General features: G+C 70.6%; 50 protein-coding genes (2 of these 50 cut by a window edge). 23 read left to right on the forward strand and 27 right to left on the reverse strand.

Going from position 1 to position 57,671, the window contains the following annotated elements:
* Positions 1-447 carry the end of an AI-2E family transporter gene (locus tag K4B79_RS11765; RefSeq protein WP_232026452.1) on the forward strand. Its footprint begins 945 nt before the window's first position, so the window shows 447 of its 1,392 coding nt (coding positions 946-1,392); its start codon lies beyond the left edge, outside the window; the stop codon is at positions 445-447.
* A gap of 133 nt (positions 448-580) precedes the next feature.
* Positions 581-967 (forward strand): roadblock/LC7 domain-containing protein, encoded by a 387-nt coding sequence (locus tag K4B79_RS11770; protein ID WP_232026453.1) that lies wholly within the window; start codon positions 581-583, stop codon positions 965-967.
* Between the two features lie 82 nt (positions 968-1,049).
* Here the strand turns inward: K4B79_RS11770 and K4B79_RS11775 are convergent, their stop codons facing one another.
* From K4B79_RS11775 to K4B79_RS11795, 5 genes are all read right to left on the reverse strand, one after another.
* Positions 1,050-3,401 (reverse strand): ABC transporter permease, encoded by a 2,352-nt coding sequence (locus K4B79_RS11775; protein WP_232026454.1) that lies wholly within the window; start codon positions 3,399-3,401, stop codon positions 1,050-1,052.
* Positions 3,398-4,087 carry an ABC transporter ATP-binding protein gene (locus K4B79_RS11780; RefSeq protein ID WP_232026455.1) on the reverse strand — a complete coding sequence of 230 codons (690 nt, stop codon included), beginning with the start codon at positions 4,085-4,087 and terminating at the stop codon, positions 3,398-3,400. Before K4B79_RS11780 ends, K4B79_RS11775 begins: the two co-directional genes overlap by 4 nt.
* The gene (locus K4B79_RS11785) at positions 4,084-4,608 is read right to left on the reverse strand and encodes a PadR family transcriptional regulator (protein ID WP_232026456.1); all 525 of its coding nucleotides are present in this window, start codon (positions 4,606-4,608) and stop codon (positions 4,084-4,086) included. Before K4B79_RS11785 ends, K4B79_RS11780 begins: the two co-directional genes overlap by 4 nt.
* Before the next feature lie 147 nt (positions 4,609-4,755).
* Positions 4,756-5,010: a hypothetical protein gene (locus tag K4B79_RS11790; RefSeq protein WP_232026457.1), complete on the reverse strand. Its 255-nt coding sequence runs from the start codon at positions 5,008-5,010 to the stop codon at positions 4,756-4,758.
* Positions 5,007-5,957: an SPFH domain-containing protein gene (locus K4B79_RS11795; protein WP_232026458.1), complete on the reverse strand. Its 951-nt coding sequence runs from the start codon at positions 5,955-5,957 to the stop codon at positions 5,007-5,009. The genes K4B79_RS11790 and K4B79_RS11795 overlap by 4 nt, the downstream gene beginning before the upstream one ends.
* 226 nt (positions 5,958-6,183) lie before the next feature.
* Here K4B79_RS11795 and K4B79_RS11800 point away from each other — a divergent pair, with 226 nt between their 5' ends.
* Positions 6,184-8,532, forward strand: a complete 2,349-nt coding sequence (locus K4B79_RS11800) for a transglycosylase domain-containing protein (protein ID WP_232026459.1) — start codon at positions 6,184-6,186, stop codon at positions 8,530-8,532.
* A 97-nt stretch (positions 8,533-8,629) separates the two neighbouring features.
* Here the strand turns inward: K4B79_RS11800 and K4B79_RS11805 are convergent, their stop codons facing one another.
* Positions 8,630-9,046 carry a hypothetical protein gene (locus tag K4B79_RS11805; protein WP_232026460.1) on the reverse strand — a complete coding sequence of 139 codons (417 nt, stop codon included), beginning with the start codon at positions 9,044-9,046 and terminating at the stop codon, positions 8,630-8,632.
* Positions 9,047-9,706: 660 nt separating this feature from the next.
* On the opposite strand from K4B79_RS11805, the gene K4B79_RS11810 reads away from it, so the two are divergent.
* Positions 9,707-10,831, forward strand: coding sequence for a hypothetical protein (locus tag K4B79_RS11810; RefSeq protein ID WP_232026461.1), 1,125 nt, complete (start codon positions 9,707-9,709; stop codon positions 10,829-10,831).
* Here the strand turns inward: K4B79_RS11810 and K4B79_RS11815 are convergent.
* From K4B79_RS11815 to K4B79_RS11835, 5 genes are all read right to left on the reverse strand, one after another.
* The gene (locus K4B79_RS11815) at positions 10,828-11,397 is read right to left on the reverse strand and encodes a DUF6461 domain-containing protein (protein WP_232026462.1); all 570 of its coding nucleotides are present in this window, start codon (positions 11,395-11,397) and stop codon (positions 10,828-10,830) included. The genes K4B79_RS11810 and K4B79_RS11815 overlap by 4 nt on opposite strands.
* A gap of 53 nt (positions 11,398-11,450) precedes the next feature.
* The gene (locus K4B79_RS11820) at positions 11,451-13,574 is read right to left on the reverse strand and encodes a SpoIIE family protein phosphatase (protein ID WP_232026463.1); all 2,124 of its coding nucleotides are present in this window, start codon (positions 13,572-13,574) and stop codon (positions 11,451-11,453) included.
* Between the two features lie 325 nt (positions 13,575-13,899).
* Complete coding sequence (gene fomD / locus K4B79_RS11825; protein ID WP_232026464.1) at positions 13,900-14,595, reverse strand: cytidylyl-2-hydroxypropylphosphonate hydrolase; 696 nt, start codon at positions 14,593-14,595, stop codon at positions 13,900-13,902.
* Between the two features lie 83 nt (positions 14,596-14,678).
* Entirely contained in the window at positions 14,679-16,064 is a 1,386-nt protein-coding gene (locus tag K4B79_RS11830) for a class II fumarate hydratase (RefSeq protein WP_232026465.1), read from the reverse strand.
* Positions 16,065-16,614: 550 nt separating this feature from the next.
* Positions 16,615-18,282, reverse strand: coding sequence for a fumarate hydratase (locus tag K4B79_RS11835; RefSeq protein ID WP_232026466.1), 1,668 nt, complete (start codon positions 18,280-18,282; stop codon positions 16,615-16,617).
* Positions 18,283-18,472: 190 nt separating this feature from the next.
* On the opposite strand from K4B79_RS11835, the gene K4B79_RS11840 reads away from it, so the two are divergent.
* Together K4B79_RS11840 and K4B79_RS11845 are read left to right on the forward strand one after the other, a co-directional pair.
* Positions 18,473-19,156 (forward strand): DUF1707 SHOCT-like domain-containing protein, encoded by a 684-nt coding sequence (locus tag K4B79_RS11840; protein WP_232026467.1) that lies wholly within the window; start codon positions 18,473-18,475, stop codon positions 19,154-19,156.
* Positions 19,157-19,330: 174 nt separating this feature from the next.
* Entirely contained in the window at positions 19,331-19,705 is a 375-nt protein-coding gene (locus K4B79_RS11845; protein WP_232026468.1) for a WhiB family transcriptional regulator, read from the forward strand.
* A gap of 88 nt (positions 19,706-19,793) precedes the next feature.
* Here the strand turns inward: K4B79_RS11845 and glpX are convergent, their stop codons facing one another.
* Positions 19,794-20,828, reverse strand: a complete 1,035-nt coding sequence (gene glpX, locus K4B79_RS11850) for a class II fructose-bisphosphatase (RefSeq protein ID WP_232026469.1) — start codon at positions 20,826-20,828, stop codon at positions 19,794-19,796.
* A 126-nt stretch (positions 20,829-20,954) separates the two neighbouring features.
* Between glpX and K4B79_RS11855 the strand changes: the two genes are divergently transcribed.
* Complete coding sequence (locus K4B79_RS11855; protein ID WP_232026470.1) at positions 20,955-21,476, forward strand: DUF4245 domain-containing protein; 522 nt, start codon at positions 20,955-20,957, stop codon at positions 21,474-21,476.
* Positions 21,477-21,570: 94 nt separating this feature from the next.
* On the opposite strand, the gene K4B79_RS11860 is transcribed toward K4B79_RS11855, so the two are convergent.
* The 4 genes from K4B79_RS11860 to K4B79_RS11875 all read right to left on the reverse strand — a co-directional run bounded on the left by K4B79_RS11860 (position 21,571) and on the right by K4B79_RS11875 (position 25,264).
* A complete protein-coding gene (locus K4B79_RS11860; RefSeq protein ID WP_232026471.1) occupies positions 21,571-22,161 on the reverse strand; it encodes a malonic semialdehyde reductase in 591 nt (196 codons plus the stop codon).
* 141 nt (positions 22,162-22,302) lie between these two features.
* Positions 22,303-22,575, reverse strand: a complete 273-nt coding sequence (locus K4B79_RS11865; RefSeq protein ID WP_232026472.1) for an exodeoxyribonuclease VII small subunit — start codon at positions 22,573-22,575, stop codon at positions 22,303-22,305.
* Positions 22,576-22,635: 60 nt separating this feature from the next.
* Complete coding sequence (xseA, locus tag K4B79_RS11870; protein WP_232026473.1) at positions 22,636-23,844, reverse strand: exodeoxyribonuclease VII large subunit; 1,209 nt, start codon at positions 23,842-23,844, stop codon at positions 22,636-22,638.
* A gap of 49 nt (positions 23,845-23,893) precedes the next feature.
* Positions 23,894-25,264, reverse strand: coding sequence for an APC family permease (locus K4B79_RS11875; protein ID WP_232026474.1), 1,371 nt, complete (start codon positions 25,262-25,264; stop codon positions 23,894-23,896).
* A gap of 117 nt (positions 25,265-25,381) precedes the next feature.
* Here K4B79_RS11875 and K4B79_RS11880 point away from each other — a divergent pair, with 117 nt between their 5' ends.
* Complete coding sequence (locus K4B79_RS11880; protein ID WP_232026475.1) at positions 25,382-26,392, forward strand: 4-hydroxy-3-methylbut-2-enyl diphosphate reductase; 1,011 nt, start codon at positions 25,382-25,384, stop codon at positions 26,390-26,392.
* A gap of 62 nt (positions 26,393-26,454) precedes the next feature.
* Positions 26,455-27,201, forward strand: a complete 747-nt coding sequence (ppgK, locus tag K4B79_RS11885) for a polyphosphate--glucose phosphotransferase (protein WP_232026476.1) — start codon at positions 26,455-26,457, stop codon at positions 27,199-27,201.
* Positions 27,202-27,225: 24 nt separating this feature from the next.
* On the opposite strand, the gene K4B79_RS11890 is transcribed toward ppgK, so the two are convergent.
* Positions 27,226-27,837: a DUF6542 domain-containing protein gene (locus tag K4B79_RS11890; RefSeq protein ID WP_232026477.1), complete on the reverse strand. Its 612-nt coding sequence runs from the start codon at positions 27,835-27,837 to the stop codon at positions 27,226-27,228.
* 200 nt (positions 27,838-28,037) lie between these two features.
* Here K4B79_RS11890 and ychF point away from each other — a divergent pair, with 200 nt between their 5' ends.
* The 4 genes from ychF to K4B79_RS11910 all read left to right on the forward strand — a co-directional run bounded on the left by ychF (position 28,038) and on the right by K4B79_RS11910 (position 32,678).
* Positions 28,038-29,126, forward strand: a complete 1,089-nt coding sequence (gene ychF, locus K4B79_RS11895) for a redox-regulated ATPase YchF (protein ID WP_232026478.1) — start codon at positions 28,038-28,040, stop codon at positions 29,124-29,126.
* Between the two features lie 326 nt (positions 29,127-29,452).
* The gene (locus tag K4B79_RS11900; RefSeq protein ID WP_093721254.1) at positions 29,453-29,737 is read left to right on the forward strand and encodes a hypothetical protein; all 285 of its coding nucleotides are present in this window, start codon (positions 29,453-29,455) and stop codon (positions 29,735-29,737) included.
* Positions 29,719-30,132 (forward strand): DNA-binding protein, encoded by a 414-nt coding sequence (locus tag K4B79_RS11905; protein ID WP_232026479.1) that lies wholly within the window; start codon positions 29,719-29,721, stop codon positions 30,130-30,132. The genes K4B79_RS11900 and K4B79_RS11905 overlap by 19 nt, the downstream gene beginning before the upstream one ends.
* A gap of 575 nt (positions 30,133-30,707) precedes the next feature.
* A complete protein-coding gene (locus tag K4B79_RS11910) occupies positions 30,708-32,678 on the forward strand; it encodes a potassium transporter Kup (protein WP_232026480.1) in 1,971 nt (656 codons plus the stop codon).
* 130 nt (positions 32,679-32,808) lie between these two features.
* Here K4B79_RS11910 and K4B79_RS11915 read toward each other — a convergent pair whose 3' ends face one another.
* Positions 32,809-33,069 (reverse strand): three-helix bundle dimerization domain-containing protein, encoded by a 261-nt coding sequence (locus tag K4B79_RS11915; RefSeq protein WP_232026481.1) that lies wholly within the window; start codon positions 33,067-33,069, stop codon positions 32,809-32,811.
* A gap of 612 nt (positions 33,070-33,681) precedes the next feature.
* On the opposite strand from K4B79_RS11915, the gene K4B79_RS11920 reads away from it, so the two are divergent.
* Complete coding sequence (locus K4B79_RS11920; protein ID WP_232026482.1) at positions 33,682-34,191, forward strand: DUF5994 family protein; 510 nt, start codon at positions 33,682-33,684, stop codon at positions 34,189-34,191.
* A gap of 38 nt (positions 34,192-34,229) precedes the next feature.
* Here K4B79_RS11920 and K4B79_RS11925 read toward each other — a convergent pair whose 3' ends face one another.
* From K4B79_RS11925 to kdpB (K4B79_RS11950), 7 genes are all read right to left on the reverse strand, one after another.
* Positions 34,230-34,748 (reverse strand): hypothetical protein, encoded by a 519-nt coding sequence (locus K4B79_RS11925; RefSeq protein ID WP_232026483.1) that lies wholly within the window; start codon positions 34,746-34,748, stop codon positions 34,230-34,232.
* A 105-nt stretch (positions 34,749-34,853) separates the two neighbouring features.
* Positions 34,854-36,806: an APC family permease gene (locus K4B79_RS11930; protein WP_232026484.1), complete on the reverse strand. Its 1,953-nt coding sequence runs from the start codon at positions 36,804-36,806 to the stop codon at positions 34,854-34,856.
* Positions 36,807-37,021: 215 nt separating this feature from the next.
* Positions 37,022-38,362, reverse strand: a complete 1,341-nt coding sequence (locus tag K4B79_RS11935) for an aminotransferase class I/II-fold pyridoxal phosphate-dependent enzyme (RefSeq protein ID WP_232026485.1) — start codon at positions 38,360-38,362, stop codon at positions 37,022-37,024.
* Positions 38,363-38,566: 204 nt separating this feature from the next.
* Complete coding sequence (locus K4B79_RS11940; RefSeq protein ID WP_232026486.1) at positions 38,567-39,109, reverse strand: DUF1707 SHOCT-like domain-containing protein; 543 nt, start codon at positions 39,107-39,109, stop codon at positions 38,567-38,569.
* Positions 39,110-39,220: 111 nt separating this feature from the next.
* Positions 39,221-39,298, reverse strand: coding sequence for a 50S ribosomal protein bL37 (locus K4B79_RS48595; protein ID WP_370863322.1), 78 nt, complete (start codon positions 39,296-39,298; stop codon positions 39,221-39,223).
* 31 nt (positions 39,299-39,329) lie between these two features.
* Entirely contained in the window at positions 39,330-40,139 is an 810-nt protein-coding gene (locus K4B79_RS11945; RefSeq protein ID WP_232026487.1) for an SDR family NAD(P)-dependent oxidoreductase, read from the reverse strand.
* Between the two features lie 350 nt (positions 40,140-40,489).
* A complete protein-coding gene (gene kdpB / locus K4B79_RS11950; RefSeq protein ID WP_232026488.1) occupies positions 40,490-42,643 on the reverse strand; it encodes a potassium-transporting ATPase subunit KdpB in 2,154 nt (717 codons plus the stop codon).
* Between the two features lie 467 nt (positions 42,644-43,110).
* Between kdpB (K4B79_RS11950) and K4B79_RS11955 the strand changes: the two genes are divergently transcribed.
* Entirely contained in the window at positions 43,111-44,670 is a 1,560-nt protein-coding gene (locus tag K4B79_RS11955; RefSeq protein ID WP_232026489.1) for a hypothetical protein, read from the forward strand.
* Here the strand turns inward: K4B79_RS11955 and K4B79_RS11960 are convergent.
* The gene (locus K4B79_RS11960; RefSeq protein ID WP_232026490.1) at positions 44,667-46,244 is read right to left on the reverse strand and encodes a Na+/H+ antiporter; all 1,578 of its coding nucleotides are present in this window, start codon (positions 46,242-46,244) and stop codon (positions 44,667-44,669) included. The genes K4B79_RS11955 and K4B79_RS11960 overlap by 4 nt on opposite strands.
* Positions 46,245-46,481: 237 nt before the next feature.
* On the opposite strand from K4B79_RS11960, the gene K4B79_RS11965 reads away from it, so the two are divergent.
* A complete protein-coding gene (locus K4B79_RS11965) occupies positions 46,482-48,977 on the forward strand; it encodes an ATP-binding protein (RefSeq protein ID WP_232026491.1) in 2,496 nt (831 codons plus the stop codon).
* Between the two features lie 343 nt (positions 48,978-49,320).
* Here the strand turns inward: K4B79_RS11965 and K4B79_RS11970 are convergent, their stop codons facing one another.
* Positions 49,321-49,866, reverse strand: a complete 546-nt coding sequence (locus K4B79_RS11970; protein WP_232026492.1) for a hypothetical protein — start codon at positions 49,864-49,866, stop codon at positions 49,321-49,323.
* Positions 49,867-50,138: 272 nt separating this feature from the next.
* Between K4B79_RS11970 and K4B79_RS11975 the strand changes: the two genes are divergently transcribed.
* The 7 genes from K4B79_RS11975 to K4B79_RS12005 all read left to right on the forward strand — a co-directional run.
* Positions 50,139-51,980 (forward strand): APC family permease, encoded by a 1,842-nt coding sequence (locus K4B79_RS11975; RefSeq protein WP_232026493.1) that lies wholly within the window; start codon positions 50,139-50,141, stop codon positions 51,978-51,980.
* Between the two features lie 259 nt (positions 51,981-52,239).
* Positions 52,240-52,329: a K(+)-transporting ATPase subunit F gene (kdpF, locus tag K4B79_RS11980; protein ID WP_016434100.1), complete on the forward strand. Its 90-nt coding sequence runs from the start codon at positions 52,240-52,242 to the stop codon at positions 52,327-52,329.
* A 7-nt stretch (positions 52,330-52,336) separates the two neighbouring features.
* Entirely contained in the window at positions 52,337-54,001 is a 1,665-nt protein-coding gene (kdpA, locus tag K4B79_RS11985; RefSeq protein WP_232026494.1) for a potassium-transporting ATPase subunit KdpA, read from the forward strand.
* 29 nt (positions 54,002-54,030) lie between these two features.
* Entirely contained in the window at positions 54,031-56,130 is a 2,100-nt protein-coding gene (gene kdpB, locus K4B79_RS11990; protein ID WP_374208467.1) for a potassium-transporting ATPase subunit KdpB, read from the forward strand.
* A gap of 5 nt (positions 56,131-56,135) precedes the next feature.
* Positions 56,136-56,804 carry a potassium-transporting ATPase subunit C gene (locus tag K4B79_RS11995; protein ID WP_232026496.1) on the forward strand — a complete coding sequence of 223 codons (669 nt, stop codon included), beginning with the start codon at positions 56,136-56,138 and terminating at the stop codon, positions 56,802-56,804.
* A gap of 93 nt (positions 56,805-56,897) precedes the next feature.
* Positions 56,898-57,581, forward strand: a complete 684-nt coding sequence (locus tag K4B79_RS12000; RefSeq protein WP_232026497.1) for a response regulator — start codon at positions 56,898-56,900, stop codon at positions 57,579-57,581.
* A 1-nt stretch (position 57,582) separates the two neighbouring features.
* Positions 57,583-57,671, forward strand: partial view of a sensor histidine kinase gene (locus tag K4B79_RS12005; protein WP_232026498.1) — the start only. 2,455 nt of this gene lie beyond the right edge of the window; the window shows 89 of its 2,544 coding nt (coding positions 1-89); the start codon lies at positions 57,583-57,585; its stop codon lies off the right edge, out of view.

A 57,671-nucleotide genomic window follows, 5' to 3' on the forward strand; every position in this document is an offset into this window, starting at 1 on the left:
TCCTTCATCCCGCTGGTCGGCGCCGTGGCCTCGGGCGCGCTGGCCGTCGTGGTGGCCCTGGTGACACAGGGCGTCTTCACCGCCGTCATGACGCTGGCCGTGGTGCTGGCCGTCCAGCAGATCGAGGGCCACATCCTCCAGCCGTTCATCCTGGGCCGCGCGGTCCGCGTCCACCCGCTGGCCGTGGTGCTCTCCGTCGCGGCGGGCGGCATGGTGGCGGGCATCGGCGGCGCGGTCGTCGCGGTGCCGCTGGTGGCGGTGACCAACACGGTCGTGGGCTATCTGCGCGCCTACTCCCGCGAACAGCAGGCACTCCAGAACGCCGCCCACGCGCCGGCCCGTTCGGCGGAGGGATCCGGGGACACCGTCACCGCCAACGGCAACGGCACCGGCACCGGGAACACGGAGAGCCCCTCCACGAAGGGTGAGCCGGGTTCGTTCACATGAGCGCCGAACAAAGGCGGTTGAACGGCCCGAAGGGTCAACTTCCGCCAGTCGGCGACAGCTCGGAACACCGGGCCCGGAATATGCCCCCGGACTGATACACATGTCCCCCGAGCGCCTCAGGGGAGTTGAGCACATGGATCGCCAAGCCCTGGCACTGGAAATGCGTGACCTGCGGGAACGGGTCACCGGAGTCACCGACACCGCCGTGGCCGCCGTCGACGGACTGCTCATCGCCGCCGACACCGCCGAATCGATCGACCCCGAGGGCCTCGCCGCCCTCGCGGCGGCCGGTCTCGGGCTCGCGCGCCGGACCGCCCACGCCGCCGGCCGCGGCGGCCTGTGCCGGACGGTCACCTACGGCAGCCACGGCTGCGCCGCGGTCTACGCCGTCGGCGACACCGCGCTGATGGTCGTCCTCGGCGACGAGGGCATGGACGTCGACGCCCTGCACCGGGCGAGCCGGCCGACCCTGCGCCGGATCGACTCCATCCTCACCGAGGAAGCACCGGAAGGAGTCTGAGGAGCCGTCAGGAGCCCGAAGGCGCCCGAAGAAGGCGGAGTGAGTGGGGCCCCTCTCCCCCCGGGGAGGGGCCCCGGCCGCGCTACTCCGTGCGCAGCCCGTCCGGTCGCATCAGCCGCAGCAGGGGCGGCAGGCTGAGCAGCGTCACCGCGAGGACGACCGCCGCGCCGACGCCGGTCATGGACAGCACGCTCGGCCAGTCCACCCGCACGCTCGTGCTCGTCATCCGCAGCAGGACCGTGCCCAGCGTCAGCCCTACCACCACCGAGAGCAGCAGGCCCAGCGCGATCGGGATCGCCGTCTGCCACAGCACCGACAGGCTCAGCGTGCGCCGCCGGGTGCCGAAGGCGACCAGCGCCGACAACAGCTTCTTGCGCTCGCGCAGTTGCTCCAGCTGCGACACCAGCAGGCTCGCCCCGATCAGCGCCAGCACGCAGGTGGCGCCCACGAACAGGCCGGTGCGGATGGCGGCGAACCGGTCCGACTCCTTGACCGACTGCCAGACCATGGGAATGGACAGTGGGTCGATCTCCGCCGCCGTGTTGCGCACCAGGTCGCGCACGTCGGGCACGGAATCGTCGAGGTTCAGATAGAGCTCGCCGCGCAGCGCCCGCGCGTCGGCGGCCGGCAGTGCCCCCGGCGTGATCATGAAGCCACCGCGCACCCAGCCGGTCGGGCCCGTGCGGGGCTTCCCCTGCTTCAGGCCCGACGGCACCACCCAGGGGGCTTCCGCGCTCCCCTCGCAGCCGTCGGCGCACCCCGGGTCGAGATACAGCGTGCGGCCCGGCTTGGCGAGCTTCGGCGTGGCGTCGTCGGCGGCGTCGAACTCACCGCCGCGCACGGCGAACACGTCGCCGTCACGGCAGGAGGGCAGGGTCGCCAGCTTGCGCAGCGACGCGCAGTCCGCGACGGCCACCTCCGTGGTGTTGAGCGCGTCCTTGCGGCGGTCCCCGAGGTAGCCCTCCGAGTAGGCGTAGACCTGCCGTACGCCCTCGGTGCTCCGGAGCTTGCCGGCCGCCCGGTCGAGCGGCGTCCTGTTGGTCACGGACACCTGCATCTGCGCCAGACGGGTGTCGTAGCCGGTTTCCTCGGCGTAGTCGCCGTCCACCCCGGCGAACAGCATCTGGAGGGCGATCGCGCCGGCCACCGCGACCGCGATGCCGTTGACCATGCGGGCCGCCGTGCCGCTGCTCAACTGGAGCCGGCGAACGGCCAGTTGCCAGGCCACGCCGCCCCCGCCGAGCCGGCCGACGACCGACTCGACGATCCACGGCAGCAGCGCGGTCACACCGACGAGCAGCAGGATGACACCGCCGACGACCAGATACTGGTTGAAGTCGCCGCTGCCGCGGCCCTGGCCGATCATCGGGGCGAGCATCCCGAGCCCGGCCAGCGGCAGCAGCAGCCGCCACCACAGCCGGCGCCGGGCGGGCTTCGCCGTACGCACCACGCCGAGCGGTTCGATGACGACCCCGCGCAGCGCGAACAGCGTGACCAGGACGGCCGCCGTCGGTACGGCGAGGGAGACCAACAGGGCCAGCGCGGGGGAGGGGTTGAGATAGCTCGGGAAGACGCTGATGTCGTACACCTCGACCGAGCCCGCCAGTTCGCGGCCGAGCAGGAAGAAGACCGTGCCGAAGACGAGTCCGAGCACCGAGCCCGCGAGGGCCTCGCCGGCCGCGATCCGCCGGGTGGAGCGGCTGTCCGCGCCGACCAGCCGGAGCGCCGCGAGCCGCCGGTCGCGCCGCTCGCCACCGAACCGCACGGCCGCGGCGATGAACACGGCGACCGGCATCAGCAGCACCACGAAGACGACCAGGATCAGCAGGAGCAGCACCGGGTCGGTGTTCTCCTCGCTCGTGATCGGCTCCCCGTACCGGTCGATGCGGTCGACACGGCCGGTGTTGATCCCCCGGTCCGCCAGCCCCTCGGCGCCCCGGTAGAAGGCGAGTTCGGCGGAACCGATCAGCCCGCTCTCGCCGATCGTGCCGACGATCCGGTCCTTCAGGCGCTCCCGCAGCAGCTTCCCGCCGTCCGACGCCAGGAGCTCCTTCAGCGCGGGGGAGACCATCATCTCGCCCGGCGCCGGGAACCTCGTCAGGCCGGGCGCCAGCGGTGCCCGCGGGCCCTCGGGCTCCAGCTCCCGTCCCCGTACCTCCTTGTCACGGAAGGTGGTGCCGGCGTCGGCGATCAGCAGGGTGTCGTCCGCCTTCGGGATGACCTTGCCGCCGCTGTAGGTGAAGTCCCGGCGCGCCGCCTCCCGGTCGTCCCGGACCGACAGCGCGTTCGGCAGGGCGGTCGTCAGCAGCAGCAACGCCACCCCGAGCCCGACCCCGACCGCCGTCAGCAGCGCCCGGACCCACCCCTCGCGCCCTCCGGCGAACGCGAACCTGATCCCCATGGCAAGGTCCCTGGACCAGTGCCTCACGTTCATACGACGCGCTCCATGTCCCGTGACCTGCCGTCCCGGACGACGATCTCGCGGTCCGAGTAGGCGGCCACCCGTGCCTCGTGCGTGACCAGCACGACGGCGGCGTTGGTGGACCGGGCGGCGTCGGTGAGCAGGTTCATCACGCGCTCGCCGTTGAGGGAGTCGAGCGCGCCGGTCGGCTCGTCGGCGAACAGCACGCGCGGGTCGGTGACCAGCGCCCGGGCGACGGCGACCCGCTGCCCCTGGCCGCCGGAGACCTCACCGGGCCGCTTCTTCCTCAGGTCGTCTACTTCCAGCCGCTCCATCCAGGTGAGCGCGGTCCGCTCGGCGGCCTTGCGGGAGGCGCCGTTCAGCCGCAGCGGCAGCGCCACGTTCTCCACGCAGGTCAACTCGGGCACCAGCTGCCCGAACTGGAAGACGAACCCGAACTCCGAGCGCCGCAGCCGGCTGCGCTGGGCGTCGCTCATGGTCGCCATCTCGCGGCCCTGGTACGTGATCGACCCCGAGTCGGGCGTCACGATCCCGGCGAGGCAGTGCAGCAGGGTCGACTTCCCGGACCCGGAGGGGCCCATGACGGCGACGACCTCGCCCGGGTGGATGGAGAACTCGGCGCCGTCGAGGGCGACCGTGGGGCCGTAGGCCTTGTGGAGCTTGTCGGCGGCGAGCAGGGAACCGGCGGGATGCGTCACTTGGCCACCGCCTCGGCGAGCTTGTCGAGCCGCGCGGCCGTCAGCTCCAGCCAGCGCAGGTCCGCCTCCAGGTGGAAGAGGGCGTGGTCGCAGATGAGCTGGTCCGCCAGATCGCCCTTGCGTTTGCGCTCGGTGAGCATCCGCATCATGCGCAGGTGCTCGGCGCGCTGGGTGTCGAGGATCTCGCTCGCGTCGCGGCGCGTGAGCAGCGCGAGGACGACCTTCGTGTACAGGGTCGACTGGAGGTACGGCTCCGGCTTCTCGGGCGTCGCGAGCCACCGCTGTACGTCGGTGATCCCGGCCTCGGTGATCGCGTACCGCTTCCGCTCGGGCCCGCCGCCGGGCTCGATCCCGTCGACCTCCACGAGGCCGTTCTTCAGCAGCCGGGACATCGTCGAGTAGACCTGGCCGTAGTGGAGCGGCCGGTCGTGACCGAACTTCTCGTCGAAGGCGCGCTTCAGGTCGTAACCGTGACGCGGGCCGGACTCCAGGAGCCCCAGGAGAGTGTGACCGATGGACATGTCAAGCACTGTACACACCGTGTATACCCCGCATGTATACGTCGTGTGCGCAGAGCCCGGCGGAGGGTGTCGAGACGCAGGTGAGGGCCCATTGTCACGGTTCTGCTACACCGGACGAGGGCCCACTCCGATCCCTTCGGGAGCCCCTCAGGCCGACGGGGGTCCGGGCGTGGAGCCCCCGGGCGGCCGCCCGCGGCGGGGCAGCGGCCCCGCGTCCCCGGGCAGCCGCCCCGCCTCCTTCAGGGCCCTCCGCAGCAGGAACTCGATCTGCGCGTTGGCCGAGCGCAGATCGTCCCCGGCCCACCGCGCGAGCGCCTCGTACACCGCGGGATCCAGCCGCAGCAGCACCTGCTTGCGCTGCGGCCGGCCTTGAGGGGACGGCCCCCCGGAGGGACCGGTCACTGGTAGAGCGTCCCCGTGTTCAGGACCGGCTGCGGCGCCCGGTCGCCGCACAGCACCACCATCAGGTTGGACACCATCGCCGCCTTCCGTTCCTCGTCGAGTGTGACGATGTCCTGCTCGGTGATCCGGGTGAGCGCCGCCTCGACCATGCCGACCGCCCCGTCCACGATCTGGCGCCGGGCCGCGACGACCGCGCCGGCCTGCTGCCGCTGGAGCATCGCCGAGGCGATCTCGGGCGCGTACGCGAGGTGCGTGAAGCGGGACTCGATGATGTGCACCCCGGCCGCCTCCACGCGCGCGTGCAGTTCGACCGCGAGCTTCTCGGTGATCTCCTCGGCGTTGCCGCGCAGTGAGAGCCCGTCCTCGTCATGGGCGTCGTAGGGGTACTCGATGGCGATGTGCCGCACGGCAGCCTCGGTCTGGGTGGCGACGAACTCCAGGAAGTCGTCCACCTCGAAGGTGGCCTGCGCGGTGTCCTCGACCCGCCACACCACGACCGCGGCGAGCTCGATCGGGTTGCCGTAGGCGTCGTTGACCTTGAGGACCGCGGTCTCGTGGTTGCGGACGCGGGTGGAGATCTTCTCGCGGGAGGTGAGCGGATTCACCCAGCGCAGCCCGTCCTCGCGGATCGTCCCCCGGTACCGCCCGAACAGCTGGACGACCCGGGCCTCCCCGGGCGCCACCGTGTTCAGACCGCACATGGCGACGAAGGCGGCCAGGGCGATGACGATGCCTACGACGATCAGGGCGGCCTTGGTGCCGGTCGCGCCGACGGCCGAGGCGCCCACGATCACCAGACCGATGCCGGCCAGCAGCCCGACCAGCCCCAGCAGCAGGGCGAGCCCGCCGCCGATGCTGTGCGCGGTGAACTCCCGGACGCGCGGTGCGGGCATCTCGGGTGCGTCGATGGTGGGTGTGGTGGTGGGTTCGGTGTCGTGCGTGGACATGATGGGTCCCCGTAATCTTGAGTCTAGCTAAGTGATAACACTTTAGCGCATGGCGACAACCCTTGTCGCCCCTCAGCCGTCGGTACCAGTGGGACGCGTGCTGATTGTCACGTCCGTAAAAGGCCGGATCGAAGACCCTTTGTCATATCAGGCGGTGTTAGCTTTCACAGCTGACGTGAGCCACGAACCTGTGTGACAGCAGCGAACGAAGCGGAGCGACGGAGCCATGGGACGAGCGGAAGAGAGACGAGCGCGGCAGCGCGGTGGCCGCCGCGCGGCGCCCCAGAGCTCGCCCGCGACCCCGGTGGCGGGTGTCGGCGGCCGGGCGGCGGCCCGCAGGGCGGCCAAGGGCGGCCGGGCCAAGGGCGGCAAGGGCCGAATACGCAGGCTGTTCACCTGGAAGAAGATCCTCGGCACCGTCTTCGGACTGTGCCTGCTCGGCATCGGCGCCTTCATCGTGCTGTACATGATGATCGGCATCCCGGAGGGGAACGCCGACGCCAAGGTGCAGAGCAACATCTACCAGTACAGCAACGGCAGCCTGCTGGCCCGTACCGGCACCCTGAACCGCGAGATCGTGGACCTGGCGCAGGTGCCCAAGCCCGTCCAGCGGACCTTCGTCGCCGCCGAGAACAAGACCTTCTACCAGGACTCCGGCGTCGACTTCAGGGGCACCGCGCGCGGTCTGTTCAACACGTTCACGGGCAAGGGCGCGCAGGGCGGTTCGACGATCACCCAGCAGTACGTCAAGAACTACTACCTGACCCAGGAACAGACCGTCACCCGCAAGCTGAAGGAACTGGTCATCTCGCTGAAGCTGGACCGCGAGAAGCCCAAGGACTACATCCTCGCCGGCTACATCAACACCAGCTACTACGGTCGTGGCGCCTACGGCATCCAGGCCGCCGCCCAGGCCTACTACCGGGTCGACGCCCAGGACCTCTCCGTCGAGCAGGGCGCCTACCTCGCCGCGCTGCTCCAGGCGCCGAACCAGTACGACTGGGCGATCGCCAGCGACGAGGGCAAGAGGCTGGTGCAGGCCCGCTGGAACTACGTCCTCGACAACATGGTCGAGGAGGGCTGGCTGAACAAGGGCGAGCGGGACGCCATGAAGTTCCCGGTGCCCGAGCCGCCCAGGAACGACCCCAGCATGGAGGGCCAGACCGGTTACCTGGTGAAGTCGGCCGACGCCGCGCTGGAGAGGCAACTGGTCGCCCAGGGCACCGCCGAGGACCTCAAGACGGCCCAGGCGATGGTCGACCAGGGTGGCTGGACCATCACCCTGAACATCGACAAGAAGAAGCAGACGGCGCTGGAGCGGGCCGTCACGACGCAGCTGAACAGCAAGCTGGACCCGAAGCGGCGGTCGGTGGACGCGGACGTCCAGGCCGGTGCCGCCTCCGTGAACCCCAAGACGGGCGCGGTCGTCGCGATGTACGGCGGCAAGAACTACCTGGACCACTACCTCAACAACGCGACCCGCACGGACTACCAGCCGGCCTCCACCTTCAAGCCGGTCATCCTCGCCGCCGCCCTGGAGGAGAAGGCCGAGACCCAGGACGGCAAGCCGATCACGGCGAACACGATCTACGACGGCACGAGCAAGCGCCAGGTCGTCGACGACGGCACCAAGGTCGGGTTCGCCCCGGAGAACGAGGACGACCAGAACTACGGGAAGATCACCGTCCAGCGGGCGATGAACGACTCCGTCAACTCCGTCTTCGCGCAGATGGGCGTCGACGTCGGCATGTCCGAGGTGATGAAGGTCGGGGGCCGGCTCGGTCTGGACACCAAGGGCCTCCAGGCGGTGCCCGCGCAGACCCTGGGCACCATGGGCGCGAGCCCGCTGGAGATGGCCGGCATCTACGCCACCCTCGACAACCACGGCCGGAAGGTCACCCCGGCGCTCATCAAGTCCGTCGAGCACAACACCCGGAAGGTCACCTTCCCCGACCCGGTCGGTGAGCAGGTCATCAGCCGCAAGGCCGCCGACACGGTCACCTCGGTGCTGACCGGCGTGGTCGACGACGGTACGGCCAAGAAGTCCGTGCAGGACAACGCCAAGCGCGACGGGCAGCAGGTCGCGGGCAAGACGGGTACCTCCGACGACAACAAGTCGGCCTGGTTCACCGGCTACACGCCCGACCTGGTCACCTCGGTCGGCCTGTTCGGCGAGGACGACAAGCCGCCGCACGCGCAGGTCCCGATGTACAAGGCGGGCGGCGAGCCCCGGGTCAACGGCGGTGGCTTCCCGGCGCAGATCTGGGCGGCGTACATGTTCGGGGTGGCGGCCCCGGACACCAAGTTCGACCTGGAGACCGACCAGGGCGCCGCGGTCCGGCCCACCGCGACGCCGACGATCACCCGGAGTCCGAGCGCGACCCCGTCGCGGACGCCGACGTCGGAGTCGCCGACGCCGACGAACTCCCCGACCCCGTCGAACTCGCCGACCCCGACCAGCTCCCCGACGCCGACGAACTCCCCGAGTCCCGACCCGGTCCCGACCCCGCCGGAGACGACCCCGCCGGCGGAGGGCGGGCCGGTGGACCCGTTCGACCCCGGCGACGATCAGTAGCCGCGGGACGGCGGAACAGCGCGAGAGCGCAAGAGGGGGCGGCCGGAACTCCGGCCGCCCCCTCTGTCGTCCTCGACGCCCCCCGGCGCCCAGGACGTCAGGACATGGTCACTTCCCAGTCCCAGTTGCAGTGGGTGAGCGTGGGCAGGCTGGCCTCCAGGCTGCCCTTCCAGTCGCCGACGCAGGCCTTGATGTTGACCGTGTGCCCTTCGCCCAGGTCCAGGTTGACGTCGCGCACCGAGTCCACGCCGTCCCGGTTGAAGTAGGTGTACGAGTGGAACCGTCCCTCGGACTGGTCCCACCAGCGGAAGAGGGCGACCGCGGAGTGCCCGTCCTTGACGGTGTCCTTGATGAGCAGGTGCTCGCCGTCGGCCTTCCAGGTCACCCGCGATCCGGCGGGGACGGTCTCGACGACCCGGTCGTACTGGTTCGCGTAGGCGACGCCGGCCTGGGTGCTCACCAGTACCGCGGTGCCGAGCACCGCGAAGACCCCCCGCTTGGCGATCTTGTGCATGTGTTCCCCCTTCATGGTCCCTGCGCGCGCTCGGTGACGGCTTGCGCGCACACTGTGTTCGAAAATATATGCGAGTTACGGGAGGGGTGCCAGTGATTTCTGTGGCAAGTGGGCGTGACGGGCGGTGACTTGGGGATCCTGAGAGTCGGATGAGAATTTCATTGACCATGACAACTGCGGTGACTCATGCTTCCCCTGTTGACGGGGAGGGGACTGAGACACCTCGTGCGCGGCACTGACCAGCCGGGCACGCTCATCAGCCCTTGATTCACGCTGCCTCACGGCCCGCGGGCTTTCGCCTGCCCGCGCCGTGGCGTACCGCCTCTCCCTTCCGTGCCCTCCGTCGGTCCGACGGAGTCCTGGCGGAAGGAGAATCCTTGAGGTTCCACAGACGAACGCGGGCACGGCTGGCCGCCCTGGCGGCCGGCGTGGTGTTCGCGAGCCTCGTCCAGTCCGTGGCCTGGGCCGACCAGCCCACGGCCCCGCCGCAGGACCCCACCCCCGGCCCGCGACGGACGGCCGCCGCGGCGAAGCCCCTGGCCGACGCGGTGCCGACGGACCGGCGCGCGGCCCTGCTGGGCACGTCCTGGAAGGAGTCCGGCGACCTCGCCCTTCGCGAATCCCGCGCTGAGCGGCGGCGGCCGCGCGATCGCGCAGGTCATGCTCGGTGTCACCACCCAGGAATCCAACATGTGGCAGGCCGCCCGCTCGGCCGTCCCCGGTGTCACCGCCAACCCGCTGATCGGCAACTACTACGGCATCGACCTCTACGACGGCGACTCGAACAACGACTGGGACGTCGACTTCGCCGAGGCGGACTGCGGCTACGGCATCACGCAGATCACGGACCACATGCGGATGGCCGGCCGGGAGGACGGACACGGTGGCGAGGCCTGGCCGTACCAGAAGCAGCGCGCCGCGGCCCTCGACTACACCGCGAACATCGCGGCGGGCCTGCAGACCCTGGTCTCCAAGTGGAACGAGACCCGCGCGGCGGGCCTGATCGCCAACCACGGGGCCAACGGACGCCCGGAGAACTGGTACTTCGCCCTGTGGGCCTACAACTCCGGCTTCCACCCCAAGGGTGCCGCGGGTCAGCCCTGGGGCCTCGGATGGGCCAACAACCCGGCCAACCCCGAATGGGACGCCGGACGGCTGCCGTTCCTGGAGAACGCCGCCGGGGGCGAGGACGCCAGTGCCGCCGCCCGCCCGCAGAACTGGCCCTACCAGGAGAAGGTCCTCGGCTTCGCCGCGCACCCGCCGTCCTTCCTGGAGTCCCCGGGCGTGATGGTCGCCGCCTTCCGCCCCTCCAGCTGGAACGGCACGGAGGAGGCGGTCGGCGTCAAGGGCAGCGCCAAGTACAACAGGGCGCACGTCAAGGCGCCCGAGAACGCGTTCTGCGACTCCTCCAACTCCTGCACACCGGGGAAGATCTCGGACGGGGCGTCCAACGACAGCGGCACCAGCGGCCCGTGCGGCCGTGAGGACTTCAAGTGCTGGTGGAACAAGCCGGTCACCTGGAAGAGCGACTGCATCGACACCTGCGGCTTCGAGTTCATCCGCTTCGGCGAGAGCACCCCGGAGGAGCCCGACGGCACCGCCTACCCGCCGGTCTGCACCACCACCGGCCTGCCGGACAACGCGCTCATCGTCGACGACGTCCCCGCGGGCACACCCGTGGTCAGGCCCGGCTGCACCAACTCCTGGAAGAACTCCGGCAGCTTCGGCTTCGGCTTCGCCAACAACGCCGTCGAGGTGGTGTATCCGGCCAAGTACAGGTCCTAGGCGAGGACCACCGCGGGAAGCGACCCGTCCTCAAGTGCCGTACGCGGCAGGTCGAGCGAGAAGACCCGTTCCGCCACGGTGAGGATCCGCCGCTCCGGCTCCCAGTCGTCGGGATCGGCCGTGCCGTCCGGCAGCAGCATGCCCGCCTCCCGCATGGCCGGCACCAGGAACGCGGGATCGGTGCCGCCGATCTGCTCGGCCTCCACCCCCGGCTCGAAGTCGGAGGCGATCTCCCCGTCCCGGGCGTGCACGAACCAGTACGGCGGGGTGCCGCTGTCCAGCAGCAGCACCGCGTCCGTGCCCCGGGACACGCGCCGCAGGAGACGGCGGTCGGTGCCCTCGGCGCTCGCGCGCTCCACGGCGAAGGCCCAGCCCCCGCTCGTGCCCAGCCGGGCGACGGGCCCCTCGTCCCGGGCGAGCCGCAGGGCCTCCTCGGGGGACACGGACGGCAGGATCCGCTCGGGGTCGGAGCCCATCCGGCGGACCAGTTCCGCCACATCCAGTCCCCTGGCGAAGGTGACGCAGTACGCGTCGAAGACATCCCGGATCCATGCGATGCCGTCCACAGGGCTCTCTCACCTTCGCCGTCGTACGCGCATTCGTCGTACGCGCGGTGTCATCATGTCCGGTTCAGCTCGAACCAGACCACCTTTCCGGTGCTCAGCCGGGTCGCGCCCCAGCGCCGGGCCAGCCGGTTCACCAGGTACAGGCCGCGCCCGCCCTCGTCCGTGGCGCGGGCCTGCCGGAGCCTGGGCAGCTGCGGCACGTCGTCGCCCACCTCGCAGCGCAGTACGTCGGTCCGCAGCAGCCGGAGCGTGATCGGCCGCGTGGCGTACCGCACCGCGTTGGTCACGACCTCGCTGACCAGCAGCTCCACCGAGTCGCTGAGATCCTCCATGTCCCACCGGGACAGCGCCCGCCGGGCCAGCCGGCGCGCCCGCCCGGGCGCCATCTCCTCCGGCTCCAGGAACCAGTACGCCACGTCGCTCGGCGCGATCCCGTCGAAGCGGGCCGCGAGCAGCGCGATGTCGTCGTCCCGGTCGCCCGGACCGAGCATGTCGAGCACCTCGTCGCACAGCGCTTCCAGCGGCGGCGGATGGTCGGGCCCGGTCAGCTGCGCGGTCGCGGCGAGCTTCTCCCGCAGCTGCTCTATCCCGGTCCACACGTCCCTCAGCCGCGACTCCACCAGCCCGTCGGTGTAGAGCAACAGGGTCGCCCCGGCGGGCGCGTCGAGTTCCACGGCCTCGAAGTCGACGCCGCCGACACCGATCGGCGCGCCCGGCGGCACCCGCAGCACCTCGGCCCGGCCGCCCAGGTGCAGCAGCACGGGCGGGGGATGGCCGGCGTTGGCGATGGTGATCCGGTGCGAGACCGGGTCGTAGACGGCGTAGAGGCAGGTCGCCATCCGGTCGGTGCCCAGCCGCTGGGCCTGCTCGTCAAGGTGGTGCAGGACCTCCTGCGGGGGCAGGTCCAGCCCGGCCAGGGTCTGGGCCGTCGTCCGCAGCTGGCCCATGATGGCCGCGCTGGTCATGGAGTGGCCCATGACGTCACCGACCACCAGCGCCACCCGGCTGCCCGGCAGCGGGATCGCGTCGTACCAGTCGCCGCCGACGCGCGCGGTCTCCGCGGCGGGCAGATAGCGGGACGCCAGCCGTACGCCGGTCGGCCGGGGGAGTGTCTCGGGCAGCATGGTGCGCTGGAGCTCGTCGGCGATGTACGCCTCACGGCCGTAGAGCACCGCCTTGTCGATGCCGAGCGCGCTGTGAGTGGCCAGCTGGGCCGCCACGAGCAGGTCGTCGGGCTCGAAGGCGAGCCGGTCGGGACGGCGCAGGAAGAGCGCCGCGCCGATCACCCGGCGTCGGCCGCGCAGCGGGGCGAGGATCGCGCGCTGCCCGGTCGGTACGACGAACTCGCCGCCCTCGCCGAGCAGTTCGGGCAGCGCGGCTCGCGCGGCGGGCGTGTCCGTGAAGACCGGACGCACCCCGCGCAGCACCTCGGCGAGCGCGCTGCCGGGCGTCACCTCGCACAGCTCGGTGCCGATCGTGTCCAGTTCGTTCGGCTCCGGCTGGAACAGCGGGGAGGAGCCGCCGTCGGTGTCCCGCTCCTCCGGGATCCGGTCGCTGCGCCGCAGCCGCAGCACCAGGGGACCGGTGGGCCGTTCGTCGCCCACCGGCAGCGGGTCGCGCAGATACACCAGGATCGCGTCCGAGAACGTCGGCACGGTCGCCCGGCACAGTCCCATCACGATCTCGTCCAGGTCGAGTCCGCGGGCGATCCGCCGGGTCGCGGCGCCCACGAACCGCAGCCGGTCCCCGTCCCGCCGCATCGGCGTGGGGCGGCCGGGCGGCAGGCTCTGCCCGGTGCGCCGCTCCGGATCGTCCGCCGTCGCGGCGGCCGCCTCCGGCTCGGTGACCGGCTGGACCGGAATGCCCTCGGGCAGCGGCCGCGGGCGGTGCGTGTCGGGCTCGGCGGCGACCGGCTGCGAGTGCTCGGGGTCGGTCCCGGCGGGGTTGTTGTCCATGCCGCTCGATGTCGTCGTACCGGACGTGGTCGTGGCGGGCCCGGAGGGCGGGGGGTCGCCCGCGCGGGCCTGTACCGGCAGGGCACCGGCGCCGGGCGTGTGCGACGGCGCGTCCGCGTCCTGGGGACGGGACGGCGTCGAGGTACGCAGGTACGCCCCGCGACCTTCCGCGGGGTCGACGCCCGCCTGGGGGCGTTCGAAGGAGGTCGGCTGCTCCGTCACGCGTGTCGAATCCGTCCGTCCGGGGCTGCGCGCCGCGCGCGCAGTTGGTCCCGCCGAAAACCCGATACCCGGAATAGGTGTCCCCGGAACGGGTTTTCCGCGTGGTCAGGGGCTGTTCCCGTGCCACCGGCGAACCGTACGCGGTTCCCGGGGCCCGCGTCACCAGTGCCGCAGGCCCGGCCGGTGTTGCCCTCGTACCCCTCGCTCACGTCCTGCCGCCCCTCGGTGACGATCGGTCAAGCCCAGCGCGTGCTCCGGCAGTTGCAGTTGCGCGCCCTTGCGGAGGACGATCCTACGTTTCTCGCCCGGGGGCGCATCAAGGGTCTCATGAGGACAGATGCGCGGGCGTACGGTCCCAGTCCTCCGGAAGAGACGGGACGGACCAGGACGGATCGGGACGCCAGTGCTGCCAGCCGTCCGAGAACGGCGGCCCCCAGGCCCGGATCACCTCCACCGCGGCACGCCCCGCGTCCCGTACCCGCCGGGCGAGTTGCCCGTCCACCAGGCCGTCCCGCTGCGCCTGCGCGAACTCGTCCTCGTCCCGCCAGTGCCAACTGCGGTCCGGATGGACCGAGATGTCCAGGAAGTGATCCTCGGAGTCCACCCCGCCGGCCCAACGCACCAACGGCTCCTCCAGGTTCACGTACCAGTTCTTGAACCGCCAGCCCGGCTCCCAGAACAGCCACACCGACCACGGCTCACCCGGCCGCGCCAGTTTCAGCACACCCGTGCCGAACCAGCGGTCGCGCTGCACCGAACGCGGCTTGGTGTAGCGGCTCTCCAACGGCTCGACATGCACGGGCGTCCCGTCGGCCAGCACCGGCTTCACACACTCGGTGCCCGGTGCCATCCACACGGCGAGCAGCTCGTCGTCGTCGCGCACGACGGTGACGGGACGCGCGATGTGGAAGCGCGCGCCGCCGTTCTCCCGGTAACGCCACAGGATCTGACTCCCGGGCGCCCAGAATCCCGCCGACCCGTCCGCTTCCACTCCGGCTCTCACCGCTCCACCGTCTGCCATGCACAGATATTAGGTGCCCAGGACATACGACGCTGCGGCGCGCGTCACGGTTCACGCGCCCGGCGCGCGCGGTTCGCGAACGGTTACGGATGCGTCATCCGCAGGACATCCAACGCCTCGTCGAGCTGCGCCGCGGTGAGGTCGCCGCGCTCGACGTAGCCGTTCTCCTCGACGACCTGACGGATGGTCTTCCGCTCGGCCAGCGCCTTCTTGGCGACCTTGGCGGCCTCCTCGTAGCCGATGTACTTGTTGAGCGGGGTCACCACGGACGGCGAGGACTCGGCGTACTCCCGCGCCCGCTCGCGGTCGGCGACGATGCCGTCCACCGTACGGTCGGCGAGCAGCCGCGACACGTTGGCGAGCAGCCGGATCGACTCCAGCACGTTCTTGGCGATGACCGGCAGCATGACATTGAGCTCGAAGTTGCCTGCGGCACCTGCCGTGGCGACGGTGGCGTCGTTGCCGACGACCTGCGCGGAAACCATGAGGACAGCCTCCGGGATGACCGGATTGACCTTCCCCGGCATGATCGACGAGCCCGGCTGGAGGTCCGGAAGGGCGATCTCAGCGAGGCCCGTGCGCGGCCCGGACGCCATCCACCGCAGATCGTTGGCGATCTTCGTCAGTCCTACGGCGATCGTCCTGAGCTGCCCGCTGGTCTCGACGATGCCGTCCCGGGCACCCTGCGCCTCGAAGTGGTCCCGGGCCTCGGTGAGTGGCAACCCCGTGGCGCGGGCGACCTCCTCGATCACGGCGGCGGCGAACCCGGGCGGCGTGTTGATGCCGGTCCCGACGGCCGTACCGCCGAGCGGCAGCTCGGCGAGCCGGGGCAGCGACGCCTCCAGCCGCTCGATCCCGTACCGCACCTGCGCCGCGTACCCGCCGAACTCCTGCCCCAGCGTGACCGGCGTGGCGTCCATGAGATGGGTCCGCCCCGACTTCACGACATCGGCGAACTCCTCGGCCTTCCGGGTCAGGGACGCGGCGAGGTGGTCGAGGGCCGGGATCAGGTCACGGGTGACGGCGGCGGTGGCGGCGATGTGGATGGAGGACGGAAAGACATCGTTGGACGACTGCGAGGCATTGACGTGATCATTCGGATGCACGTCCCGCCCGAGCCGCTCGGTGGCCAGGGTCGCGATGACCTCGTTGGTGTTCATGTTGGACGACGTCCCCGACCCGGTCTGGAACACATCCACCGGGAAGTGCTCGTCCCACGTCCCCTCCGCGACCTCCCCGGCCGCCTCCTGGATCGCCTCCGCGATGTCCTTGTCCAGCACCCCGAGCCCGGCGTTCACCTTCGCCGCCGCCCCCTTGATCCGCGCCAGCGCCTCGATGTGCGCCCGCTCGATCCGCTGCCCGGAGATCGGAAAGTTCCCAACGGCCCGCTGCGTCTGCGCCCGCCACTTCGCCTCGACGGGAACGCGGACCTCACCCATGGAGTCGTGCTCGACCCGGTATTCGCTCATACCCGGTACAGCGAACGGAAGGACGCGGATGTTCCGGACGAGGCCCGACGCCGCTTCTTTTCAGCCCACCCGGAGCGTGAGGCCGACCCCCGGCCCCGGCCTCCGGCCGGGCCGGTTGTTCCCACCCGCACCACCCGTACAACTTTCGCGGTCGGGTGCGGGTGGCCCTTGTGGGGGTGCAGGGCCGTCGGCGGGTGCGGGTGGCGCTGGTGAGGGGTGTGGCCCTCGTAGGGATGCCTCGCCGTTGGCGGATGCGGGTGGTCGTGGCGCGGGGAGATGACGCGGTTGGCGGATGCGTCGGTGAGGCGTCGGCTTCCCTGGCCCAGGTACTTTCAGCCCGTCCGGCGTGTGAGGCTGCGGGCTTTGCCGTCCCGATCCCTCACCCGCCCGGCACTTTCAGCCCGTCCGGCGTTTGAGGACGAGGCCCCTTCAGGGCCGATCGGGGGTCCAGGGGGCGGAGCCCCCTGGGCGGGGTCGAAGGGGCGGCAGCCCCTGGGGATGGGACGGGTAGGGGCGGCGGGGGCGAAAAACACCCCGCCGCCCCACACCGCTACGCCAGCCCAGGCCCCCGCACCGGAATCGACGTGAACGTGGGCGCGGGCGCCGGATCCTGGAAGAAGTCGTTGCCCTTGTCATCGACGACGATGAACGCGGGGAAGTCCTCGACCTCGATCTTCCACACCGCCTCCATCCCGAGCTCCTCGTACTCGACGACCTCGACCTTCTTGATGCAGTCCTGCGCGAGCCGAGCGGCCGGGCCGCCGATGGACCCGAGATAGAACCCGCCGTGCGCGTCACACGCCTCGGTGACCTGCCTGCTCCGATTCCCCTTCGCCAGCATCACCTTGGACCCACCGGCCGCCTGGAACTGCTCGACGTAGGAGTCCATACGGCCGGCCGTGGTCGGCCCGAAGGAACCCGACGCGTAGCCCTCGGGCGTCTTCGCCGGCCCCGCGTAGTACACCGGGTGGTCCTTCAGGTACTGCGGCATCTCCTCCCCCGCATCCAACCGCTCCTTGATCTTGGCGTGCGCGATGTCCCGCGCCACGACGAGCGGCCCGGTGAGAGAGAGCCGGGTCTTCACCGGGTACTTGGTCAGTTCGGCGAGGATGTCGTCCATCGGCTGATTGAGATCGATCTTCACGACGTCGGACGCCTCATCGAGGTGCTCGTCCGTCGTCTCCGGCAGGAACCGCGCAGGATCGGTCTCCAACTGCTCCAGGAACACACCCTCCGCGGTGATCTTCGCGACGGCCTGCCGGTCGGCGGAGCAGGACACGGCGATGGCCACCGGACAGGACGCCCCGTGCCGGGGCAGCCGCACCACCCGCACGTCGTGGCAGAAGTACTTCCCGCCGAACTGCGCCCCGATCCCGATCTTCTGCGTCAGCTCGAAGACCTTCTCCTCCAGGTCCTTGTCCCGGAAGCCGTGCCCGAGCGGCGACCCCTCACCGGGAATCTCGTCCAGGTAGTGCGCGGAGGCGTACTTCGCGGTCTTCAGCGCGTACTCGGCGGACGTACCCCCCACGACGATCGCCAGGTGGTACGGCGGACAGGCGGCCGTACCCAGCGAACGGATCTTCTCCTCCAGGAACTTCATCATGGAGGCCTCGTTCAGGACGGCCTTCGTCTCCTGGTAGAGGAACGACTTGTTGGCGGAGCCACCGCCCTTGGCCATGAAGAGGAACTTGTAGGCGCCGCCGTCGGTGGCGTACAGCTCGATCTGGGCCGGCAGGTTCGACCCGGTGTTCTTCTCGTCCCACATGGTCAGCGGGGCCATCTGCGAGTACCGCAGGTTCAGCCGGGTGTAGGCGTCGTAGATCCCCCGGGACAGGGCCTCTTCGTCGCCACCGGAGGTCAGCACGTTCTGTCCGCGCTTGCCCATGACGATCGCCGTGCCGGTGTCCTGGCACATCGGCAGCACGCCCGCCGCCGCGATGTTCGCGTTCTTCAGCAGGTCCAGCGCGACGAACTTGTCGTTGCTCGACGCCTCGGGGTCGTCGATGATGCGCCGCAGCTGCGCGAGATGCGCGGGCCGCAGATAGTGCTGGATGTCATGGATGGCCTCCTCGGCGAGCTTGCGCAGCGCCTCCGGCTCGACCTTGAGGAAGGTGCGCCCGTCGGCCTCGAAGGTGGAGACACCTTCGGAGGTCACCAGCCGGTAGGGGGTGGTGTCCTCTCCCATGGGGAGCAGATCGGTGTACGCGAACTCAGGCATCTCGCCCATTCCTCACTCGACAGACGGCGCGCTGGCCTCCATGGGCAGCGTCCACCAGGTTAGAACCTGCCACCGACAGTGCTCTGGTGAGGCAACCCTCACTTGACCTGTCTCCCGGCCCGGTATGTGACCGGTCAATGTTTTCCACAGCCCCTAGTCGCGATCTATCGCGTTTGGGTACGGTGTTCCCGTGGACCTTCAGAAGAAGACCGAACCGCCGGCCACCGCCATGCGCGCCTCGGACGCCGAGCGCGACCGCATCGCCGACATGCTGCGGGAGGCCCTCGCCGAGGGGCGCCTGACCGCCGACGAGCACGCCGAGCGCGTCGAGGGGGTGCTCAACGCCAAGACGGTCGGCGAACTGGAGGTCTTCATACGGGACCTGCCGGCCGCGCACCGGCAGCACGTCGGCCCGGCGTACGCCCCGGCCCCGAACCGCCCCACGGACGCGATCCCGCACGAACCCGACGACAACGTGGTGGCGGTCTTCGGCGCCGCGGTCCGCAAGGGCCGCCGCCGCGCCGGCCGCCGTATCCACGCCTACGCGATCTTCGGCTGCGTCGAGATCGATCTCAGCGAGGCGATCTTCGAGTACCGCCAGGTCGTGATCAAGGCGTTCGCGGTCTTCGGCACGGTCGAGGTCCGCGTCCCGGAGAACGTCTCGCTGCGCAGCGCGGGCGGCGGCGTGCTCGGCAACTTCGAGGTGGACTCGGTCGACTCGACCGACGCCGACGCCCCGGTCGTCTTCGTGGACGGCTGGGCCGTCCTGGGCAACGTCGAGGCGCGGCCGAAGCGCGGCAAGCTCGTCGCGGACATTCTCGATCGCGTGCAGCACAAGCTCGACAAGAGTTTGCGCAAGCATTTCGATCATTGACGGTTGTGAATTCGACGGCGTGTGGAGCGAACGGATCCCCGTGGCGCTCGCGCACACAGGCGCACGTAAGCACCCGGAATCCAGCGGTTCGGAACTCAGTGCATAGGCGCGCGCACAGCGGGTAGGGCTTGCTGCATCGTCTCTCGCTCGCGAAGCCGTCGTCAGGAGTAGACCGTGCTGCAACCGCCGCATTCGTCCCTGCAGGTAGCTGCCGTTCCGGCCCAGCGGGTGCCAGTGCGGGACAGGGACCAAGACGCACCCTGGCACACCGAGGCGGTGTGCCGGCGTGACGAGGCCGGCCTGTTCTTCGCACCCTCCAAAGAACCCACCGCCGCCCGGCTCTCCCGCGAGGAGGCCGCGAAGCGTGTCTGCGGGGGCTGTCCCGTCATGGTCGAGTGCCGCGAGCACGCCCTCCTCCAACCCGAGCCCTACGGCGTCTGGGGCGGCCTGACAGCGGCAGAGCGCCGAGTGGTCCTCGCCCGGCGCCGGCGTCGCGACCTGGAACTCAAGAAGGCGAGGACGGCGAACCGCATAGCCGCGGCGGGCTGACCGGCCGCACCGCGTGGCGTCGAGAGGGCGCCCCCACCGCACCGGGGGCGCCCTCTCGACGATCCGCACCGCCGCGGCGGCTACGGCACTACTTCGCGCGGTCGAAGTCGATCGCGCTGTAGGCCCGCAGCTTGCTCAGCCGGTGCTCGGAGTCGATCCTCCGCACGGTCCCCGACTTGGACCGCATCACGATGGAGTCGGTCGTGGCCGTCTCCGACCGGTACCGGACACCCCGCAGCAGCTCGCCGTCGGTGATGCCCGTGGCGACGAAGAACACGTTCTCCCCGGACACCAGGTCGTCGGTCATCAGCACCCGGTCGAGGTCGTGCCCGGCGTCGATCGCCCGCTCCCGCTCGGCGTCGTCCTTGGGCCACAGCTTCCCCTGGATCGTGCCGCCCAGGCACTTCACGGCACAGGCGGAGATGATCCCCTCGGGCGTGCCGCCGATCCCGAGCAGCAGATCGACGCCGGTGCCCTCGCGCAGCGCCAGGATCGACCCGGCCACGTCGCCGTCGGAGATCAGCTTGATGCGCGCCCCGGTGTCCCGGATCTCCTTGATGATGCCCTCGTGCCGCGGCCGGTCGAGGATGACGACGGTCACGTCCTCCGGCGTGGAGCGCTTGGCCTTGGCGACCCGGCGGATGTTCACGGACACGGGCGCGTCGATGTCGACGAAGTCGGCGGCCTCGGGCCCGGTGACCAGCTTGTCCATGTAGAAGACGGCGGACGGGTCGAACATGGAGCCGCGGTCGGCCGCCGCGAGGACGGCGATCGCGTTGGTCATGCCCTTCGCCGTCAGCGTGGTCCCGTCGATCGGGTCGACGGCGATGTCGCACTCCGGTCCGGTCCCGTCACCGACCCGCTCGCCGTTGAAGAGCATCGGCGCCTCGTCCTTCTCGCCCTCGCCGATGACGACGACGCCGTTCATCGACACGGTGTGGACGAGGGTCCGCATGGCGCGCACCGCGGCGCCGTCGGCTCCGTTCTTGTCGCCCCGGCCGACCCAGCGGCCCGCGGCCATCGCCGCGGCTTCGGTGACCCGGACGAGTTCCAGGGCGAGGTTCCGGTCGGGGGCCTCGGAGGGGACTTCGAGCTCGGACGGCAGATGATGATGCTCGGTCATCGGAGCGCACCTTTCTGATACGACGACGGCCGGATGAGGGTTCGACCGTCGACTCTATCGTCAGTCCGACAAAATGAGCAGGGGACCCCACGGATGAGCGGACCGGGCACCTGCGACGATAGGGGCGTGGCAGGTTCGAACGGTAAGCAGAAGTCGGTCCGCAACATGGTCCTCTCGCTGGGGGTGACCATCCTCGCGGCGGGAGTCGTGTATCTCTTCGTCCCGCACGACGACTCCACCCCGGACCTCCCGAAGGTCGACTACCGCGTCGAGCTGCTCACGGCCCGGCGCGCGGCCTCCTACCCGGTGGCGGCGCCCGAGCCCCTGCCCACCGGCTGGAAGGCGACCTCCGTGCGCTTCGACGGCGAGCAGTTCGACGTCTGGCATCTGGGCTTCCACTCCTCCGACGGTCAGTACGTGCAGGTCGAACAGTCGACTCAGAAGCCGTCGGCGTTCATCGACGAGGCCACTCAGGGCGGCGAGGAGTCCACGACCACCCGCCGGATCGACGGCCGGACCTGGACGCGGTACACCGGCGGCCGCTACGACGCCCTGGTGCTGGAGGAGAAGGGCTCGACCACGGTGGTGGCGGGCACGGCCTCGCTCGCGCAGCTGGAGAAGATGGCCGGGGCGCTGAAGACGACGTGACGCATGCGGAAGGGCCCCCGGCGCGGATGCCGGGGGCCCTTCTCATGTGCCACGTCTTACGTGTCACACGGGGCGTGTGTCACGCCGCCGGAACTCAGACCGTGGTGACGACCTCGTCGTACGCCAGACGCGGGGAGCGCGGGTACCAGGCGTCCTCGCCCGGCTTGCCGATGTTGACGACCATCAGCGGGGTGTGGTCGTCGTCCAGGAACTCCTTGCGGACGCCCTCGAGGTCGACGCCGGTCATCGGGCCGGCGGCCAGACCCGCGGCGCGGACGCCGATGATGAAGTACGCGGCCTGGAGGGCGGCGTTCATGCCGGCGGCGGACTCACGGGCCGGGCGCTCGCTGAAGAAGAGGTCCTTGGCCTGCGGGAAGGCCGGGAACAGGTGCGGCAGCTCCTCGTGGAACTCGTTGTCCGCGGAGAGGATCGCGACCAGCGGGGCGGTGGCGGTCTTGGCCTGGTTGCCCTCGGCCATGTGCCGCACGAGGCGCTCGCGGGCCTCGGGGGAGCGGACCAGGGTGATGCGCAGCGGGGTCTGGTTGAAGGCGGTCGGGCCGTACTTGACCAGGTCGTAGATCGCCTGCACCTGCTCCTCGGTCACCGGTTCGTCGGTGAACGTGTTGGCGGTGCGGGCCTCGCGGAACAGCAGGTCCTGGGCGGCGGAGTCAAGAACGAGAGACATGGTGAACCTTCTGGGGACGCACGTCGGACCCCGAAACGGACCGGGGGCCGGTTGACGTCCTCGACCGTACGACAGTGAAGTTCAACCTTCAACTAAAGCCGGAGCAGGGTGACCCGCTTCACAGGTCGCACGCCCTGAGCCCTACGCGGAGTCGCCGCCGCCGGAGCCGTCCTCGTCCGTGTCCCCGTCCCCGGAATCCTCGGCGAGCGCCGCGTCCAGCCGGGCCCGCGCCCCGTCCAGCCACCGTCGGCACACCTTGGCCAGCTCCTCGCCCCGCTCCCAGAGCGCGAGGGACTCCTCCAGCGTCGTACCGCCCGCCTCCAGCCGCCGTACGACCTCGATCAGCTCGTCCCGCGCCTGCTCGTACCCGAGCGCCTCGGTCACGGCCGCCGTCTCCTCCACCTTGCTGGTCATCCGCCCACCCTATGCACCGACTCGGACATCGAATCCCCCCGCACGCCGCTCACGTGTCGCCTAAGCGTCGACCCGGACGACGAACTCGCCCTCGGCCACCCGCGCCCGCAGGACCTCGTCCCCGGACACCTCACCGGGACCGCGCACGACATGCCCGTCGGACCTCTGGAGCACGGCGTACCCCCGCTGCAGGGTCGCGGCGGGGGAGAGGGCCACCACGCGCGCGTGGGTGTGCGTCAGCTCCGAGTCGGCGCGGTCGAGGAGATGCCCGACGGTGCGCCGGCCGCGGTCGAGCAGGGAGGCCACGTGGTCCGCCCGCTCGTCGATCATCCGGTGCGGATCCTCTATCGACGGCCTGGCGAGCGCGTGGGCGAGCCCGCGCTCCTCCCGGTCGACGAACGCCACGACACACCGCCGGGCCCGGTCCCGCAGCATCCGCACCCGCTCGTACTCCTCTCCGACATCCGGTACGACCTTCTTGGCGGCGTCGGTGGGAGTGGAGGCCCGCAGGTCGGCGACGTGGTCCAGCAGTGGATTGTCCGGCTCGTGCCCGATGGCGGACACCACCGGCGTACGGCACTCGGCGACGGTCCGCACGAGCTGCTCGTCGGAGAACGGCAGCAGATCCTCCACGCTGCCCCCGCCACGGGCGACGATGATCACGTCGACGTCGTCGAGCGCGTCGAGCTCCTTGACGGCCTGCACGACCTGCGGCACGGCGTGCACGCCCTGCACGGCGACATTGCGCACCTCGAAGCGGACGGCCGGCCAGCGGTGCCGGGCGTTCTCCAGGACGTCCCGCTCGGCCGCCGAGGCCCGCCCGCACACCAGCCCCACGAGCTGCGGCAGGAACGGCAACGGCTTCTTCCGCTCGGGCGCGAACAGCCCCTCCGCGGCCAGCGACTTCTTCAACCGCTCCAGACGCGCGAGCAGTTCACCCACTCCCACGGGCCTTATCTCGGCGGCCCGCAGCGACAACTGCCCCCGGGGCGCGTACCACTCGGGCTTCGCCTGGACGACCACCCGGGCGCCCTCGCTCACCACATCGGCGACCGCGTCGAACACCTGCCGATAACAGGTGACGCTCACCGAGATGTCGTACGACGGATCACGCAGCGTCAGGAACACGACCCCCGCACCCGGCCGGCGCGACAACTGGGTGATCTGCCCCTCGACCCACACGGCGCCGAGCCGATCGATCCACCCGCCGATGAGCCGCGACACCTCGCCGACCGGCAGGGGCGTTTCCGCGGACGTGTTGAGAGCCATGCCGCGAGCGTAACGGCAGGGTCCGACAACGCACCGTCACCGCCCGCCCCTACTCGCTTTCCGGCCCACGCCCCCGCTGGGCCACCAGCACCGCCACCCCGACCCCGAACCACACCGCCCCGACCACCTGCGCGGCCCGCGACGCCTCCACGATCACGGCGACCGTGATCACCGCACCGACGACCGGGACCAGCACATGCCGCCACCAGCTGACCGGTCCGCCCCGCCGTCGTACCGCGAACCAGCCGACCACGCTCGCGTGCAGGAGCGTGAAGGCCGTGAGCGCGCCGATGTCCACCACCGAGACCAGGTGGTCCATGCCGTCGTCCCGGCGGGCCGCCCAGACCGCCGCGACCAGGGTGATGACGGCCGCGCACAGCAGAGCGACCCTCGGCACTCCGGAATCCGTCTTCGACAGGGCCCGCGGCAGCCGCCGGTCCCGTCCCATCGCGAACAGCAGCCGTCCCGCGGCCGCCTGTCCGGCCAGCGCCGCGAACGCCGCCCCGATGGCCTTGCTCACGGCCACCAGATCGTGCAGCCACGTGCCGACCGAGGTGTCCACGGCGTCGTAGAACGCGGAACCCTGGCGGCCGGGATCGGCCGCGAGCTGTGCCGAGGACAGCGGCTCCAGGAGTGCCACCAGGTAGGTCTGCGCGACGAACAGCACACCCGCGAGGGCGAGACAGAACAGCACCGCCCGCGCCACCTTCCGCGAGCCGCCGGTGACCTCCTCGGCGAAGGAGGCGATCGCGTCGAAGCCGAGATAGGACAGGACCGCGATCGACACCGCCCCGATCACCGCGGACAGCGCGAACGCCCCCTGCGAGCCGTCCCCGGACAACGGCGACAGCCACCCCCGCTGCGCCCCGTCCCGCGCGAGGACGGCCACCGCGGAGACGACGAACACCAGCAGGACCACGATCTCCAGCGCCAGGACCAGAAAGCCCGCACGGGCCGCGACCCGTACGCCCCACAGGTTCAGCACGGTCGTGACGACCACCGCGAGCGCCGTCCACACCCACCGCGAGACCTCCGGGACGAGCGCGTTCATCGCGATCCCGGAGAACAGGTACGCCACCGCCGGGATGAGGAGGTAGTCCAGCATCGCCATCCACCCGGCGACGAACCCGGCCTCCCGGCCGAGCGCCACGCGCGCGTAGGCGAACACCGACCCCGCCTGCGGGACGACCCGCACCATCTGCGCGTAGCTGAATGCGGTGAACGCCATCGCCACGGTGGCGACGACATAGACGAGCGCGACCGCTCCGTGGGACTTCGCGTCCAGGGTGCCGTACACACCGACCGGAGCCATCGGCGCGATGAACAACAGCCCGTAGACGACCAGGTCACGGAAGCCGAGGCTCCGTCGCAGCCCGTCTCCCTCGGGGGCCGTACGTGCCGCCGTATCCGCCTGGGACATCACGCCTCCACCAGTGCCTCGCCCGTCGCGTCCTTCCCCACCCGTCACAGCCCACGGTCAGTCTCCCCACCATCCCGTCACCCACGCGATCTCCGACCCGCCGAACGCGGCCTTACGATGGGACGCATGACTGCTTCGCCTGGCCGCCGTGTCCTGCTCGCCGCCCCCCGTGGCTACTGCGCGGGTGTGGACCGCGCCGTGATCGCCGTCGAGAAAGCCCTGGAGCAGTACGGCGCTCCGGTGTACGTCCGGCACGAGATCGTCCACAACAAGTACGTCGTACGGACCCTGGAGAAGAAGGGCGCCATCTTCGTCGAACGGACGGAGGAGGTGCCCCCGGGCAACATCGTCATGTTCTCCGCGCACGGCGTCGCCCCCGTCGTCCACGAGGAGGCCGCGCGCGGGCAGCTCGCCACCATCGACGCGACCTGCCCCCTGGTCACCAAGGTCCACAAGGAAGCCGTCCGCTTCGCCAAGGAGGACTACGACATCCTCCTGATCGGGCACGAGGGCCACGAGGAGGTCATCGGCACCTCCGGCGAGGCGCCCGACCACATCCAGCTGGTCGACGGCCCCGAGGACGTCGCCAAGGTCGAGGTCCGCGACCCGTCGAAGATCGTCTGGCTCTCCCAGACCACGCTCTCGGTGGACGAGACGATGGAGACCGTCGACGCGCTCAAGGAGAAGTTCCCGCAGCTCATCTCCCCGCCCAGCGACGACATCTGCTACGCCACGCAGAACCGCCAGCTCGCGGTGAAGCAGATGGGCGCCGAGGCCGAGCTGGTCATCGTGGTCGGCTCCCGCAACTCCTCCAACTCCAAGCGGCTCGTCGAGGTCGCCAAGCTGGCCGGCTCCCGCGAGGCCTACCTCGTGGACTTCGCCAGCGAGATCGACGAGGCCTGGCTGGAGGGCGTCACGACCGTCGGCGTCACCTCCGGCGCCTCCGTGCCCGAGGTGCTGGTCGAAGAGGTCCTGGAGTGGCTGTCCGAGCGCGGCTACGGCGATGTCGAGCTGGTCAAGGCGGCCGAGGAGTCCATCACCTTCTCGCTGCCGAAGGAGCTGCGCCGCGACCTGCGCGAGGAGGCGGCGGCACTGATCGCGGAGCGCACGGATGCCCCGGGGGCGTGAGCCCGGTCGCTGAGCGCCCCCTCGGGGGAGTGACTGTCAGTCGTCCGTCGTAACGTAGGGCCATGCAGATCTTCGGCGTGGACATCGGTGGATCCGGGATCAAGGGCGCCCCTGTGGACCTGGACAAGGGCGACCTGGCGGAGGAGCGCTTCAAGGTGCTCACCCCGCACCCGGCGACGCCCGACGGGGTGGCGGACGGCGTGAGGCAGGTCGTCGAGCACTACGGCTGGACCGGCCCGGTCGGCCTCACCTTCCCGGGCGTCGTCACCGGCGGCGCCACCATCCGCACCGCGGCGAACGTCGACAAGAGCTGGATCGACACCGACGCGCGCGCGTTGTTCAGCGACCGCCTGGGCGGCCTGCCGGTGACCGTGGTCAACGACGCGGACGCGGCGGGCGTCGCCGAGATGAACTTCGGCGCCGGCCGGGACCGCAAGGGCACCGTCATCCTGCTGACCTTCGGCACCGGCATCGGCAGCGCGGTCTTCGTCGACGGCGTCCTGGTCCCCAACACCGAACTGGGCCACCTGGAGCTGCACGGCCACGACGCGGAGAAGCGCGCCTCCAGCAAGGCCAAGGAGGACGAGGAGCTGACCTGGGAGCACTGGGCCCACCGCGTCCAGAAGTACCTCGCCCACGTCGAGATGCTGTTCTCGCCCGAGCTGTTCATCATCGGCGGCGGAGTCAGCCGCAAGTCGCAGAAGTTCCTGCACCACATCGAGGGCATCCAGGCCGAGATCGTCCCGGCGCAGCTCCAGAACAACGCGGGGATCGTGGGAGCGGCGATGCGCGCGGCGAAGCGGGCCTGACCGGCCCGGTGTCCGTCCGGCGGGTCAGGCGGGCGGGCGGTTCCGGGCGGCGGCGGCCCGGCGGGCCATCAGGTGGACCTTCCGTACGGTCGCGATGAGCCCGGCGACGAACGTGCCGCCGTAGAGCCAGCCCGCCTGGGTCGCCAGGGCGGTGAACAGGCCCATCAGGCGGCCGCTCACCCCGCCGGTGTTGTCGGCCACGGGGAACAGGCCCGCGGTGAAGGCGATGGGCACGATGATCGGGGCGGTCAGCAGGTCACCCCGACGGATCCAGAGGGCGGTCAGCGCGCACACCGGGACGAACAGCACGCCGTACACCGTCAGCGACGACCCGAACAGCAGCGCGTCCACACAGCCGAGCAGGAACATCAGGCCCCCGCAGAACAGCCCGCCGCCGAGCCCGGTGAGCCGGGGGTTGGGCATCCGCCGTACGGCCTGGAGCAGGGGCGGGCCGGACGGCCGTACCGACGCGGGACGGCGCTGTGGTTCGCCGCCGCGGGGCGGCGCACCGGTTCTGCCGGGCCGCGCCGGCCGCTGCGGGCGGGCGCTCGCGGCCCGTGCCGCCTGCGGCGGCAGGGGCGGCGGCTCTCCGCGGCGCGTTCCGTACTGCGGGGGTCGCGTCCTGTGTTGCTCCACTGGACCAACTTAGGTCGGTTTATGTGTCGAATCGGCCCTCAGACACGCCGTCGGCCGGACCTTGGCCAAGCGTTCGATACATCGCCCGGGGCCGGACGGGCCAGCCCGTAGACTGGTGGATCGGCCCCCAGGGGCCGTCAATCGAAGTCCCCTCGCACCAGCCGCCCGCTCTCCACACTCTCACTCCGGGAAGTCGCACCGTGTCGCTCACGATCGGAATCGTCGGTCTGCCGAATGTCGGCAAGTCGACCCTGTTCAACGCCCTGACCAAGAACGACGTGCTGGCGGCCAACTACCCGTTCGCCACGATCGAGCCGAACGTCGGTGTCGTCGGCGTCCCGGACGAGCGCCTGACCAAGCTGGCCGAGATCTTCTCCTCGCAGCGGATCCTCCCCGCCACCGTCGACTTCGTCGACATCGCGGGCATCGTGCGCGGCGCGTCCGAGGGCGAGGGCCTGGGCAACAAGTTCCTCGCGAACATCCGCGAGTCCGACGCGATCTGCCAGGTCATCCGTGCCTTCAAGGACGAGAACGTCGTCCACGTCGACGGCAAGGTCTCGCCGAAGGACGACATCGAGACGATCAACACCGAGCTGATCCTCGCCGACCTCCAGACCATCGAGAAGGTCCTGCCGCGCCTGCAGAAGGAGTCGCGGATCAAGAAGGACATCGCGCCCAAGGTGGCGGCGGTCGAGGCGGCCAAGGAGATCCTGGAGAAGGGCGACACGCTCTTCTCGGCGGGCCTCGTCCAGGGCAGCGAGCGCGCGGAACTCCTCCACGACCTGCACCTGCTCACCAGCAAGCCCTTCCTCTACGTCTTCAACGTCGACGAGGACGAGCTGACCGACGACTCCTTCAAGGACGAGCAGCGCGCCCTGGTCGCCCCCGCCGAGGCGATCTTCCTCAACGCCAAGCTGGAGGCGGACCTCGCCGAGCTCGACGACGAGGACGCCATGGAGCTCCTGGAGTCGGTGGGCGCCGAGGAGCCCGGCCTCGCCACCCTCGCCCGCGTCGGCTTCACCACCCTCGGCCTCCAGACCTACCTCACCGCCGGCCCCAAGGAATCCCGCGCCTGGACGATCAAGAAGGGCGCCACCGCCCCCGAGGCCGCCGGAGTCATCCACACCGACTTCCAGAAGGGCTTCATCAAGGCCGAGGTCATCTCCTTCGACGACCTGGTCGAAACCGGCTCGGTCGCCGAGGCCCGCGCCAAGGGCAAGGCGCGCATGGAGGGCAAGGACTATGTGATGCAGGACGGGGACGTGGTGGAGTTCCGCTTCAATGTCTAGCGGGTGACATATCACCACTTCGCTGATCTGGCAAACATACAGGTCAGAGAGGGTCCGGCGCTTCGGGGTCGGGCCCTCAGTTCTTCCCGTGCTGGGATGGTGCTGGGAAAGCTGACCCCTCGTCATCTGTCATCACCCCTGCTCATCCCTACCGTGCTGGGATCGTGCTGGGAGGGGATGAGAACGCCCGTGCTGGGTTTCAGGCAGCGATCTCCCGATGCGACAGGCGGGCGGGTGGGGCTCTATTCCGCGACTTCTTCACGACTCCGGGGCCCGTTCAGATTCGATCCGTGGCGCTTTTCCTACTCGTTTGACACACTCGACGTATGGGTGAGACGACGTACAGCATCGGGGAAGGCCCGGCGACGCGGGTGAGCCTGTCGCTGCCGGAGGGGACCGCGGAGGCAATCCGGGCGCGGGTGGGCAAGCGGGAGTTCTCCGCGTTCATCGCTGAGGCGGTCGAGCGTGAGCTGCGTGGGCAGGTCCTGGACGAGTACTTGGCGGACTACGAGAGCCGCAAGGGGCCGGTTTCCGAGCCGGCTCGCCAGCGGGCGCGGCAGGTCTTCGACGAGGTGTTCGCCGAGGAGGCAGAGTGGCCCGCCGCAGGTTGAGTCACGAGGGGACGTTGGTCCTCGACAGCGAGGGACTCTCGAAGCTGCTCGCCGACGACGAGCAGGTGGTGGCTTTGATCGCTGAGGCGCGCTCGCGCGGCATGGAGGTCGTTATCAGTGCGCTCGCCATCATCGAAGCCGTCCACGCTCGTACGAACAAGTCCCGCCTGAACTGGGTGCTTTCCGGGCTGCGGGTCGTCCCGGTCGGCGACGAAGAGGCGAGGGCGGCCTCGAAGTTGCTGATGAATGCCGGGTTGCACGGACACAAGTACGCGATCGATGCGGCCGTCGCCGAGGCCGCGCTGCGACAGCACCGCCCCGTGGTCATGCTGACGTCCGATATTGACGACATGGCCAAGCTGTGCGGCGAAAGGGTCCGGCTCGTGGCGGTGTGATTTCCCTTATTCGGCGGATCTCCGGTTTCGGTATTCCGCGATCCGCCGCTGTAGTGCCGCTCTTTCCGTGGGGGCTCCAGTGGCCGAGGAGGGCTTGAGGCCGTCGCCGCTCGGATTCGGCGGAGTGGGCAGTTTCGGCGCTGATGCCGATGTGGTGAGGTGTCGCACATACACGTCCGCGAACGTGAGCCACGCCTCGACCTCGGTCCGACTTGCCCGGGCGACAGTGATGTGGCGTGGTCGCGTACTGCGGCGATGTATTCGGTCAGGCGGCTGACCTGGTACCAGACGGCTGCCTGTTCTCCGAGGTGTTTGACGCGGTAGGCGTAGGCGGCGCGGGCTTCCTGCACGGCGGCTTCCCAGCGCTCTTGCTGTGCCCCTCTGGCTTGCTGGTCCGCAAGGTGTTTACGTTCCGCGGCTTCGCCGCGGAGGCCGACCCCCGGTGCCGGGCGGTAGCACGGACACGCTTCGGGACGAGGAGGCGCCCCCTGCGGACGATTGCGCTGGTGCATCGGTAGGGTCCGCTGCGATGCACCGGGCCCGCGGCTCCGCGGTCCGTGAGGAGGAGGATCACCATGGCCGATCGTGGGCACGAGGTCGCGGGGGACGAGGCAGCTGCCGCGCCGCCGCCCCAGGCTCGTCCGGCGGGCGCGCGGGACGCCGTACGGCTTGCGGTGGTGATCGGTGCTCTCGGCGTCGTCTTCGGTGACATCGGCACCAGCCCGATCTACACCCTCCAGACGGTGTTCAACCCGAGCGATCCGCACCCCGTGCCGGTCACCACGGACAACGTGTACGGAGTGGTGTCGCTGGTGTTCTGGTCCGTGGTGGTCATCGTCACGGTCACCTATGTGCTGCTTGCGATGCGTGCCGACAACGAGGGCGAGGGCGGGATCATGGCGCTGATCACGCTGCTGAGGCGGTGGAGCTCGCAGCGAGGCCGGCGAGCCGCCGCGGTACTGGCGGCGCTGGGCATCTTCGGCGCGTCGCTGTTCTTCGGCGACAGCATGATCACCCCGGCGATCTCGGTGCTGTCCGCGGTCGAGGGGCTCAAGGTCGTCGAGCCGTCGCTGGACAGCGCGGTCGTGCCCGTCACCGCGGTGATCATCGTGCTGCTGTTCCTGGTGCAGCGCCGGGGAACCGCGGCGGTGGGCCGGGTGTTCGGGCCGGTGATGATCGCCTGGTTCGTGGCCATCGGCGCGTGCGGCGTCGTCGGTATCGCCGACCACCCGGGCATCCTCAGGGCGTTGTGGCCCAGCTACGCCCTGGGTTTTCTGTTCGGCCATTTCGGCACCGCCTTCTTCGCGCTCGCGGCGGTCGTGCTCGCGGTCACCGGCGCCGAGGCGCTGTACGCGGACATGGGGCACTTCGGCCGCCGGGCCATCACGCGCGCCTGGATGTTCCTCGTCTTCCCCGCCTGCGTCCTGAGCTACCTCGGCCAGGGCGCGCTGATCCTCGACGATCCGGAGAACATCAGCAGCCCGTTCTTCCTGCTGGTGCCCGACTGGGGACGGTGGCCGATGGTCCTCCTGGCCACCGCGGCCACCGTGATCGCCTCCCAGGCGGTGATCACCGGCGCGTACTCGGTCGCCTCCCAGGCGGCCCGGCTCGGCTACCTGCCGAGGCTGCGTATCGCGCACACCTCCGAGTCCACCATCGGCCAGATCTACGTCCCCTGGATCAACTGGCTGCTGATGGTCTCGGTCCTCACCCTGGTCTTCGCCTTCCGCAGTTCCACGGCGCTGGCCTTCGCGTTCGGCATGGCGGTCACCGGCACCATCACCATCACCACCCTGCTGTTCTTCTACGTAGCCCGCGCGAAATGGGGCACGCCCGTGTGGCTGGTCGCGACCGGAGCGACCGTGCTGCTCGCGGTCGACCTGCTGTTCGTGGCGGCCAACCTGACCAAGTTCGTCCACGGCGCGTGGCTGCCGCTGCTCATCGGTCTCACCGCGTTCACGGTCATGACGACCTGGCAGCGCGGCCGGGACATCGTCACCGCGGAACGTGCCCGTCACGAGGGCTCCCTGCGCGAGTTCGTCGACCAACTCCGCAGCGGGGAGGCGTCGGAGCGCCAGGTCCCCGGGACGGCCGTCTTCCTCAACCGGGGCAAGGAGACCGCTCCGCTGGCCATGCGGGCCAATGTCGAACACAACCACGTGCGGCACGACCACGTCGTGATCCTGTCCATCCGCACCGAGCCCGTGCCCCGCGTCCCGGCCGACCGGCGGATCGTCGTCGACGACCTCGGCTACGCCGACGACGGGATCATCCACGTCACCGCCCGGTTCGGCTACATGGAGACACCGGACGTGCCCGGCACGCTGGCGATGCTCGACCCGGCCGAGACCGAGGGACCGTTGCAGCTCGACCAGGCGTCGTACTTCCTGTCGAAGATCGAGCTACGGCGGGGCAAGGCACCGACCATGGCGCCCTGGCGCAAACGGCTGTTCATCGCCACCTCCTACATCACGGCCGACGCCGCCGAGCACTTCGGCCTCCCGCGCGACCGAACGGTCATCATGGGCTCGCACATCGAGGTGTAGGCGTGTCTGTCATCGACGGTCGTGGCGCGGACTGTGGGCACGCCGCAGGCGGCAGTCGCCGTCCTGACCGTCCCGCGGTGAAGACAGCGGGTCCGGCCTCAACGCGGACGGTGCCCGGCCACGCTTCGTGTCAGTCGGCTGATCCGCTCAGCAGGGCCCGCGCCCTGCGCTCGACCAGTACGGGCACGAAATCGCGCACGGGCCGGTCCGTGAACGACGCGTGAGCCCTGGCGACGGCGGCCTGGACCTCGGCCGGGCTGTGTGTCGCGCTGAAGATGTGTGTCAGACGTTCCACCACGCCACGGATGGCATCGTCCTCACGTGCCTTGTCCGCCACGGCGCCACCTGCCTCGAAGCGTGCTTCCCGGCCCCCGCTGGGATTCTCGCGCATACGCACCGTGCTGGTGTGATCATCGCGGTCCTGTGGTGTGAGAGCCACGCCGGCATTCGCACGCCGTGCGTAACAGTTCTGGACTGTCGGGGTTCGAATCCGTGTCCGGGCTCTACGTTGAGGACAGCCGTCCGCGCCTCCTGGCGCATCAGTGAGGGCCCATCCCGTGGGAGAGCGAGCCTGCGGCGCACACCCACGAGCGCCGGGCTTGCCTTCCACTCCCGCGGAAGTCGCCGACAGCCCGGCCGGTCCCTCGGGGCGACTTCGAGGCCGGGCCGCACCACGCCCCCGGCAGCCTGGGGGGAGTGCTCCAGTGACTCGTTCGGGGGAGGACGAGGGCACTTTGGAGGAGCACGCGGCCGCCGTTGCGAACGGCGGCCGCCGCCCGTTCCCTCTTCCGCCACCAGTCCCCGAGGCCGCCACCCAGCGTGACTCCACCTGCGGTGACCGGTGACGCTCTGCAGCATCCCAGCGCCTGGGTTCTGGGCGGTCGGCCGGAGAGTAGGCTGCAGACACCGAGGGCATTTCGTGCGCTGGTGGCCGTGCTGACGCCGTTTTCGGTGTACGACAACGCCGGGCCGGTGTGACCGGGCCCGGAGGCGGGTCCGCGTCATGGAACCGACTGCCGAACACCCCTCTGCCGGCCCGAAGCGCCCTTCCCCACCGCCGTCGGTCAGGCTTTCGCTGGCGCCGTACGAAGCCGTCCGGGGCGGACTCGACGGGGCCTGGTGGCCCTACTCCCACAGTCTCGTCGACGAACTTCCCGTCCTGGTGGAAGCGGTGGGCGGGGTGGGCAGCATCACCAGGGTCGTCCTGGGGATCGACCTGTGGCCCGATATTCCGCACCGGATCCCCGTCGGCGGGCACTTCGTGACCGTCGGGTGGTTCGTGTCCGGTCACGAGCAGAACGAGATCTTGCTCTGCTCCTACAGCGAAGGCTTCCGCACGTTGCTCGTTGTCCCTCCCGCGACGGCGGCCGACGCGGGAGCCTGGCTGCTGAGCACATCTGTTCCGGTCGACGTCCGCCGCACCGCCACCGAACTCCTGGCGATCGCGACGGCCCGCTTCGACGTACCGTCCGCTGCCGAGAGCATCACCGAACGAAACCTGTTCGGACCATGAGAATGAGCTCGACTCGGTCATGGCGGCTGCGGATCAGGTCAGGACAGTCCCGACTCCCGCAGCACCGCCCGAGCCGTCTCGTCGTCGATGCGGCGGCCCAGGCGGTCGAGGACGTCCGCTCCGTGGCGCAGTGTTCCGCGTTCCAGGGAGCGGTGGACACCTGTGTCGAGCTCGTGCCAGAGCAGGGGGTTGGCGGCGAGGGTGCGCGGGTCGAGCTCCAGGCTGTGGCCGTGGACGTCCCGCAGGACCAGGTGGGCGGAGACGCCGTCGTGTTGCCGTACGGCGGTCAGCGCGTCCGTGTGGATCACTCGCCTGCGCCAGGGGGTGCGTACGGCCAGCCAGCCGGGGCCCGCGCTCACCCGCGGCGGCAGCAGCACGGCGCACACCGTGGCTGACAGGGTGACCCAGATCAGGGCGCGCAGCGGTGTCAGGCTTCCGGCGTCCCAGTCGACCAGGAGATCCATGGCGCAGAAGAGCAGGGCGCAGCCGACCGCGAACCGGGCGCTGTCACGCCAGTGGCGGTCGTCGACCTTGTCCGCCGGTCCGTTGCGTTCCATGCCCCCGAGGCTAGGCGGCCGTAAGGCGGTCGGCTGCCGACACTGACGGGGTCCTGACGCCGTACGGGTGAGTATTGACGGCATCCTGACGGGGGCGCCGGAGGTTCAGCCGGTGTGCACCCGCGGGCGGCGTGCCCGGTCCGGTTCCGCCTCGCGCAGGACCTCCCGGGTGACCGGGGCCACCTCGCCCTGCCCGAAGAGGAAGAAGCGCAGGAAGTTGGCGAACGGGCCGCCCTCGGTCCACTCGAAGTAGATGTGCGGGGTGCAGCCCGTCTCGTCGCGAACGTGAAGCAGGAGGGCGGCGAGCGCGTTGGGGACGGACGAGGACTCCAGGGTCAGGACGCGGTAGCGGTTGTGCAGGACCTCACCGCGGACCGTCAGGCCGGCCTCGAACTCCGAGGGGTCCGTCACGGTCACCTCGACGAAGACGAAGTCCTCCCGCTCCGGCATGTCGTTGTCGGCGCGGATCTGCTCGATCTTGTCGCGGTACTCGGCCTTGTCGCGCTGGTCGGGCTCGTTGGCGATGAAGCGGATCTTGCGGCTGGCGATGTCGCGGATGAATCGTTCCGCCATGTCGTCCAGCTCGACGTGCGTGACGCGCAGCTCGAAGGCGCGGGCCAGGCGGGAGAGGAGGGAGACGAGGATGATGCCGGCGATGAAGCAGGCGCCGATCTTGACGCCGTCGGGGCGTTCGATGACGTTGACGACGGTGACGTAGAGGAAGACCACCGAGATGACCCCGAAGCCGACGGTCCAGTTCCGCTGGCCGGCCTTGTGGGCGGCGATGGTCACCGCGACCGCGGCCGAGCTGATGAGGACGAGGACGCCGGTGGCGTAGGCGCCGCCCTGGGCGTCGACGTCGGCGTCGAAGATCCAGGTGACCAGGAAGCCGATGAGGGTGAAGACGATGACCATGGGGCGCACGGCGCGGGCCCAGTGCGGGGCCATGCCGTAGCGGGGCAGGTAGCGGGGCATCAGGTTGAGCAGGCCGGCCATCGCGGAGGCGCCGGCGAACCACAGGATGGCGATGGTCGAGATGTCGTAGACCGTGCCGAAGGCACCGCCGAGGTACTCGTGGGCGAGATAGGCGAGGGCGCGGCCGTTGGCCGGGCCGCCCGACTCGAAGTCCTTCTCCGGGATGAGGAGGGTGGTGATGAAGCTGGTGGCGATCAGGAAGACGCTCATGATGACCGCGGCGGCTGTCAGGAGCTTCTTGGTGTCCCGGATGCGGCCCTTGGGGCTTTCCTCCGTGTCGCTGTCGTCGCCCTTCACGTGGGGCATGACCGCGACGCCGGTCTCGAAGCCGGACAGGCCGAGCGCGAGCTTCGGGAAGACGATGAGGGCGACGCCGATCATCACGAAGACGTTCCCGTGCTCGGCGGTCAGGGCGCTGGACCAGTCGGTGACGACGTGGCCCGCGGTGATGATGTGCCAGAAGCCGACGATCACGACGACGACGTTCAGGGCGAGGTAGAGGCCCACCAGGACGACCGCGACGCCGATCGCCTCCAGGAAGCCCTTGAGGAACACCGCGCCGAGCAGGGCGACCAGGACCAGGGTGATCAGCATCTGCTGGTCGTGCAGGGCGCTGTTCAGGTGCGGGTTCTCGACCAGGTGGGTGGAGGCGTCGGCGGCGGAGAGGGTGATGGTGATCAGGAAGTCGGTGGCGGCGAAGCCCAGCAGGGTCAGGACGAAGAGCTTGCCCTTCCAGAAGGACAGCAGCCGCTCCAGCATCGCGATCGAGCCCTCTCCGTGCGGGCTCTCCTCGGCGACCCGGCGGTAGACGGGCAGGGCGCCGGCCAGGGTCACGATCACCAGGACGATGGTGGCGATCGGGGAGAGCAGGCCGGCTGCCAGGGCCGCGATGCCCGGCTGGTAGCCGAGGGTGGAGAAGTAGTCGACACCGGTCAGGCACATCACCCGGTACCACGGCTCGCCCTTGTGCGCGGGCTTCGGTTCGGCGTGGGGGCCCGTGTGGCCACCTGCCCTGCCCATCTCGGACAGGCCCTGCAGCATCCACGCGCGCAGCCGCTGCGGAGGGCGTTCGGTGGTGACCATCGGAGGGCTCCTGGTGCGCGGCTCGGTGAGGGGTTCGGGCCATCACACGGACGGCGGCACCAGCGTAAGCAGAGAGTGACGCCTGGGCCCACGGGAGCGTGCTCCGAACGCGTCAAGACTCCGTTAAGGGCGGCGGGTGTGCCCCTCTTTTCCCGCACCTCGGCCGAGCGGAGGTCCTTGGCGAGGGTTCCGCCCGGCCGGGGTGCGCCCGGGGCTCAGCGGGCCGGGGCTGTGGCCTGTCGGGCCTCGCGGATGCAGGTGTCGAGGATGCCGATCGCGGTGTCGACGTCGTCGTCGGTGTGGTCCGCCATGGCCTGGAGACGGAAGCGGGCTGCGTCGGAGGCGACGGCCGGCTGTTCGACGAGGTGGGCGATGAGGCCGGCGCGGGCGATGAGGCCCGAGGCCGTGCGGCCGGTCGGGGTGTCGCCGATGAGGACGGGCACGACCGGGCAGACGACGTCGCCCATGACCTCCAGGCCCCGTGCCGTCAGTCCTTCCCTCAGCCGGGTCGCGACCCTGGCGACGGCCGCCCGGCGTCGCGCGCCCTCCGGCGAGGTCACGACACCCAGGGCCGCGAGGGCGGCGGCGGTCTGTACGGGGGTGATGGCGCTGGAGAAGGTCTGCGGACCGCCGAACATGCGCACGTACTCCCGCGCGGAGGCGGACGGCGTGGCCAGGAAGCCGCCGGTGGTGGCGAAGGTCTTGGAGAAGGCGCCGACGACGAAGTCGACCTGGCCGAGGATCCCGTGGACCTCCAGCTGGCCGCCCCCGCTCTCGCCCATGGCGCCGAAGTCGTGGGCGACGTCGACCATCAGCTGGGCGCCGTACTCGCGGCAGATGCCGAGGAGTTCGGCGAGCTGCGGGGTGTCGGAGTCCATGGAGAAGACGCCCTCGGTGACGACGAGGACGGCGTTCTTGGTGTCGGTGGCGCGGATGCCCGTCAGATGGCGGCGGACGGCCTCGTTGTCGAGGTGCCGGAAGAACTCGACGGTGGCTCCGCTGGCGGCGGCGCCCTGGCGCAGGGAGTCGTGGGAGAGCTTGTCGAGCAGGATGTGGTCGCGGCGGTGCATCAGGGCCCGGATGGTGCCGAAGCCCGACGCCCAGCCGGTGGGGAAGAGCGCCACGTGGTCGGTGCGCAGGGCCTCGGCCAGTCCGGCTTCCAGGGCCTTGCTGATCGGGTTGGCGCCGCCGAGGGCGGGGGAGCCGGCGGTGATCGGGCCGTAGGCGCGCAGGGCCTGGTGCGCGGCGTCGAGGACCGCGGGGTGGCCGGTGAGGGAGAGGTAGTCCTGGCCGCCGAAGTTGGGGCCGTGGGTGATCACACCGGTGTCGGACACGGCGGTCGCCCGGGTGGTCAGGGCCGTGTCGTAGCGGCGGAAGTAGGGCCACAGGTCGGCCTGCTCGCGGTCCCGCTGCCAGGCGAGGTAGGCGTCGTTGCGGGTGGTGAGATCGGGGCCGGACACCGTGCGGAACCGCATGATGTCCTTCTCCCGGGCATCGGCCAGCCGGCCGTCGTCCGGCCCTGCCTGAGTGGGGGTGGCGGGCACAGTGATGGTCATGTCGTGCGTCTTCTCCTGTGATGGGGGAGGTCCGGGACCTTGTCGACCGGGCGGGTCTCGCCGGGGCGGTGGGCCTGTGGTGACGCTATGACGCAGAGGGCAAAGAACGGGTCTGCCCTGATGTGTTCTTGATCGGCAGAGAGTGTTTTCTGACGCCGGGTTGACGTCGGGTCAGCGCCGGGGCGGCATCCTGCGGGGGATGCGCTACGACCGCCGCTCGACGACCTTCGCGTGTACGAGTGTTCCGACGAGCTCGATGCGCAGGCGCGGGTCGGCGGTGGAGTTCCTGGAGCGGAGCTTGATCTTTGAGTAGGTCAGGCCGAGCCCGCCGGTGTCGATCACCAGGTCCCGCGCGCCTGCGAAGATCAGCTTGCCGTGCGTCATGTCCGCCTCGATGCGCAGGACGTCCGAGGTGATCGCCGCGTGGGTGAAGTCGAAGGTGACCCGGCACAGTTGTGTGCGCAGGGCGATGCGTGCGGGTACCGTCCAGCGGCCCTCCCGTACGTACTTGCCACCGTGCTGCTCGACGACGAGTACGTCTTCGCCTTTGACGAGCGAGGGCGGGATCGGCAGGTCGGCGGTGAGCCCGGCCAACTCGCCGAGCGTCCGGGCCGAGAGCGCGCTCTCCAGCCGCGCGTCGAGTTCCTCGGCGTCGAGCCGGCCGTCACCGGCGGCGACCCGCAGCACCTCCACGACGTGGTCGCGGTCCTCGTGCGATGCCCGCATGTCCGGGATGTCGTTCGACATGGCCGACACGTTAGCGGCACCGCGCGACGGCCACCAGGTACGACGACCGGGGGCGGGCGACCGGGGATTCACTGTTCCCCGTCGCCCGCCCCTGCGGTCCGTGGTGCTCCGTCAGCTCTGGCCGGCCCTGCGGCCGTGGTTGGCCTTCTTCTTCCGGCGTGCCCTCTTCTTGCGGGCGCGCTTCGACATGTACGTCAGCTCCTCTGCCGGTGAAGGGCCTTCAAGCGGTGCGGTCGACCAGCAGGTCCGCCAGTTTGTTGAGGCGCCTGACGGTGCGGTCCTCCGTCGCGGCCGGGGCCGGGTCGACGCGCTCGTCGCGGTCGTAGTAGGCGCCGTTGACGATCTCGACGGCCGGGTCGCACAGCCGCACCACGTGGGCGGCGCCCTCGGCGGGGGAGACGCCCTCGTGGGAGTACAGGGGAAGCAGCGCGGTGTCGCACACGCCCGGGTGCACGGAGACCGCGGTGACACGTGGGTCGGCGGCGAAGACCGTGAGCGCCAGCTGCGACTGGGCGTAGGCGGCGAGCCGGGAGTAGCGGCGGGCGCGGTTGGGGTCGGACCACTGGATGGAGGCCGTGCGGTGCAGGGCCGAGGACACGTTGACGACCCGGCCGCCCGGGTCGCTCGTCAGGGCCGGCTCCAGCAGGCAGGTCAGCAGGTAGTGGGCGAGGAAGTTGACCTGGAAGGCGATCTCGTTGCCGTCGGCGGTGACCGTGTGCCGCTCCGGGGCGGCCATGCCCGCGTTGTTGACGAGCACGTCGAGGTGCGGGTGTTCGGTGATCACCTTGCGGGCGAGGGTCTCGACCTCGTCGAGGCGGGTGAAGTCGGCACCGTACGTGCACAGTCGGCCGGCGTCGACGCCCGCGGTGGCGATGAGGCGGTCGGCGGCGGCGCGGGCCTCCTCGGTGGTGCGGCCGTGGAGCAGCACGGTGGCGCCGCGCTCGGCGAGCTGCCGGGCGGTCTCGTGGCCGATGCCGGAGGTGGCGCCAGTGACGAGCACGGTACGGGACGAAAGGTAGGTGTCGGACATGATTTCCATCTGAGGTTGAGGCACGCGGCACACCGCCCTGGCAAGGGGGCGGTGTCAGGTGCGGGAGTGAGAAACAAGGAAGGGGGGCGCCGTGTGGCATCACGGCGCCCCGGGGATGCGGAAAGCGTCAGCGGGACACGGACGCGGGTGTTTCCGCACAGCGCGGCGCACGACGGGGCGGCCGAGCGGAACTCGGGGGCCGGTCGAAGAGAAGCCAGGCGCTGTTCACGTCATCCATGGAAGCCGTGGGGCACGGCCGGGGCAAGCTTGGAGCGTCTTCTCTGACGGGGCTCTGACGTGTGTGTGACGTGCGCATACGGGGCCTTGACGGGGAGCCGGGCGGGCCCGGTTCAGCCGAGGCCGGGCACGCGCGAGATCAGCAGGTCGATCAGCTTGATGCCGACGAACGGCAGGACCAGCCCGCCGAGGCCGTACAGCAGCAGGTTGCGGCGCAGCAGTTCATGGGCGGAGGAGGGCGTGCAGCGCACGCCGCGCAGGGCGAGCGGGATCAGCGCCACGATGATCACGGCGTTGAAGATGATCGCCGAGGTGATGGCGGAGGTCGGGCTGTGCAGGCCCATGACGTTCAGGGACTCCAGGCCCGGATATGCGCCCGCGAACATCGCCGGGATGATCGCGAAGTACTTGGCGACGTCGTTGGTGATGGAGAACGTGGTCAACGCACCGCGGGTGATGAGGAGTTGCTTGCCGATCTCGACGATCTCGATGAGCTTGGTCGGGTTGGAGTCGAGGTCGACCATGTTGCCGGCCTCCTTGGCGGCCGACGTGCCCGTGTTCATGGCGACGCCGACGTCCGCCTGCGCGAGGGCGGGCGCGTCGTTGGTGCCGTCACCGGTCATCGCGACGAGCTTCCCGCCCGTCTGCTCGCGCTTGATGAGGGCCAGCTTGTCCTCGGGGGTGGCCTCGGCCAGGTAGTCGTCCACGCCCGCCTCCTGGGCGATGGCGCGGGCGGTGAGCGGGTTGTCGCCCGTGATCATGACGGTACGGATGCCCAGGCGGCGCAGTTCGGCGAAGCGTTCGCGGATGCCGTCCTTGACCACGTCCTTGAGGTGGACCAGCCCGAGGACACGCGGTCCGTGCCAGTCGTGCACGGCCACCAGCAGAGGGGTCCCGCCGGAGGTGGCCACCGAGTCGGCGAAGCGCCGTGCCTCGGGCGGGACCTGGCCGCCGTACATCTGGACCCATTCGATGACCTGCTGGGTGGCCCCCTTGCGGATGGCGCACACCGCGCCGTTGTCCCAGCGCAGGTCGATCCCGCTCATCCGGGTCCGCGCGCTGAAGGGGACCCAGCGGGCGTTCGCCAACTCGCCCTCCGCGGGCGCCCGTAGGCCGTACCGGTTCTTGGCGAGGACGACGACGGAGCGGCCCTCGGGCGTCTCGTCGGCCAGTGAGGACAGCTGGGCGGCGTCCGCGAGCTGTGCCTCGTCGACGCCGGGCAGCGGGACGAACGCGGCGGCCTCGCGGTTGCCCAGGGTGATGGTGCCGGTCTTGTCCAGCAGCAGGGTGTTCACGTCCCCGGCCGCCTCCACCGCCCGGCCGGACATGGCCAGCACGTTGCGCTGCACCAGGCGGTCCATGCCGGCGATGCCGATCGCGGACAGCAGGGCGCCGATCGTGGTCGGGATGAGGGTGACGAGCAGCGCGACCAGGACGGTCGTCGACTGGGCCGCGTCGGCGTACTCGGCCATCGGCTGGAGGGTGACCACGACCAGCAGGAAGACGATCGTGAGCGAGGCCAGCAGGATGTTGAGCGCGATCTCGTTCGGGGTCTTCTGCCGGTCGGCGCCCTCGACCAGGGCGATCATCCGGTCCAGGAAGCTGTGGCCGGGACGTGCGCCGACCCGCACCACGATCCGGTCGGACAGGACCGTCGTACCGCCCGTCACCCCGCTGCGGTCGCCGCCCGCCTCCCGGATGACGGGCGCCGACTCACCGGTGACCGCCGACTCGTCGACCGCGGCGACGCCGTCGACGACATCGCCGTCCGCCGGGATCATCTCGCCGGCCTCGACGAGTACGACGTCCAGTGGCCTCAGGTCGGTGGCGGCGACCGCCTCGGTGCGGGCGCTGCGCAGGTCGGTGCCCCAGCGCCAGTCGAGCAGCCGCAGGGCGACCGTGTCCGTGCGGGCCCTGCGCAGCGACTCGGCCTGCGCCTTGCCCCGGCCCTCCGCGACGGCCTCGGCGAGGTTGGCGAAGACCACGGTCAGCCACAGCCAGGCGCTGATGACCCAGGTGAACACGGCCGGGTGCAGCAGCGCGGACAGGGTGGTCAGCGCCGCGCCCACGGACACCACGAAGAGCACGGGGTTCCTGCCCAGGGTCCTCGGGTGCAGTTTGCGCAGTGCTTCGGGGAAGGAGCTGACGAGTTGGGCGGGTTCGAAGGCGCCGCTCGGGGCGCGGCGCCGGGCTCCCCCTTCGGGTGCGGGTCCTGTGGTGCGCTGGGGGCGGGACTGCGGGGCCTGCTCGGGCGCGGCGGGATGCATGACACCTTCGTGGTTCGGCGCGGCAGGCGCCAGGGCGTGCCGGCGGACGGGTGGGACACCTGGGGGCCGTGCGGTGCCGGGGCCCCGGCACCGCACGGTGGTGCGTGGACGTCGGCGCGGGAAGACGAGGGGACGCCACACGCCGGTGCCTGCCTTCGGGGCACGCACCGGGCCGCCGTGAGCCCCTTTCGGAGTGGGCACTCCGGAGCCGGTGAGGCCGTTGACGCGACGGCCTCGGCGGCGGACCACCCAGGAACCTATCCGCGACGGATGGTCCAACAACCCTGCTCAGCACGGAATTTGCGGCTTTCATACGGGACCGGCGCGCACACCGTCAAGGTCCCGTCAAACAACCCCGGCGTGCCGTCAGAAGGCCGTCAACGACGCCCGCACCTGGCCGGATCCGGTCGCAGACTGAGCGGCAACGGGGGGACGGACGACCGTCCGTCGCGTGACGGGGAGGCACCGTGACCATCACGGCCGGTACATCGCACAGACCTCAGCCGGAGGTCGGCGCGCAGCCGCCGGTCACCCCGCTCGGGGGCGACCCCGGACCGCGGCGGCGAGGGGTGCCGTGGACGGGCGGTCCGGGGCGCCGCCCGAGACAGCGGGCCGTGGCCGCGCGGGCCGCTCTGCGCCGCCGCTACTGGGCCACCGTGCCCGCGCGGCTGCGCCTCCTGCGCGCGGCCACGGTCCTGCTCACCGGAACCCTCGCCGCCCTGCTCCTGGCGGCAGGGCTCACCACCCTGGGCACCTGGAACAGCGTGGCCGGTCACGACGCGCCCCGCACCACCAGCGCGGCCGACCTCGACCTGGCCCTCAACGACATGGACGCCCAGGCCGCCAACATCCTGCTGTCCAACGGCGACGCGGGACAGGGCCGACTGCGGACGCCGTACGCCAAGGCCGTCGGCTACTACGGCGATGCCCGGCGCGAGATCGGGCACGACCTGCGCACCCTCGCCGTCGCCGCGCAGGGCAGCCGGTCCGACGAGAGGACGGTGGAGTCGCTGACCGACGGCTTCGCCGAGTACCAGGAGCTGATCGGCCGGGCCCTGGAGAACGCCGGCCATCGCGGCGGCAAGGCGGGCGCCCTCGCCGACTACCGTCGCGCGACCGACCTGCTGCGCACGCGACTCCTGCCCGCCGCAAGCACGCTGGTGGCCTCGAACGACGCGGCCTTCGACGCAGAGTACGCCTCGGCGCGCTCCGGCCTGGGCACCCGGCTCACCGCCGTCCTGGCCCTCGGCGTGCTGCTGCTGACCACGCTCGGCGTCCTCCAGTGCTACCTGGCCCGCCGCTTTAGGCGCGTCCTCAACCCCGCGGTACTGGCCGCCACCGTGTGCGCGCTGCTCGCCGTGATCCTCGGGACGCAGATGCTGTCCGCCTCCGCCGGCCACCTGCGCGTGGCCCGGCACGACGCCTTCGACTCCGTGGTCGCCCTCGATCGCGCCCGTGCCGTCGCCTACGACGCCAACGCCGACGAGAGCCGCTACCTGCTCGACCCGCAGCGCCGTGACCAGTACGCGGACGCGTTCCTCGCCAAGTCCCAGCAGCTGTACGGCGTCAAGGGCGCGACTCTCCCGACGTACGACTCCCGGCTCGCGACCACCTGGCAGGCGTACGAGACCGACCACCACGACCTGCGCTTCACCGGCGAGTTCCGCCGCGAGCTGGACAACATCACCTTCCCCGGCGAGCGGGCGGCGGCCGAGAAGACGGTGCGGACCTACGCCGTCTACCAGCGCGACGACCGGAGGATCCGCGCGCTGCTGGCGGCCGGGAAGGAACAGGAGGCGGTGGAGTTCTGCATGGGGTGGGCGGCGGGCACGTCCAACGCGCACTTCGGGGCGTGGATGGCCGCGCTGGACGAGGTGGCGGGCATCAACCGCGCCCACTTCACGTCGTCCGTCGGTGCGGGGAGGGCGACGGTGGGCGGCCTTCTTCCGTGCGCGTGCGGGTTCCTGGCGGCTGCCGCTCTGCTGACCCTGCTCGGGCTGCGCCCCCGGTTGGCGGAGTTCCGTTAGGCGTCCGCCAGCCGGGCCTCCTCCAGGTCGAGGGAGCGCTGCAGCCTGCGGCGCGTGGTGTCGCTGATGGTGTGGGCGTCGTAGAGGCGCTGCAGTTCGGTGCCCTCGACGAGGATCAGGTCCCGGCGGAGCTGACGGTAGACCCGGTCGGCCGACTCGGTCGCCGCGCCGTCGCTCCTGTTCTGCTCGGCGAGGCGGTCGCGGGCGTCGTCCAGGCGGGCGCTGAGACCACGCCGGAGCCGGTCCAGGACGACCTCGGGCACGACCTCCAGTTCCGCGAGCTCCTCAAGGTGGGCCAGGCCCGCGTGGGCGAGGCGGGAGCGGGCCTCGGCCTCCTCGCGCGCCGTGTGCGCGGGCTCCAGCGCCAGGCCGGAGCGGCGGACGACCGGAGCGAGGGTGAAGCCCTGCACGACGAGGGTGACGACCACGACCGACGTGGTCAGGACCAGGACCAGCGGCCGGTCGGCCAGCGGGGCGCCGTCCTGCATGAGCTCCGGGATGGACAGGGCGGCGGCCAGCGGCATCACCCCGCGGGTGCCGGCCCACGTCAGCACCATCGGCACCCGCCAGTTCACCCGGCCCAGGCCGCCTTTGCGCTGCACGACCGCGGACAGGGGCGCGAGCCACAGCATGCGGACGGCGACGAGGGTGGCGGCGACGGCGAGGGCGTACAGCGGCCAGGCCCGGTCGCCGTCGTCCAGTGCCCGCACCTGGGCCGGGAGCGCCAGCCCTATGAGGCTGAAGACCACGCTCTCCAGGAGGAACACGACGGTGCCGTACACGGCGTGCAGCTGGAGGCGGATGCGGGCGTCGGTGAGGCGGTCGCCGCGCCCGCCGAGGACCACGCCCGCCACCACGCAGGACGTGACTCCGGAGGTGTGCGCGATCTCCGCCAGCAGGTAGGCGGCGTACGGGGTGACCAGAGCGATCACCGTCTCCAGCACCGGGTCCGCGGTACGGCGCCGGATCAGCGCGACGACTCCGGCGACCGCGGCCCCGATCATCGTGCCGCCGCCCGCGAGCACCAGGAACTCGGCCCCCGCCGCACCCCAGTCGGCGGCGGCGGACGCCACGGCGATGCCTGCGGCCACCCGCACGAGCACCAGCGAGGTCGCGTCGTTGAACAGGCTCTCCGCCTGGACCAGGACCTGCACGCGAGGCGGCAGGGCGAGCCGGCGGCCGAGCGCGGTCACCGCCACCGGGTCGGTGCTGGCCAGGATCGCGCCCAGCACGAACGCCATCTGCCAGGACAGGGGAGTGACCAGCGCGGCCACCGCGGCCACGGCCGCGGCGGAGGCCAGCACCAGGCCGATGGCGAGGATCCCGACCGGTCTCCACACCGCGCGCAGCTCCCGCCAGGGCATGTCCTCCGCGCTGGCGTACAGCAAAGGCGGCAGCACGACGAGGCCGATGATCTCGGGGCTGATCTCGATCTGCGGGGTGCCCGGCAGCAGCGCCACGCCGAGACCGGCGACCACGAGGAGAGAAGGGGCGGGTATGCGCCACCGGCGCGCGAAGGTGGCCACCACCGTGGCGAGAACCACGAGGGCGAGAACCGTCCCGACGCCGCGCATGCCGTCTCCCCGGACTCACGAGGGGAACCGCCTTGGCTCCCCTGCCGACCAGACTTCCCGGCACACCGCTCTCACCCTATCCGGTGCAGGTCACGTCAAGACAGTGTCAAGGTCTTCGGGACGGGCGCCAAGGATGCGCTAACAGGCGTCCCACCGGGCTCGCGGAAGGGCTTGCTTAGGAGCAGCCTCCTTCATGAGAGGGGGAGTTGAGCCAGTGAGCGGAGCGCGTCGGCGGCGATGAGTGACGTACGGCCCGGACGACTGAAGGTGTACCTCGGGGCGGCTCCGGGGGTCGGCAAGACCTACCGGATGCTCGACGAGGGGCGGCGCCGTGCCGCCCGCGGGGCGGATGTGGTGGTGGGGCTCGCGGAGTGCCACGGGCGCCCGCACACGGAGGCGATGCTCGACGGCCTGGAGGTCGTTGCCCGCGCCCCCTGCAGCTATCGCGGCGGCCGCTTCCAGGAGATGGACCTGGCCGCGGTCCTCGCGCGCCGCCCGCAGGTCGTGATCGTCGACGAGTTCGCCCACAGCAACGTCCCCGGTGAGGGCCGCAACCCCAAACGCTGGCAGGACATCGAGATCCTGCTCGACGCGGGCGTCGACGTCATCACCGCCCTCAACATCCAGCACCTGGAGTCCCTCAACGACGTGGTCGAGAAGATCACCGGGGTGCCGCAGCACGAGACCGTGCCCGACGAGGTCGTACGGCGGGCCCAGCAGGTCGAGCTGGTGGACATGCCGCCCGAAGGACTGCGGCGCCGGCTGGCGCACGGCAACATCTACGCCCCGGAGAAGGTCGACGCGGCGCTCGCCAACTACTTCCGGCCGGGCAACCTCACCGCCCTGCGGCAGCTGGCGCTGCTGTGGACGGCCGACCGGGTCGACGAGGCGCTCCAGGAATACCGCTCGCAGCACGGCATCGGCCGGGTGTGGGAGACCCGGGAGCGGGTGGTGGTCGCGCTGACCGGCGGCCCGGAGGGCGACACCCTGATCCGGCGGGCGGCCCGGATCGCCGACCGGTCCGCGGGCGGCGACCTGCTGGCCGTGCACGTGGCCCGCAGCGACGGCCTCGCGGCCGGGGTCTCGCACGCCTCCCTGGCCCGGCAGCGGCGGCTGGTGGAGGACCTGGGCGGCAGTTATCACTCGGTGGTCGGTGACGACGTCGCCGCGACCCTGGTGGAGTTCGCCCGCGCGGAGAACGCCACACAGCTGGTGCTGGGCACGAGCCGCCGCGGCCGGCTGGCACGGTTCCTGACCGGGCCCGGCACGGGTGAGACCGTGACCGAGCTGTCCGGTGACATCGACGTCCACCGGGTCACGCACGAGCGGGCCGGGCGCGGCACCCTGCTGCCGTCGCGGCGGCGCACCCTGTCGACGGCCCGGCTGATCGCCGGTCCGGTGGCCGGACTGGTGCTGCCGGTCCTGCTCACGGTCGTCCTGGCCCAGCTGCGCGGCACCCTGAACCTGACCAGCGAGGCCCTGCTGTTCCTGCTCGCCGTGGTGGGCGTGGCCTGCATAGGAGGAGTCACCTCCGCGGTGATCGCGTCGGTGACCGCGTCCCTGCTGCTCAACTACTGGTTCATCCCGCCCATCGGCCAGTTCACGCTGGACGATCCGAACGCCCTGCTGGCCCTGGCGGTGTTCGCGGTCGTGGCGGCCACCGTGGCCGCGGTCGTGGACCGGTCCCTGCGGCTGTCGCGCCGTTCCGCCCGCGCGACGGCCGAGGCGGAGACCATGTCGTCGCTGGCGGGCAGCATCGTGCGGGGCGAGGCCACGATCCCGGCCCTGCTGGAGCGGACCCGGGAGACCTTCGGCATGGAGTCGGCGGATCTGGTGGAGGAGCCTCCCGACGCGCCCGGTGTGACGGCCGTTCCGGCGGGTCCCGGTGCCTTCCTCGCCCTGCGCGGTCGCACCCTGTCCTCGTCCGAGCGACGGGTGCTGGCCGCCTTCGCCGCGCACGTCGGCTCCGCCGTGGAGCGGTCCCGGCTCGCCGAGGCCGCCGCCGAGGTCGAGCCGGTGAAGGCCGCCGACCGGTTGCGCACGGCACTGCTGCGGGCCGTCGGCCACGACCTGCGCACCCCCCTGGCGGCAGGCTGGGCCGCCGTCACCTCGCTGCGCAGCCGGGACGTCGAGTTCTCGGCCGAGGACCGGGACGAACTCCTCGCCACCGCCGACGAGTCCATGGCCAGACTCAACCGCCTGGTGGAGAACCTCCTCGACCTCAGCCGCCTGGAGGCCGGAGTCCTCACGCTGAACCTGCGCCCGACCTCCCTGGAGGAGGTCCTGCCCATGGCACTGACGGAAGTCTCCGCGGTGGACGTGGCGGACGTGGAGGAGATCCCGCCGATGCTCGCCGACCCGCCGCTGCTGGAACGGGTGATCGCCAACCTCGCCGGCAACGCCGACCGCCACACCCCGCCTGGCAAGAAGGTGCTGGTCACCGCCAGTGCCCTGGCGGGCCGGGTGGAGCTGCGGATCGTGGACCGGGGGCCGGGTCTGCCCGCCGACGGCAGGGAGCGGCTCTTCGAGCCCTTCCAGCGGCTCGGCGACACCGACAACACCACCGGGCTCGGCCTCGGACTGGCCCTCGCGCGGGGCCTGACCGAGGCGATGAACGGCACCCTCACCCCCGAGGACACGCCCGGCGGCGGTCTCACGATGGTCGTGTCGCTACCGCTCGCCGCACAGAACGCGGGTGCCGAACCGACGGAGCAGAGTGTGGGAGGTGCGTGACGAGCACGGTGACCAGTGCAGGGAAACCGCGCCGGGGCTGGACCTCGACACCACCCGGACCCTGGCCGCCGCGCGACCGGTTCCCCTTGACTGCAAGCACCGTCGGCCCCTTCCTGGGGCTCTGCGCACACCACCCGGAGGTCATCATGGACGCGGCCCACTCCGCACACGTCCACCGCACGGCAACGGCCGCTGCCCCGACCGCTTCAGATTCACCCGGGGCCAAGTCCCGTACCACCGCTCCGGGCCCGCCTCGTGGTGGTGACCCTCGCTGACCAGACGGGTTCGGCGCTGGACACGGCCGGTCCGGGCCGACCGCTCGGGCCTCACGCAGGCTCCGCACTCACTCCAGACCGGAGGCTTTGAACACGGCACGGGCGGTCTCGCGGTCGACCCGGCGGGAGATGCGGCGCAGGACGGTCGCTCCGCACAGCAGCAGCCCGTCCTCTGCGGCCTTCCGCGCGCCCCCGTCCAGGCTGGACCACAACCGCGGATTGCGCACCAGGACCTCGGGGTCGAGCTCCACGCGCCCACCGAGCGCGTCCCGCAGCACGATCCGTTGGGAGATGCCGTCCAGGCAGCGGACCGACACCAGCAGATCCGTCCGGACCTGCCGCTCACGCAGCAGCCGGCGCGAGGCCAGCCAGTTCCCGCCCGCCGACACCCGGTCGGGGCACAGCACGAGGAACAGCAGCCCGGAGAGAGCGCACCACAGCACGGTGCGCCACGGGGTGAGCCGGCCGGAACCCCAGTCGATCAGCAGGAGAAGGGCGAGCAGGACGCCCGCGCAGCGGACGGCGCTCCACAGCTCCTGCGCCCACTCGCGGTCGTTCGTCGCCTCACCGGATCCGTCGGGCGGCTCTCCGGACACGTCGTCACGGCGTCCCATGGCGCCGACGGTAGCGACCAGGGGAATCCGATCGGCGCGTCTTGACACGGCTCTGACGGATATCGAGCGGTTCCCTGCTTCCTGCCCGTGACGCGGCGGGCATGCGGAAGTCGCCCACGTCACACACCCGTCAATGTCGCGTCAAGGTCGGCCGGTTGGGCGCGAAGAAGTCGCAAGGAACCTTCGGAGGCGGCCGGAAAAGGACGGAACCTGAGTGCGGTCGTGCACACCTCAGCCTCGTGCGCGGCCGAGGCGAGAAGGAGTCCGCACCCATGTCCGTAGTGACCACCGAGCCGAACGCCGTGCCCGCGGGCGAGGAGCCGCCCGATACCGGCGAACGCCACCGCCTGAGCGCCGTCACCGGCCTTGCGGCCCTGTCGCTGGACGCGATGGCGTCCGTGGCGTACGGCCCCGAGGCGATTGTTCTGGTGCTGGCGGCCGCGGGCGCGCACGGCCTCGGCTTCACGATGCCCGTCACACTGGCCATCGCCGCCCTGTTGGCCGTGCTGGTGGCCTCCTACCGGCAGGTGATCGCGGCCTTCCCGGACGGCGGCGGCTCCTACGCCGTCGCGAAGACCCACCTGGGCGCGCGCACCAGTCTGGTGGCGGCGGCCTCCCTGGTCCTGGACTACGTCCTCAACGTCGCCGTCGCTGTCACGGCCGGCGTCGCCGCGCTCACCTCCGCCTTCCCGACCCTCTACGACGACCGGCTGTGGCTGTGCCTGGCGGTGCTCGCCCTGGTCACGGGCGTCAACCTGCGCGGGATCGTGGAGTCCGCCAGGGCGTTCATCGTGCCGACGGTCGTCTTCGTCGGCTCGATCTTCGTCCTCATCGCCGTCGGCCTCTTCCGGTCCGGGCCGGTCAGCACGGTGACCGCCGCCGGGCATGCCTCGGTCCTCGCCGACAACGCCACCGCCGTGGGCGCACTCCTCCTGCTGAAGGCTTTCGCCTCCGGCTGTGCCGCGCTGACGGGCGTGGAGGCCATCGCCAACGCCGTTCCCTCCTTCCGGGTTCCGCGCGCCAAGCGGGCCCAGCGGGCGGAGGTCGCCCTCGGAGCCGTCCTCGGGGCGATGCTCATCGGCCTGTCCGTCCTGATCGGCCGCTTCCACCTCCAGCCGGTCCAGGGCGTCACTGTCCTCGCCCAGTTGGCGGACGCCTCTCTCGGGCACAACTGGGCCTTCTACGTCATCCAGTTCGCGACGATGATCCTTCTGGCCCTGTCGGCCAACACGTCCTTCGGCGGCCTGCCCGTGCTCCTGAAGCTGCTGGCCCGGGACAACTACGCGCCGCACGTCTTCGCACTCAAGGCCGACCGCCAGGTCCACCGGCACGGTGTCCTCGCGCTGGCGCTCGTCTCGGCTGCCCTGCTGGTCTTCTCCGGCGGCGACACCAACACCCTAGTCCCGCTCTTCGCCATCGGTGTCTTCGTCGGCTTCACCATCGCGCAGGTGGGCATGGTCCGGCACTGGCGCCTCGAGCGAGGACCGGGGTGGCACGGCAAGGCGCTGCTGAACGGCTTCGGCGCGCTGCTCACCGGCGTCGCGACCGTCGTCGTCACCGTGGAGAAGTTCACGGCGGGTGCCTGGCTCGTGGTGATCGCCCTGCCGCTGCTGGTGGCCGCTTTCGAGACGGTGCAGCGCGCCTACGGCCGGATCGGCGAGCAGCTCGGCCGGGGCCGCATCCCCGAGGCCCCGCACCGCGAGCGCTCGCTGGTGATCGTCCCCGTCTCCTCCCTGTCCAGACTGACCTCGGAGGCCCTCACGGCTGCCTCCTCCCTCGGTGACGAGGTCCGCGCGGTGACCGTGTGCTACCCCGATCCCGAGGACCGGGCCGCCCTGCACGCCCTGGAGCGTTCCTGGGCCGCCTGGGACCCGGGCGTCCCACTGATCCGGCTGACCTGCGAGCGGCGCAGTCTGGGCCGCCCCATCGCCGCCTACGTCCGTGAGGTGGCCGCCGCCGAGCCTGGCACGCGCGTCACCGTGCTGATCCCGGAGACCGAGCCGGAGCGGCTGTGGCAGCGGCTGCTGCAGAACCAGCGGGGGGCCGTGGTCGCGCACGCCGTGCGCCGGGAGACGGACGCGGTCATCTGCCGGCTGCGCTTCCGGCTTCTGTGAGCCGGATCGATCGACCGCTGCGTCGGTTCTGCCCGCTGGTATGGATCAAGGGTCGTAAGAGTCCCGTCAAAGCCGTGGGTGTCGCCGTAAGGGAGTCGTCAACGGACGACCCGATCCGGCCAAAGAGGCGCTTTCCTCTACTCGTCCCTGTTCATCGAACCTCACCCCAGGAGTTCGCGATGGCCGACCTGGCCTTCGTCATCGCCACGATCGCGGGTTTCGCGCTGGTGGCCCTTGTCGCCAAGGGGGTGACGAAGCTGTGACCGCCGAGAACATCGTCGGCCTCGTCGTGGCCGTCGCCCTGCTGGGCTATCTCGTCCTCGCCCTGATCTTCCCGGAGAGGTTCTGAGACACAGATGGGTCCCGTACTCGCCGGCGTCCTCCAGCTGCTCGCCCTCATAGGAGCACTGGCGCTCGTCTACGTCCCCCTCGGCACCTACATGGCCAGGGTCTACTCCGCCGACAAGCACTGGCGCGTCGAGAGGTGGATCTACAAGGGCATCGGTGCCAACCCCGACACCGAGATGACCTGGACCGCGTATCTGCGCGGGGTCCTCGCCTTCTCCGTGGTCGGTGTCCTCTTCCTCTACCTGCTCCAGCGGCTCCAGGGCGTCCTGCCCGGCTCGCTCGGCTTCGACTCGGTGAACCCGGCGCAGTCGTTCAACACGGCCGTGTCGTTCGTGACCAACACCAACTGGCAGTCGTACTACGGCGAGCAGACCATGGGCCACGTCGTGCAGACGGCCGGGCTCGCGGTGCAGAACTTCGTCTCCGCCGCCGTCGGCATCGCCGTCGCGGTGGCCCTCGTACGAGGGTTCGCGCGCTCGCGCACCGGTGAGCTCGGCAACTTCTGGGCCGACCTGGTGCGCGGCACGCTGCGGATCCTGGTGCCGGGTGCCGCGATCGCCGCGATCGTGCTCGTGGCCTGCGGCGCGATCCAGAACTTCTCCGGCATCCACGAGGTCGGCCAGTTCATGGGCGGCTCGCAGCAGTGGAACGGCGGCGCCGTGGCCTCGCAGGAGGCCATCAAGGAGTTCGGCACCAACGGCGGCGGCTACTTCAACGCCAACTCCGCCCACCCCTTCGAGAACCCGAACGCCTTCACCAACCTCTTCGAGATCTTCCTGATCCTGGTGATCCCGTTCGCGCTGACCCGCACCTTCGGCGTGATGGTCGGCTCGGTGCGCCAGGGGTACGCGATCCTCGCCACCATGGCCACCATCTGGCTGGGCTTCACCGCGCTCATGATGTGGACCGAGTTCGCCCACCACGGCCCGGCGCTGCAGGCCGCGGGCGGGGCGATGGAGGGCAAGGAGGTCCGCTTCGGCGTCGGCGGTTCGTCGATCTTCGCGGTGGCGACCACGCTCACCTCGACCGGTGCGGTGGACTCCTTCCACTCCTCGTTCACCGGCCTGGGCGGTGGCATCACCATGCTGAGCATGATGCTCGGCGAGATCGCGCCCGGTGGTACCGGCTCCGGCCTCTACGGCATGCTGATCATGGCGGTCATCGCGGTGTTCATCGCCGGGCTGATGGTCGGCCGTACGCCCGAGTACCTGGGCAAGAAGATCGGCACCCGCGAGATCAAGCTGGCCGCCTGCTACATCCTCGTCACGCCGGCCCTGGTCCTCGTCTTCACCGCCGCCTCCATGGCCCTGTCGACCCCGCCGCACTCGATGCTGAACTCCGGTGCGCACGGCTTCTCCGAGGTGCTGTACGCGTTCACCTCGGCCGCCAACAACAACGGCTCCGCCTTCGCCGGCCTGAACGCGAACACCGACTGGTACAACACCATGACGGGATTCGCGATGCTGCTCGGCCGCTTCCTGCCCATGATCTTCGTCCTGGCGCTCGCGGGTTCGCTCGCCGAGCAGAAGCCGGTCCCGGAGACCGCGGGCACGCTGCGCACCGAGAAGCCGCTCTTCACCGGCCTGCTGGTGGGCGCGATCCTCATCATCACCGGTCTGACCTACTTCCCGGCTCTCGCGCTGGGGCCGCTGGCCGAGGGGCTGGCGTCATGACCACCCGTATAGAGAAGCCAGAGGACTCCATGTCCACAGCCACCCCGACCCGGGCGCCGCACAGCGACGTACCCACCGGGCACAAGTCCCCCGAGGGCCGCGTCGGCGCGGGTCTGTTCGACCCCAAGCAGCTGGTCAAGTCGCTGCCGGACGCCTTCCGCAAGCTCGACCCGCGGGTGATGGTCAAGTCCCCCGTGATGTTCGTGGTGTGGATCGGGTCCGTGCTGACCACCGCCTTCTCCTTCAAGGACCCCGGCGACTGGTTCGGCTGGACCATCAGCGCCTGGCTGTGGCTGACCGTCGTCTTCGCCAACCTCGCGGAGGCGGTCGCCGAAGGGCGCGGCAAGGCCCAGGCCGACACGCTCAGGAAGGCCAAGACCGACACCGTCGCGCGGCGGCTCCTCGGGGACTCCGAGGAGCAGGTTCCCGGTACGGAGCTGCGGATCGGTGACCTGGTCGTCTGCGAGGCCGGCGACATCATCCCCGGCGACGGTGACGTCGTCGAGGGCGTGGCCTCGGTGGACGAGTCGGCGATCACCGGCGAGTCCGCCCCGGTCATCCGGGAGTCCGGCGGCGACCGGAGCGCGGTGACTGGTGGCACCAAGGTGCTCTCCGACCGGATCGTCATCAAGATCACGACGAAGCCCGGCGAGACCTTCATCGACCGCATGATCGCCCTCGTCGAGGGCGCGGCCCGGCAGAAGACGCCCAATGAGATCGCGCTGAACATCCTGCTCGCCTCGCTGACCATCGTCTTCCTGCTCGCGGTGGCGACCCTGCCGCCGTTCGCGGACTACGCGGGCACCCACCTGACGATGGTGGTGCTGGTGGCGCTGCTGGTCTGCCTGATCCCGACGACGATCGGAGCCCTGCTCTCCGCGATCGGCATCGCGGGCATGGACCGCCTCGTCCAGCGCAACGTCCTGGCGATGTCGGGACGCGCGGTCGAGGCGGCCGGTGACGTCTCCACCCTGCTGCTCGACAAGACCGGCACCATCACCCTGGGCAACCGTCAGGCGTCGGAGTTCGTGCCGGTGAGCGGCACCACCGAGGCCGAACTCGCGGACGCCGCCCAGCTGTCCTCGCTGGCCGACGAGACGCCCGAGGGCCGCTCCATCGTCGTACTGGCGAAGGAGAAGTACGGGCTGCGCGAGCGCCACCAGGGCGAACTCGCAGGCGCCGAATGGATCGAGTTCACCGCGCAGACCCGGATGTCCGGTGTCGACGTGGACGGGCGCAGGGTCCGCAAGGGCGCTGCCGGTTCTGTCATCAAGTGGGTCGAGGAGCGGGGCGGCGCGGTCGCCGAAGACGCGGACACCGCCGCCAACCGCATCTCCGAGGCCGGCGGCACCCCGCTGCTCGTCGCCGTCGAGGACGCCGAGGGCGCCCGGGTGTTGGGCGTCATCCACCTCAAGGACGTCGTCAAGGAGGGCATGCGCGAGCGGTTCGACGAGCTGCGCCGCATGGGCATCAGGACCGTCATGATCACGGGCGACAACCCGCTGACCGCCAAGGCGATCGCCGAGGAGGCGGGCGTCGACGACTTCCTCGCGGAGGCCACCCCCGAGGACAAGATGGCCCTCATCAAGCGCGAGCAGGCGGGCGGCAAGCTCGTCGCGATGACCGGTGACGGCACCAACGACGCGCCGGCCCTCGCGCAGGCGGACGTCGGCGTCGCGATGAACACGGGTACGTCGGCCGCAAAGGAGGCCGGCAACATGGTCGACCTCGACTCCAACCCGACCAAGCTGATCGAGATCGTCGAGATCGGCAAGCAACTGCTGATCACCCGGGGCGCGTTGACCACGTTCTCCATCGCCAACGACGTCGCGAAGTACTTCGCGATCATTCCCGCGCTGTTCGCGGCCGTCTACCCGGGCCTGGACAAGCTCAACATCATGGGCCTGTCCTCGCCCGACTCCGCGATCCTCTCGGCGGTCGTCTTCAACGCGCTGATCATCATCGCGCTGGTGCCGCTGTCCCTGAAGGGCGTGCAGTACCGGCCGGTCAGCGCCGACAAGATGCTGCGCCGCAACCTGACCATCTACGGCGTCGGCGGGCTGATCGCGCCCTTCATCGGCATCAAGCTCATCGACCTGCTCATCTCCCTCATCCCCGGAATCGGCTGATCCCCATGAACAACTCGGTTACGAACACGGCCCGGTTGCTGTGGGCGGGGTTGCGAGCCCTTCTCGTGCTGACCCTGGTGACGGGCGTCATCTACCCGCTGGCCGTCACCGGTGTCGCCCAGGCGCTGTTCCACGACAAGGCGAACGGCTCCGAGATCACGTCGGACGGCAAGGTCGTCGGCTCGTCCCTGATCGGGCAGTCGTACAACCTGCCGCTCAAGAAGGGCCAGGAGACACCGGATCCGGACCTGCAGTGGTTCCAGGGCCGCCCGGCCAACGGCCTGGGTGCCAACAGCATCAACACGCAGTACAAGCTGATCCTGTCCGGGGCCACCAACCTCTCCGCCGACAACAAGGATCTGATCCAGCAGGTCAAGGATGCCAAGGCCGCGGTCGTCAAGGACAACTCCGTGTCCGGCTACACCGTCAAGCCACAGGACGTGCCGGCTGACGCGGTCACCTCCTCCGGCTCCGGTCTGGACCCGAACATCTCCCCGGCCTACGCCGAGCTCCAGGTCCACCGGGTCGCCGCGAAGAACGGCCTGACCGTCGCCCAGGTGCAGAAGCTGGTCGACGAGCACACCGACGGCCGCACGCTCGGCTTCATCGGTGAGCCCCGGGTGAACGTCCTGGAGCTCAACATCGCGCTCAAGGACCTCGTAGCGAAGAAGTGACGGCCTTACACGACCAAGAGGGGAGCCGGCGGCCGGGACAGCGTCCCGGATCCGCCGGCTCCCACCGCCATGAAACAGGAGAGGCACACACCCATGACGAGGGTGTTGGTGGTGGAGGACGACCCGCAGCTCGTACGGGCCCTCGTGATCAACCTGCAGGCACGCAAGTACGGCGTCGACGCCGCCCCCGACGGCGCCACGGCCCTCCGGCTCGCGGCCGCCCGCCAGCCCGACGTGGTGATGCTCGACCTCGGCCTGCCCGACATGGACGGAGCCGACGTCATCAAGGCCCTGCGCGGCTGGACCCGGGTGCCGATCCTGGTCCTGTCCGCCCGTCAGGGCTCCGACGAGAAGGTGGCCGCGCTCGACGCGGGCGCCGACGACTACATCACCAAGCCGTTCAGCATGGACGAACTCCTCGCCCGGCTGCGGGCCGCCGTCCGCCGTACCGAGGACGCGCCGCTCGTGCCCGAGACGGTCCTCGTCGAGACGGCCGACTTCAGCATCGACCTGCTCGCCAAGAAGGTCGTCCGCGGCGGGCGGGACGTGCGACTGACCCCGACCGAGTGGCACCTGCTGGAGATCCTGGTGACCAATCCCGGCCGGCTGATCACGCAGAAGCACCTCCTCCAGGAGGTCTGGGGCGCCACTCAGAGCAACAAGACCAACTACCTGCGGGTCTACATGGCCCAGTTGCGCCGAAAGTTGGAGAACGACCCCGCCCACCCCCGCTATCTGATCACCGAGCCCGGCATGGGCTACCGCTACGAGGGATGACATGGCACGCGGCAAACTCCGGATCTACCTCGGTGCGGCACCCGGTGTCGGCAAGACCTACGCCATGCTCTCCGAGGCACACCGCAGGAT

This window comes from Streptomyces lincolnensis (assembly GCF_021173675.1).
Taxonomy (GTDB): domain Bacteria; phylum Actinomycetota; class Actinomycetes; order Streptomycetales; family Streptomycetaceae; genus Streptomyces; species Streptomyces lincolnensis_B.

Coding starts and splice junctions, on each gene's coding strand:
- K4B79_RS11770 (WP_232026453.1), top strand. CDS start 581: ATGGATCGCCAAGCCCTGGCACTGGAAATGCGTGACCTGCGGGAACGG.
- K4B79_RS11775 (WP_232026454.1), bottom strand. CDS start 3,401: ATGAACGTGAGGCACTGGTCCAGGGACCTTGCCATGGGGATCAGGTTC.
- K4B79_RS11785 (WP_232026456.1), bottom strand. CDS start 4,608: ATGTCCATCGGTCACACTCTCCTGGGGCTCCTGGAGTCCGGCCCGCGT.
- K4B79_RS11795 (WP_232026458.1), bottom strand. CDS start 5,957: ATGTCCACGCACGACACCGAACCCACCACCACACCCACCATCGACGCA.
- K4B79_RS11800 (WP_232026459.1), top strand. CDS start 6,184: ATGGGACGAGCGGAAGAGAGACGAGCGCGGCAGCGCGGTGGCCGCCGC.
- K4B79_RS11805 (WP_232026460.1), bottom strand. CDS start 9,046: ATGCACAAGATCGCCAAGCGGGGGGTCTTCGCGGTGCTCGGCACCGCG.
- K4B79_RS11810 (WP_232026461.1), top strand. CDS start 9,707: ATGCTCGGTGTCACCACCCAGGAATCCAACATGTGGCAGGCCGCCCGC.
- fomD (WP_232026464.1), bottom strand. CDS start 14,595: ATGGCAGACGGTGGAGCGGTGAGAGCCGGAGTGGAAGCGGACGGGTCG.
- K4B79_RS11830 (WP_232026465.1), bottom strand. CDS start 16,064: ATGAGCGAATACCGGGTCGAGCACGACTCCATGGGTGAGGTCCGCGTT.
- K4B79_RS11835 (WP_232026466.1), bottom strand. CDS start 18,282: ATGCCTGAGTTCGCGTACACCGATCTGCTCCCCATGGGAGAGGACACC.
- glpX (WP_232026469.1), bottom strand. CDS start 20,828: ATGACCGAGCATCATCATCTGCCGTCCGAGCTCGAAGTCCCCTCCGAG.
- K4B79_RS11860 (WP_232026471.1), bottom strand. CDS start 22,161: ATGTCTCTCGTTCTTGACTCCGCCGCCCAGGACCTGCTGTTCCGCGAG.
- K4B79_RS11865 (WP_232026472.1), bottom strand. CDS start 22,575: ATGACCAGCAAGGTGGAGGAGACGGCGGCCGTGACCGAGGCGCTCGGG.
- xseA (WP_232026473.1), bottom strand. CDS start 23,844: ATGGCTCTCAACACGTCCGCGGAAACGCCCCTGCCGGTCGGCGAGGTG.
- K4B79_RS11875 (WP_232026474.1), bottom strand. CDS start 25,264: ATGTCCCAGGCGGATACGGCGGCACGTACGGCCCCCGAGGGAGACGGG.
- K4B79_RS11880 (WP_232026475.1), top strand. CDS start 25,382: ATGGGACGCATGACTGCTTCGCCTGGCCGCCGTGTCCTGCTCGCCGCC.
- ppgK (WP_232026476.1), top strand. CDS start 26,455: ATGCAGATCTTCGGCGTGGACATCGGTGGATCCGGGATCAAGGGCGCC.
- K4B79_RS11900 (WP_093721254.1), top strand. CDS start 29,453: ATGGGTGAGACGACGTACAGCATCGGGGAAGGCCCGGCGACGCGGGTG.
- K4B79_RS11910 (WP_232026480.1), top strand. CDS start 30,708: ATGGCCGATCGTGGGCACGAGGTCGCGGGGGACGAGGCAGCTGCCGCG.
- K4B79_RS11915 (WP_232026481.1), bottom strand. CDS start 33,069: ATGCGCGAGAATCCCAGCGGGGGCCGGGAAGCACGCTTCGAGGCAGGT.
- K4B79_RS11920 (WP_232026482.1), top strand. CDS start 33,682: ATGGAACCGACTGCCGAACACCCCTCTGCCGGCCCGAAGCGCCCTTCC.
- K4B79_RS11925 (WP_232026483.1), bottom strand. CDS start 34,748: ATGGAACGCAACGGACCGGCGGACAAGGTCGACGACCGCCACTGGCGT.
- K4B79_RS11930 (WP_232026484.1), bottom strand. CDS start 36,806: ATGGTCACCACCGAACGCCCTCCGCAGCGGCTGCGCGCGTGGATGCTG.
- K4B79_RS11935 (WP_232026485.1), bottom strand. CDS start 38,362: ATGACCATCACTGTGCCCGCCACCCCCACTCAGGCAGGGCCGGACGAC.
- K4B79_RS11940 (WP_232026486.1), bottom strand. CDS start 39,109: ATGTCGAACGACATCCCGGACATGCGGGCATCGCACGAGGACCGCGAC.
- K4B79_RS48595 (WP_370863322.1), bottom strand. CDS start 39,298: ATGTCGAAGCGCGCCCGCAAGAAGAGGGCACGCCGGAAGAAGAAGGCC.
- K4B79_RS11945 (WP_232026487.1), bottom strand. CDS start 40,139: ATGTCCGACACCTACCTTTCGTCCCGTACCGTGCTCGTCACTGGCGCC.
- kdpB (WP_232026488.1), bottom strand. CDS start 42,643: ATGCATCCCGCCGCGCCCGAGCAGGCCCCGCAGTCCCGCCCCCAGCGC.
- K4B79_RS11960 (WP_232026490.1), bottom strand. CDS start 46,244: ATGCGCGGCGTCGGGACGGTTCTCGCCCTCGTGGTTCTCGCCACGGTG.
- K4B79_RS11965 (WP_232026491.1), top strand. CDS start 46,482: ATGAGTGACGTACGGCCCGGACGACTGAAGGTGTACCTCGGGGCGGCT.
- K4B79_RS11970 (WP_232026492.1), bottom strand. CDS start 49,866: ATGGGACGCCGTGACGACGTGTCCGGAGAGCCGCCCGACGGATCCGGT.
- K4B79_RS11975 (WP_232026493.1), top strand. CDS start 50,139: ATGTCCGTAGTGACCACCGAGCCGAACGCCGTGCCCGCGGGCGAGGAG.
- kdpA (WP_232026494.1), top strand. CDS start 52,337: ATGGGTCCCGTACTCGCCGGCGTCCTCCAGCTGCTCGCCCTCATAGGA.
- kdpB (WP_374208467.1), top strand. CDS start 54,031: ATGTCCACAGCCACCCCGACCCGGGCGCCGCACAGCGACGTACCCACC.
- K4B79_RS11995 (WP_232026496.1), top strand. CDS start 56,136: ATGAACAACTCGGTTACGAACACGGCCCGGTTGCTGTGGGCGGGGTTG.
- K4B79_RS12000 (WP_232026497.1), top strand. CDS start 56,898: ATGACGAGGGTGTTGGTGGTGGAGGACGACCCGCAGCTCGTACGGGCC.